55 protein-coding genes and 3 tRNA genes (1 of these 58 only partly in view) are annotated in these 55,666 nt (G+C 58.6%); 34 read left to right on the top strand and 24 right to left on the bottom strand.

What is annotated here, in order from left to right; all coding sequences use genetic code 11:
• On the top strand, positions 1-100 hold the 3' end of the coding sequence (locus AGR13A_RS08695; protein ID WP_139786036.1) for a hypothetical protein. It extends 104 nt beyond the left edge of the window; 100 of the gene's 204 nt are visible here — the last part of the coding sequence; its start codon lies off the left edge, out of view; it ends in the stop codon at positions 98-100.
• A gap of 53 nt (positions 101-153) precedes the next feature.
• On the opposite strand, the gene AGR13A_RS08690 is transcribed toward AGR13A_RS08695, so the two are convergent.
• Together AGR13A_RS08690 and AGR13A_RS08685 are read right to left on the bottom strand one after the other, a co-directional pair.
• The gene (locus AGR13A_RS08690; RefSeq protein WP_080834773.1) at positions 154-891 is read right to left on the bottom strand and encodes a DUF2290 domain-containing protein; all 738 of its coding nucleotides are present in this window, start codon (positions 889-891) and stop codon (positions 154-156) included.
• Positions 891-2,984, bottom strand: a complete 2,094-nt coding sequence (locus AGR13A_RS08685) for a DEAD/DEAH box helicase (protein ID WP_080834771.1) — start codon at positions 2,982-2,984, stop codon at positions 891-893. The genes AGR13A_RS08690 and AGR13A_RS08685 overlap by 1 nt, the downstream gene beginning before the upstream one ends.
• 498 nt (positions 2,985-3,482) lie before the next feature.
• Between AGR13A_RS08685 and AGR13A_RS08680 the strand changes: the two genes are divergently transcribed.
• Both AGR13A_RS08680 and AGR13A_RS25060 read left to right on the top strand, forming a co-directional pair.
• Positions 3,483-4,973 carry an AAA family ATPase gene (locus AGR13A_RS08680; RefSeq protein WP_208612392.1) on the top strand — a complete coding sequence of 497 codons (1,491 nt, stop codon included), beginning with the start codon at positions 3,483-3,485 and terminating at the stop codon, positions 4,971-4,973.
• Positions 4,970-5,509 carry a hypothetical protein gene (locus AGR13A_RS25060; protein ID WP_208612391.1) on the top strand — a complete coding sequence of 180 codons (540 nt, stop codon included), beginning with the start codon at positions 4,970-4,972 and terminating at the stop codon, positions 5,507-5,509. Before AGR13A_RS08680 ends, AGR13A_RS25060 begins: the two co-directional genes overlap by 4 nt.
• A gap of 252 nt (positions 5,510-5,761) precedes the next feature.
• On the opposite strand, the gene AGR13A_RS08675 is transcribed toward AGR13A_RS25060, so the two are convergent.
• A tRNA-Arg gene (locus AGR13A_RS08675) sits at positions 5,762-5,838 on the bottom strand.
• A 48-nt stretch (positions 5,839-5,886) separates the two neighbouring features.
• Positions 5,887-6,192 carry an ETC complex I subunit gene (locus AGR13A_RS08670; RefSeq protein WP_004442361.1) on the bottom strand — a complete coding sequence of 102 codons (306 nt, stop codon included), beginning with the start codon at positions 6,190-6,192 and terminating at the stop codon, positions 5,887-5,889.
• A 266-nt stretch (positions 6,193-6,458) separates the two neighbouring features.
• Here AGR13A_RS08670 and AGR13A_RS08665 point away from each other — a divergent pair.
• Positions 6,459-6,535 (top strand) — tRNA-Pro (locus AGR13A_RS08665).
• Positions 6,536-6,588: 53 nt separating this feature from the next.
• Here AGR13A_RS08665 and AGR13A_RS08660 read toward each other — a convergent pair.
• Positions 6,589-7,731, bottom strand: coding sequence for a ceramide glucosyltransferase (locus AGR13A_RS08660; protein WP_080834768.1), 1,143 nt, complete (start codon positions 7,729-7,731; stop codon positions 6,589-6,591).
• A gap of 216 nt (positions 7,732-7,947) precedes the next feature.
• On the bottom strand, positions 7,948-8,217 hold the full coding sequence (locus tag AGR13A_RS08655; protein WP_035224285.1) for a DUF982 domain-containing protein: 270 nt from the start codon (positions 8,215-8,217) through the stop codon (positions 7,948-7,950).
• A gap of 213 nt (positions 8,218-8,430) precedes the next feature.
• Here AGR13A_RS08655 and AGR13A_RS08650 point away from each other — a divergent pair, with 213 nt between their 5' ends.
• Positions 8,431-8,679 carry a BON domain-containing protein gene (locus tag AGR13A_RS08650; protein ID WP_003495474.1) on the top strand — a complete coding sequence of 83 codons (249 nt, stop codon included), beginning with the start codon at positions 8,431-8,433 and terminating at the stop codon, positions 8,677-8,679.
• 59 nt (positions 8,680-8,738) lie between these two features.
• Here the strand turns inward: AGR13A_RS08650 and AGR13A_RS08645 are convergent, their stop codons facing one another.
• Both AGR13A_RS08645 and AGR13A_RS08640 read right to left on the bottom strand, forming a co-directional pair.
• Complete coding sequence (locus AGR13A_RS08645) at positions 8,739-9,221, bottom strand: DUF192 domain-containing protein (RefSeq protein WP_167377447.1); 483 nt, start codon at positions 9,219-9,221, stop codon at positions 8,739-8,741.
• On the bottom strand, positions 9,221-9,799 hold the full coding sequence (locus AGR13A_RS08640) for a cold-shock protein (RefSeq protein ID WP_035224290.1): 579 nt from the start codon (positions 9,797-9,799) through the stop codon (positions 9,221-9,223). Before AGR13A_RS08640 ends, AGR13A_RS08645 begins: the two co-directional genes overlap by 1 nt.
• 192 nt (positions 9,800-9,991) lie before the next feature.
• On the opposite strand from AGR13A_RS08640, the gene AGR13A_RS08635 reads away from it, so the two are divergent.
• The 3 genes from AGR13A_RS08635 (at position 9,992) to AGR13A_RS08625 (ending at position 12,734) form a co-directional block, all read left to right on the top strand.
• Positions 9,992-10,432 carry a VOC family protein gene (locus AGR13A_RS08635; RefSeq protein WP_080834767.1) on the top strand — a complete coding sequence of 147 codons (441 nt, stop codon included), beginning with the start codon at positions 9,992-9,994 and terminating at the stop codon, positions 10,430-10,432.
• A gap of 157 nt (positions 10,433-10,589) precedes the next feature.
• Positions 10,590-11,831 carry a YcbK family protein gene (locus AGR13A_RS08630; RefSeq protein WP_167377446.1) on the top strand — a complete coding sequence of 414 codons (1,242 nt, stop codon included), beginning with the start codon at positions 10,590-10,592 and terminating at the stop codon, positions 11,829-11,831.
• A gap of 159 nt (positions 11,832-11,990) precedes the next feature.
• Complete coding sequence (locus AGR13A_RS08625) at positions 11,991-12,734, top strand: glycosyltransferase family 25 protein (RefSeq protein ID WP_080834764.1); 744 nt, start codon at positions 11,991-11,993, stop codon at positions 12,732-12,734.
• A gap of 196 nt (positions 12,735-12,930) precedes the next feature.
• Here the strand turns inward: AGR13A_RS08625 and AGR13A_RS08620 are convergent.
• Positions 12,931-13,006, bottom strand: a tRNA-Lys gene (locus tag AGR13A_RS08620).
• A gap of 285 nt (positions 13,007-13,291) precedes the next feature.
• Between AGR13A_RS08620 and AGR13A_RS08615 the strand changes: the two genes are divergently transcribed.
• Both AGR13A_RS08615 and AGR13A_RS08610 read left to right on the top strand, forming a co-directional pair.
• Positions 13,292-14,038 carry a cytochrome c biogenesis CcdA family protein gene (locus AGR13A_RS08615; RefSeq protein WP_080834762.1) on the top strand — a complete coding sequence of 249 codons (747 nt, stop codon included), beginning with the start codon at positions 13,292-13,294 and terminating at the stop codon, positions 14,036-14,038.
• 34 nt (positions 14,039-14,072) lie between these two features.
• Positions 14,073-15,011, top strand: coding sequence for an AEC family transporter (locus tag AGR13A_RS08610; protein ID WP_080834760.1), 939 nt, complete (start codon positions 14,073-14,075; stop codon positions 15,009-15,011).
• Here AGR13A_RS08610 and AGR13A_RS08605 read toward each other — a convergent pair.
• Complete coding sequence (locus AGR13A_RS08605; protein ID WP_080834758.1) at positions 14,995-16,203, bottom strand: UbiH/UbiF family hydroxylase; 1,209 nt, start codon at positions 16,201-16,203, stop codon at positions 14,995-14,997. The genes AGR13A_RS08610 and AGR13A_RS08605 overlap by 17 nt on opposite strands.
• 209 nt (positions 16,204-16,412) lie before the next feature.
• On the opposite strand from AGR13A_RS08605, the gene pcsA reads away from it, so the two are divergent.
• The 13 genes from pcsA to AGR13A_RS08545 all read left to right on the top strand — a co-directional run bounded on the left by pcsA (position 16,413) and on the right by AGR13A_RS08545 (position 28,537).
• Complete coding sequence (gene pcsA, locus AGR13A_RS08600) at positions 16,413-17,138, top strand: phosphatidylcholine synthase (protein WP_035222923.1); 726 nt, start codon at positions 16,413-16,415, stop codon at positions 17,136-17,138.
• Positions 17,139-17,489: 351 nt separating this feature from the next.
• Complete coding sequence (locus AGR13A_RS08595; RefSeq protein ID WP_167377532.1) at positions 17,490-19,046, top strand: ABC transporter ATP-binding protein; 1,557 nt, start codon at positions 17,490-17,492, stop codon at positions 19,044-19,046.
• Complete coding sequence (locus tag AGR13A_RS08590; protein ID WP_080834756.1) at positions 19,036-20,127, top strand: ABC transporter permease; 1,092 nt, start codon at positions 19,036-19,038, stop codon at positions 20,125-20,127. Before AGR13A_RS08595 ends, AGR13A_RS08590 begins: the two co-directional genes overlap by 11 nt.
• Positions 20,127-21,047: an ABC transporter permease gene (locus tag AGR13A_RS08585; RefSeq protein ID WP_035222932.1), complete on the top strand. Its 921-nt coding sequence runs from the start codon at positions 20,127-20,129 to the stop codon at positions 21,045-21,047. The genes AGR13A_RS08590 and AGR13A_RS08585 overlap by 1 nt, the downstream gene beginning before the upstream one ends.
• Positions 21,048-21,082: 35 nt before the next feature.
• Complete coding sequence (locus AGR13A_RS08580) at positions 21,083-22,156, top strand: BMP family ABC transporter substrate-binding protein (protein ID WP_035222933.1); 1,074 nt, start codon at positions 21,083-21,085, stop codon at positions 22,154-22,156.
• 211 nt (positions 22,157-22,367) lie between these two features.
• Positions 22,368-23,105 carry a FadR/GntR family transcriptional regulator gene (locus tag AGR13A_RS08575; RefSeq protein ID WP_080834753.1) on the top strand — a complete coding sequence of 246 codons (738 nt, stop codon included), beginning with the start codon at positions 22,368-22,370 and terminating at the stop codon, positions 23,103-23,105.
• A gap of 207 nt (positions 23,106-23,312) precedes the next feature.
• Entirely contained in the window at positions 23,313-24,674 is a 1,362-nt protein-coding gene (glmU, locus tag AGR13A_RS08570; RefSeq protein ID WP_080834750.1) for a bifunctional UDP-N-acetylglucosamine diphosphorylase/glucosamine-1-phosphate N-acetyltransferase GlmU, read from the top strand.
• Between the two features lie 25 nt (positions 24,675-24,699).
• On the top strand, positions 24,700-24,942 hold the full coding sequence (locus AGR13A_RS24910; RefSeq protein WP_167377445.1) for a hypothetical protein: 243 nt from the start codon (positions 24,700-24,702) through the stop codon (positions 24,940-24,942).
• Positions 24,879-26,705: a glutamine--fructose-6-phosphate transaminase (isomerizing) gene (gene glmS, locus AGR13A_RS08565; protein ID WP_080834747.1), complete on the top strand. Its 1,827-nt coding sequence runs from the start codon at positions 24,879-24,881 to the stop codon at positions 26,703-26,705. The genes AGR13A_RS24910 and glmS overlap by 64 nt, the downstream gene beginning before the upstream one ends.
• Positions 26,702-27,205, top strand: a complete 504-nt coding sequence (locus tag AGR13A_RS08560; RefSeq protein ID WP_080834744.1) for a GNAT family N-acetyltransferase — start codon at positions 26,702-26,704, stop codon at positions 27,203-27,205. Before glmS ends, AGR13A_RS08560 begins: the two co-directional genes overlap by 4 nt.
• A gap of 13 nt (positions 27,206-27,218) precedes the next feature.
• Positions 27,219-27,887 (top strand): DUF502 domain-containing protein, encoded by a 669-nt coding sequence (locus AGR13A_RS08555; protein ID WP_035222947.1) that lies wholly within the window; start codon positions 27,219-27,221, stop codon positions 27,885-27,887.
• Positions 27,888-28,001: 114 nt separating this feature from the next.
• Entirely contained in the window at positions 28,002-28,250 is a 249-nt protein-coding gene (locus AGR13A_RS08550) for a CopG family ribbon-helix-helix protein (protein ID WP_167377531.1), read from the top strand.
• Complete coding sequence (locus AGR13A_RS08545; protein ID WP_080834741.1) at positions 28,247-28,537, top strand: type II toxin-antitoxin system RelE/ParE family toxin; 291 nt, start codon at positions 28,247-28,249, stop codon at positions 28,535-28,537. The genes AGR13A_RS08550 and AGR13A_RS08545 overlap by 4 nt, the downstream gene beginning before the upstream one ends.
• Positions 28,538-28,561: 24 nt before the next feature.
• Here AGR13A_RS08545 and AGR13A_RS08540 read toward each other — a convergent pair whose 3' ends face one another.
• The gene (locus AGR13A_RS08540) at positions 28,562-28,834 is read right to left on the bottom strand and encodes a hypothetical protein (RefSeq protein WP_080834739.1); all 273 of its coding nucleotides are present in this window, start codon (positions 28,832-28,834) and stop codon (positions 28,562-28,564) included.
• 12 nt (positions 28,835-28,846) lie between these two features.
• Positions 28,847-30,952, bottom strand: coding sequence for an ATP-dependent DNA helicase RecG (recG, locus tag AGR13A_RS08535; RefSeq protein ID WP_080834736.1), 2,106 nt, complete (start codon positions 30,950-30,952; stop codon positions 28,847-28,849).
• A 189-nt stretch (positions 30,953-31,141) separates the two neighbouring features.
• Between recG and AGR13A_RS08530 the strand changes: the two genes are divergently transcribed.
• From AGR13A_RS08530 to AGR13A_RS08520, 3 genes are all read left to right on the top strand, one after another.
• Positions 31,142-31,453: an FAD assembly factor SdhE gene (locus tag AGR13A_RS08530; protein ID WP_035222961.1), complete on the top strand. Its 312-nt coding sequence runs from the start codon at positions 31,142-31,144 to the stop codon at positions 31,451-31,453.
• 4 nt (positions 31,454-31,457) lie between these two features.
• Positions 31,458-34,955, top strand: coding sequence for a transcription-repair coupling factor (gene mfd / locus AGR13A_RS08525; protein ID WP_080834734.1), 3,498 nt, complete (start codon positions 31,458-31,460; stop codon positions 34,953-34,955).
• 393 nt (positions 34,956-35,348) lie between these two features.
• On the top strand, positions 35,349-35,687 hold the full coding sequence (locus AGR13A_RS08520) for a hypothetical protein (protein WP_080834732.1): 339 nt from the start codon (positions 35,349-35,351) through the stop codon (positions 35,685-35,687).
• Positions 35,688-35,735: 48 nt separating this feature from the next.
• Here AGR13A_RS08520 and AGR13A_RS08515 read toward each other — a convergent pair whose 3' ends face one another.
• The 3 genes from AGR13A_RS08515 to AGR13A_RS08505 are packed head-to-tail and all read right to left on the bottom strand — an operon-like array spanning position 35,736 to position 39,286.
• On the bottom strand, positions 35,736-36,677 hold the full coding sequence (locus AGR13A_RS08515; RefSeq protein WP_080834730.1) for a DMT family transporter: 942 nt from the start codon (positions 36,675-36,677) through the stop codon (positions 35,736-35,738).
• 53 nt (positions 36,678-36,730) lie between these two features.
• Entirely contained in the window at positions 36,731-37,399 is a 669-nt protein-coding gene (locus AGR13A_RS08510) for a DsbA family oxidoreductase (protein ID WP_080834727.1), read from the bottom strand.
• 39 nt (positions 37,400-37,438) lie between these two features.
• On the bottom strand, positions 37,439-39,286 hold the full coding sequence (locus tag AGR13A_RS08505) for an extracellular solute-binding protein (RefSeq protein ID WP_080834725.1): 1,848 nt from the start codon (positions 39,284-39,286) through the stop codon (positions 37,439-37,441).
• 326 nt (positions 39,287-39,612) lie between these two features.
• Between AGR13A_RS08505 and AGR13A_RS08500 the strand changes: the two genes are divergently transcribed.
• On the top strand, positions 39,613-40,269 hold the full coding sequence (locus AGR13A_RS08500) for an invasion associated locus B family protein (protein WP_035222980.1): 657 nt from the start codon (positions 39,613-39,615) through the stop codon (positions 40,267-40,269).
• Between the two features lie 95 nt (positions 40,270-40,364).
• On the opposite strand, the gene hspQ is transcribed toward AGR13A_RS08500, so the two are convergent.
• The 4 genes from hspQ to AGR13A_RS08480 all read right to left on the bottom strand — a co-directional run bounded on the left by hspQ (position 40,365) and on the right by AGR13A_RS08480 (position 43,625).
• Positions 40,365-40,694, bottom strand: coding sequence for a heat shock protein HspQ (gene hspQ / locus AGR13A_RS08495; protein WP_003508038.1), 330 nt, complete (start codon positions 40,692-40,694; stop codon positions 40,365-40,367).
• A gap of 91 nt (positions 40,695-40,785) precedes the next feature.
• A complete protein-coding gene (locus AGR13A_RS08490; protein ID WP_080834723.1) occupies positions 40,786-41,706 on the bottom strand; it encodes a DMT family transporter in 921 nt (306 codons plus the stop codon).
• A 97-nt stretch (positions 41,707-41,803) separates the two neighbouring features.
• Positions 41,804-43,213 carry a type I glutamate--ammonia ligase gene (gene glnA / locus AGR13A_RS08485; RefSeq protein WP_003495537.1) on the bottom strand — a complete coding sequence of 470 codons (1,410 nt, stop codon included), beginning with the start codon at positions 43,211-43,213 and terminating at the stop codon, positions 41,804-41,806.
• A 73-nt stretch (positions 43,214-43,286) separates the two neighbouring features.
• Complete coding sequence (locus tag AGR13A_RS08480) at positions 43,287-43,625, bottom strand: P-II family nitrogen regulator (RefSeq protein ID WP_003508042.1); 339 nt, start codon at positions 43,623-43,625, stop codon at positions 43,287-43,289.
• A gap of 89 nt (positions 43,626-43,714) precedes the next feature.
• On the opposite strand from AGR13A_RS08480, the gene AGR13A_RS24905 reads away from it, so the two are divergent.
• Positions 43,715-43,867 (top strand): hypothetical protein, encoded by a 153-nt coding sequence (locus AGR13A_RS24905; RefSeq protein ID WP_167377444.1) that lies wholly within the window; start codon positions 43,715-43,717, stop codon positions 43,865-43,867.
• Positions 43,868-43,983: 116 nt separating this feature from the next.
• Positions 43,984-45,459, top strand: coding sequence for an NAD(P)H-hydrate dehydratase (locus AGR13A_RS08475; RefSeq protein WP_080834721.1), 1,476 nt, complete (start codon positions 43,984-43,986; stop codon positions 45,457-45,459).
• Between the two features lie 275 nt (positions 45,460-45,734).
• Here AGR13A_RS08475 and AGR13A_RS08470 read toward each other — a convergent pair whose 3' ends face one another.
• On the bottom strand, positions 45,735-46,775 hold the full coding sequence (locus AGR13A_RS08470; protein ID WP_035222987.1) for a GlxA family transcriptional regulator: 1,041 nt from the start codon (positions 46,773-46,775) through the stop codon (positions 45,735-45,737).
• 726 nt (positions 46,776-47,501) lie between these two features.
• Here AGR13A_RS08470 and AGR13A_RS08460 point away from each other — a divergent pair.
• Positions 47,502-48,440: a LysR family transcriptional regulator gene (locus AGR13A_RS08460; RefSeq protein WP_191856260.1), complete on the top strand. Its 939-nt coding sequence runs from the start codon at positions 47,502-47,504 to the stop codon at positions 48,438-48,440.
• 64 nt (positions 48,441-48,504) lie between these two features.
• Here the strand turns inward: AGR13A_RS08460 and AGR13A_RS08455 are convergent, their stop codons facing one another.
• Together AGR13A_RS08455 and AGR13A_RS08450 are read right to left on the bottom strand one after the other, a co-directional pair.
• Positions 48,505-49,434, bottom strand: a complete 930-nt coding sequence (locus AGR13A_RS08455; RefSeq protein ID WP_080834718.1) for a methylenetetrahydrofolate reductase — start codon at positions 49,432-49,434, stop codon at positions 48,505-48,507.
• Between the two features lie 95 nt (positions 49,435-49,529).
• Positions 49,530-50,306 (bottom strand): formyl transferase, encoded by a 777-nt coding sequence (locus tag AGR13A_RS08450; RefSeq protein WP_080834716.1) that lies wholly within the window; start codon positions 50,304-50,306, stop codon positions 49,530-49,532.
• A gap of 178 nt (positions 50,307-50,484) precedes the next feature.
• Here AGR13A_RS08450 and AGR13A_RS08445 point away from each other — a divergent pair, with 178 nt between their 5' ends.
• Both AGR13A_RS08445 and AGR13A_RS08440 read left to right on the top strand, forming a co-directional pair.
• Positions 50,485-50,646, top strand: coding sequence for an entericidin A/B family lipoprotein (locus tag AGR13A_RS08445; protein ID WP_004442283.1), 162 nt, complete (start codon positions 50,485-50,487; stop codon positions 50,644-50,646).
• Positions 50,647-50,778: 132 nt separating this feature from the next.
• The gene (locus AGR13A_RS08440) at positions 50,779-51,531 is read left to right on the top strand and encodes a phosphodiester glycosidase family protein (RefSeq protein ID WP_080834714.1); all 753 of its coding nucleotides are present in this window, start codon (positions 50,779-50,781) and stop codon (positions 51,529-51,531) included.
• Positions 51,532-51,540: 9 nt separating this feature from the next.
• Here AGR13A_RS08440 and AGR13A_RS08435 read toward each other — a convergent pair whose 3' ends face one another.
• Positions 51,541-51,891 (bottom strand): hypothetical protein, encoded by a 351-nt coding sequence (locus tag AGR13A_RS08435; RefSeq protein ID WP_080834711.1) that lies wholly within the window; start codon positions 51,889-51,891, stop codon positions 51,541-51,543.
• 656 nt (positions 51,892-52,547) lie between these two features.
• Between AGR13A_RS08435 and AGR13A_RS08430 the strand changes: the two genes are divergently transcribed.
• Positions 52,548-53,951 (top strand): L-serine ammonia-lyase, encoded by a 1,404-nt coding sequence (locus AGR13A_RS08430; protein ID WP_080834709.1) that lies wholly within the window; start codon positions 52,548-52,550, stop codon positions 53,949-53,951.
• A 65-nt stretch (positions 53,952-54,016) separates the two neighbouring features.
• Positions 54,017-54,454 carry a DUF1489 family protein gene (locus AGR13A_RS08425; RefSeq protein WP_080834707.1) on the top strand — a complete coding sequence of 146 codons (438 nt, stop codon included), beginning with the start codon at positions 54,017-54,019 and terminating at the stop codon, positions 54,452-54,454.
• 94 nt (positions 54,455-54,548) lie between these two features.
• Here AGR13A_RS08425 and AGR13A_RS08420 read toward each other — a convergent pair whose 3' ends face one another.
• Positions 54,549-55,154: a transglutaminase-like cysteine peptidase gene (locus tag AGR13A_RS08420; RefSeq protein WP_080834705.1), complete on the bottom strand. Its 606-nt coding sequence runs from the start codon at positions 55,152-55,154 to the stop codon at positions 54,549-54,551.
• Between the last annotated feature and the right edge of the window lie 512 nt (positions 55,155-55,666).

Genomic DNA, 55,666 nt, shown 5'->3' with positions numbered 1-55,666 from the left:
CAAGTTCGAGGTGTCTTTTGAGCAGGGTGTCGTCAATTCGCTTGATGACGTCTTGAATCAAGAAGGTCACCTGAAACCGGGAGATATTGAAGGCCTATAACTTTTGTTCGCCTTCATTCACAACTCGCCCAATTTTAAGCATTCTCCAGACAACTATGCCGGATTAGGCTGAAGAGCCCCGAAATGGAAAGTCTGGCGCTCAAAGTCGGCAAAAGAATGAGAGATGCCATCGTTGCGGATGGAATTTAGCAGCTTCTCGTCGATGCAGGTTTCGACATTGCCTGGGAGTTCTTGATCCTCTTCCGAGAGGGAAAACCTGGATTTCTTCCACCAAAGATCGGGGTAATAATGCTTCGCGATAAGCATCCCGAACGATCGAGGCGATAGTTTGCGGGACGAAGCCCATCGATCTTCGCCGGACATACCAATGTGGAAATGTGCGCCAGGATGCTTGACACGCCTGTATTGGCTCTCACTGTACTCGAACCTGACACGGGGAATGTAGTTGCCAACGTGGATGCTAGAAACCATTGACGAAAACTCTTCATCGTTAATCTCGTCTCGGTCGAAAGCATCCTTCAATTCATTAAATTCCGCAAAGGCGTCCGGTGAACCACTTACCCGGGGATTCGGGTAGTATGCCAGCGCCCACTCTCCTTCTGATGCATGTGAGAACTGAAAGTACGCAAGGTCCTTCAATATGAAATTATAGTGCGAAAGTGAGAGGCCCTTTTCGTAAACGGCGCTGTAGTCCTTCGATGTAAGAGTCGTTGCGTTGAAGTCTTCTGACCGTGGAAGCGCCACCAAATAGACACTGCTTTCAAGAAAGTCTTCATTCTCGAAAAAGGCGTGGACTGCACGAATGCTGGCATTGAAATCATCCCGCGTCATTAGTCATCCTCGACCAAGCTCGCCATGTCCTCAGCGGATAGATTGAGTTCATTCCTCAAACGCTCCATTCGACGCTTGGCCTCGACCAAACGAGCATGCTTCTCCTCTAGGCCACGTTGAATCGTATTGAGTTGGCTCATGTTTGGCATTGTGAAAGTTAGGCGCGGACTATTGGCGACGGCTGCATTAATCTCCAGCGCCAATTGCGAGAAGGTCTTCGTTGCAAGGCCAAAAACACGTAGCCATCCCTTAGTACGAGTAAACGCGACAAATAGCTTATTGCGACCGGTTCTCGTCTTCAACGAGGCCGCGTCGGCACCGACCACGATCACGACCGCGGCCTCATTTCCCTTGGCGCGGTAGACAGTGCTCAGTGTCACCTTCCCGTCTATCCGGAATGGCGGTTCGCTGTATTTGTCGATAAGAATGTTGTTGCACGGTATTCCAAAGGCTAAAAGCTGGTCAGAAATCTTCGTGAAGTAACTTCTCGCCGTGCGATCATCCAAGCTCACCACTAAGATTTGATGTGGATGTATGCCCTTCCCAATGAACGACCTCACCTCCGCTACTGCGGCTTGAACCTCCTCGTCGAAGGATGTTGCCGATTGGCCTCGAATGATCGGGACGTCTGCAGGGGTGTGCAAGACGCTGGGACTGTTCACAGTCGGACGCTCCACAACGTTCTCGCTTCCCGCTGTGAAAGTCCCTGAAACAACGTCATAGCCGACGTCTTCCCAGTGTTTGGCGTTCTCAAGCATTTGGACAATTTCACCGTAGATGCCGAAGCCCACCGCATGCGCAAGGATCAATACGTCGCGTTGATTTCGATATGAGCGTTGGAGAACGAAGTCATTGGTCTCCGTTCCACCCGGCAGGCTGCGGGTCAGGGAGATGCGAGGTTGGCCATCAGTATCGTTTCCAAACAGCTGTTCCGGTTCTCGAACTTTCACGTCGAAAACGTTCTGCAACTCATCATATGCCCAAATGATCTGCTTCCGGTCGCGGTCGCCTTTCGCAAGATAGAAACACATTTGATAGAAGCCGTCGGGAAAGTCTTGGCCTTCATCCACCAAAATAACATCGTAATACGAAGCAATGACGCCTCGATCGACCAAGTCGCGGCATACTGTGCCAAACGGATCGCTAACGTTGCTTACATCATTGTACGACTTTGGCGAGACGCCTGCGCGGATACAGGTATCTCGGTAGACGCCAGGCAAATTCTGGCGTCCCCAACCATGGCGAACATGGACGTTATCCCAGTTTGGGTCGACCTCGGCAAAGTGCCGGTGAAACCTTGTAATCAATCGCTCAATAATATCTCGCAGACTTCGAGTGTAGTATGTGATTAGAATCTTAGCGTTTGGATTTTCGATGTGTGCGAGCGCCGCCTTCATCGCGAGGATGACGGTTTTACCAGTGCCAGCCAAACCACGAATTCGTTGGGGTCCTTGAATAGCGGTTAGTGCAACTGACCTCTGTGTTGCATCGAAATTGTAAATAACTGCTTCGAGGTCGCGATATGCTCTGGCAACTGGGTGGACTTCTTCGTCTTCATCGGCATCCAATATCTGTCCAAGCGCTTTTGCGCCTTCGATAATGGCTTGAACCTCTGCAATCTGAGCACTGTCGAGCGGGCCGCTTTCTTGCTTGAGGAGGCGGAAGAGTTCGCTGTCGCTGCCCGCGAACTCGACTTCCTCGTTGTCAAATTGATTCGTATCAAGGTTCGGGGCGTAGATGATCGGAACGACATCAAAAATCAACCGACGCTTCTTTTTGAGCTGCAGACTTTTGGCCATCAGGGATTCGGTGGTTGCGGCCGCTTGAAGGATGCTGACGGCATCACGCTTCACATCCACCCTGTCGGACGACAATGAAATCTTGACGAGTTTGATACCCTGCGCTTCACCCACAACCGTCAGGTCTGAACTATGCGTGCGGCCGTCGTAATCTTTGACCTGCGGCCACCCGGCATAGAGGACGATCTTTTCGGCATGTCCAAATACTTCTCCCGCACGAACAGCCCGAACCAAGCTGTTCGCAACCGCATCGTTCTCGCGCCGCCCGATAGTGGGGATGAAGGTTACTGGCATGAAGTACTTTCCTTATTTTCTAGCGGGCTGACCCTAGTTCCAGCCGGTTTTCAGATCAAGTCGCTGGGGCAAGCGTCATTCCCTGTCCTCTACCGACCGACCTCGAAAAAACACCTGGCTGGTCTGCTACCGGTTTCCTAGACGCCGAGTTAGGTTTTTCCAATGAAATTGGAGCACATGAATGCAACGCAAGCAGAGTCATCCGTAACTTAGCCGATTGTCGGACTGAGATAAAAGTTAACGCGATCCGTCTACGGCATCCCGTTCGACAGCGAGTTGTCATCATCACCAGGGAGCTGATCGGCGAGCGCTATACTGGTGGCCATCAGCGCCCGTGAATCAGTTTAAGACGGAGGCTGTCTCAGCTAAATCCATTCGCGAAAAACGAGTTCGTCCAACCCATTCCACAACCAATTTCGTAAACGATTGCCCGGCAGGCTTGCAAAAGACCGCGCTTCGGTGAAGCATGAAATCAGTATGTAAAGCTGGAGGGGTCGAGTGAAGCTCAAAACTGTGCGAGTTACCAACTATCGCAGCATCAAGGATACCGGTATTATCGACGTCGAACGCGAGAAGACCATCCTCGTTGGTCCCAATGAGGCAGGTAAGTCGGCAATCTTACAGGCCATCCAGCAGTTAAATCGCCCCAAGGATGTGCCTCAGTTAGACGCCCTCCGCGACTATCCCAGGTCTCTTTTCAGTGACATCAAAACCGGGAAAGTCGATCCGAAGAAGGTTCCAGTTGTTGCAGCTACTTTTGATCTTGATGAAGACGACCGGGATGCTTTGCCTGAGAATTATCGCAACAAGGTGACAGCCTATACTTTAACGAGGTATCTCGACAACTCAGGAATTCACAGTACAGACTTGGCGAAGTCAGGCGTCGCGCTTTCTGAGGTCCAGAAGGCGCTTGACCGGGTCGCAACACATATCGACAAGAGAAGCCTCGAGGAGACCGGGACAGAAACCACAAAGGCGCTCGACGAGTTGGCGAGGGTACTGGAAGGAATGAATCCCAGGCGGCATCTTTCAAAAGATGACCGCACAAAAATCCGCACATGGTTGCGGAAAAGCTTGACCTCAATCGATGAAGGGTCGGCCGTCGAAAAGAGTTACGATTCAGCGTTGGCGTCGATCGATGAAGCTGACGAACTGGATGAAGTTCTCTCCACGCTTCATTCGCGCCTGCCGGTTTTTGTTCTCTCGAGCAATTACTTTCGGGTTCGTCCGCGCATTCATTTGGCGCATCTGCATGAGCGTCAATCCAAGAAGCTCATGGACGACGAGAAGTACGACTATGGAAATCTTTGTCTTCTCAAACTGCTCGGTTTCACGGCGCAGGAGTTGGCAGCAGCAGGTACTGTCACCGACCAACAGCGGCAGGACGGCAGTCAGCAGAACCTTGCGACCATCGAGCGGAAAACCGATGAGCGCCACTATCAGCTTGACGCGGCCAGCGCTATGCTCACACGGGAAATCCGCACGATCTGGAACCCCGATCCCACTCGTGCTGAGGCGGACAGACTTCGAGTTTTCGCCGATGGCCAGTACCTCAAGGTTGTGGTGGAAGACGATCTGGGGGTATCGGTCGAGCTTGATCAGCGTTCAGAGGGCTTCCAGTGGTTAGTTTCATTCTTCGTCGTATTCTTCGCCGAGGCACAAGATAATTTCAGCAATGCGATCCTTTTGCTCGATGAGCCTGGCGTCAGCTTGCACGCCCTGAAGCAGCGAGAGTTTCAAAAGACGATCTCCCGTTTGGCGGAAAACAACCAGACAATCTTCACCACCCACTCGCCTTTCCTCGTCGGTAGTGGCGAACTTGATTTGGTCCGCGTCGTTGAGATGACCGATCGGAGTATCGGAACGAAGGTACATACCACCGTCACCTCCAACGATCCTGCTGGCCTCCTGCCGCTTCAGGAGGCACTCGGCTACGATTTGGCTCAAAGCCTGTTCACGAAAAAAAGAACTTCATACTCGAAGGGTTGACCGACTATTGGTATATCGACGCTCTGTCCGCTCTTCTTGAGGCCGCATCGAAGACCCATCTCGACAACAAAATTGCGATGATCCCGGCTGGCACTGCCAGTAAGATCGCCTATTTTGCGACGATCCTCCATGCGAACAATCTGAAGGTTGCGGCACTACTTGACTCGGACAGGGCGGGCGACACCGTCGCGAGCCATGATGTTCTGACCCATACGCTCAAGCAGAAGGCGATCCTAAGGACTGACGATTTCCTCATCTCCAAAGTAAAGACTTCTGAAATTGAGGACCTCCTCCGTAAAACCCTGATCGATATCGCCAAGGTCGAGTTTGGCATCGATGTCGGGGCAATAGAAGCCAAGAACTCCGACAGACCGATCGTCGATATTTTCACCAAAGAGATTAAGGACTTCAAAAAGTACCGCCTTGCAAAAGCGTTCTTGAGATGGAGCAAAGATCACACTGCGGCCGATCTTACTGGTGACGAGGTGAAGCAGTTCGAAACGCTTTTCGCCGCAGTTAACAAAGCCCTCGCGTGACGCTCTCCCGGCGGCCGTCCGCGCCGCCAGGCAGTGGATTCGACCGGGTATGCACCATTTTCCTCGCACGCGCGTCGTCGCTGGCCTCGGGCTCGAGGTCTCGAGCCGTGGCGCGAAATGAGTATAAGTAGGAAAAATCGAAGATGCCCAAATCAAATGCCGCGAGTTGCCCCGATCAACCAGCGCAGGGACAAACCAAACCAGCGAAATCACTGTATGTCGGATAAGCGTTGATTTTGTGTTCTAGAAATGTGGCGACCCCTGCAGGACTCGAACCTGCGACCTACTGCTTAGAAGGCAGTTGCTCTATCCAGTTGAGCTAAGGGGCCGTCATGCCGGGCAATCGATGCTCCGGCAAAAACTTTGATCGTCCTGTTTCAGTGCGTCCAGGGCTGGGTGCGGTTGAAACGGAAATTGTCGGTGTAGGAAACCACCTTGCGTGTCGCTTCCTTCGGCTGAATGACGCGGTATTCGATGCCCTTGCGCTGTGCGTAGGCTTCGGCCTGTTCCTGCGTTTCGAATGTCAGCTTGACCTGCTGCTTCATGTCGGAACTGGAGGTGTAGCCCATGATCGGATCGATCTTGCGCGGAACCTCGGCGTCGAATTCCAGAACCCAGACATTGGTCTTCGCCTTGCCGGATTGCATGGCGGTTTTTGCAGGGCGGTAAATCTTCGCAGACATGTCGAAACTGCTCCGGTTGGGCGGTGGGGCGTAGCACCCCGGATTACTATTCACGTACCTGAATAGAATAACCAAATCGTGTCAGGAACGCTGAATTTGAAATGGACCGACTTCATGTGAGAGTCAAGACGATTATCCCGCGCTTTCCTTTCGCGCTCTTGCCACGTAGGCACCAGGTTTTGCCGATGGGGATAATGGCTGAACAAAGATGAATTTCCCTGTTGCGGAGTTTGGGTGAACCGTGTATTCCCCAGCCATCGCCTCGGCGGAGTGTAGCGCAGTCTGGTAGCGCATCTGGTTTGGGACCAGAGGGTCGGGAGTTCGAATCTCTCCACTCCGACCATTTTAAAGCAAGACATCAGCTTGCCGGCGTAACCTCTTCAAACAAGCTTCTGTTCAGTCTGCTGATGGCCCGGCAAGGGTACTTTCGGCCGTGCCGATCGTCATGACATTGCCGCGCCAGGCCACCGCACTGCCGACCCAGCTGCGCACCCATACAAATGGCATGATTACATCCCGCGCGATCATCGCCGGCAGGGTATGGAGAGATATCGGCCATCCATTGAGCGCTGTCAGCACCAGTTCCGGGCCGTATATGAGGGTAAGGACGGCAAGAGTGGTGAGCGTGAGGTCGGCATCGACAGCGATGGCGGCTGCGAGCGCGAAGAGAAGCGGGGGAAGCGCGCCGGTCAGGATTTCCGGAGCGAAATATTGCGGGAAGGTCACGCGTCGCAGCCGCGCCCAGCGGGTCTGGCGCGACCAGATCTCGCCGGCATGACGCTGGCCGAGTGGCTGCTCGAAGGGGGCTGAGACCAGGTGCACCTTGCGGCCGGCATTTCTGACCAGCTTGGTCGAGGCGGCGTCCTCGGCAATTTCAGCAGCGAGCGCGCGAATGCCGCCATGTTCCTCCAGAAACGGTTTGTTCCACAACATCGATTTGCCCTGCGCAAAACCCATGCCGATCGCTTCCGCCGCATATTGCCAGCGGGCCTGCGAGCCGTTGAGGAAGGCGCATTCCACATGCGCCCAGAAACCTGCCGGCCGGGAGCCGAGCGGCGGCGAGCAGACGAGCCCGCTATCCTGCCGCCAGGCCGACATCATGGTGGTGATATAGGATTGCGGCATCAGCACGTTCGAATCGGCCAGAATGACCCATTCGTGGCGGGCGGCGCGCCAGCCCTTGACGCAATTATTCAGTTTCGGATTGGCGCTTATGCGGTCGTCGCCGATCAGCAATTGTGCGGACACTGCGGGGGAGGCGGCGCTTGCCTTTCGCACTTCCTCGATCACGGGATCGAATTCGTCGGCGACGCAGAACAGCAGTTCATAGTCCGGCCAGTCGAGCTCGAAGGCCCGGGAGAGTGTCAATGGTGTGAAGTTTTCGACGCCGCGCAGCGGGACCACCAGCGAGACCGGCGGTCTCTGTCGCACGAGCTCGTTTTCCATGTCTCGTCTTGTCAGGCGCCAGCCGGCGAGAACAATGCCGAGAAGATTGAAGGCGAGGAGCAGAATTGCGCAAAGGGCAAAAACAGTTTCCATGCTGGCCAGTCCCACTCCCAAGCTTTCGGCGGTCTGTCCGCCAACCGATTCCATGGAATTCGTTCCTGCCGATTATAACGTTTGAGTGACAGTTACATGTCATCATCGACAGGCGGGCAGGGTGCGGGTGCGGGAAACGGCACCGTAGCGCCGGTCCGGCGGCAAAGAAAAGCCCTCCGTCGAGAAGGGCCCAGTCATCATTAGTGCCAATGAACTTTAGTGGATGTTCAGGATATGCGCGTGACTGCTTGCGACGAGAAACGATTCCCGCGCCTTTTCGATGTCGCACCTGCCGGCGATAGCATCGAGGCAGTTCCTGCGTGCTTCCTCATATTCCGGGCCGTGTTCCTCGGGCCAGCGGTACATCAGCATGTCCAGCGCCACCAGGGGGCTGTAAATCTCCACGGCGACGCAGAGCGGCAGATGGATCGCCACCGGCTTCATCCACGAGGCGTGGTGACACGGCTCCGTTCTGTTTATCAGCATGTCATTCTCCTCCCTGTTTCATGTGCCTTGAAGGCCGTTTTCTCTCCCATGCGCGAAATGCCCGCCTCACGAAATGGTTCCCGATCACCTAAAATGTGATCGGTGAGGGGGTTCCAATTTTCCAAGATGAATGGAAGATGAACGAAATGATGAACCGGAGATGAACAAAACCGCTATTGGCGCGTTGTAAAGTCCATAAGAAGGAGAACGCAGATGTTCAATTTGTCAGGTATTCAGGAAAGCTTCTTCGGCGACCGCATGGCTGGCGTATGCCAGGCGATCACTTCGGCGCTGGCCTTTGAAACGGGACTTGAGAAGTCGCGGATTTCCGCAATCGTCGAAAATGACGTGATCTATCTGGAAGGCACGGCTGATTCGGTCGAGGCGATCGATATCGCCATCAATCTTGCCGCCTCCATCTCCAATTGCCGGATTTTGAGCCATATCGAGCCGGTTTATTAATATCCTGCAAGCCGGGCGAGGTGTCGTCCGGCTTTTTCAGATGTATTAACGCGGCAACATCATTTCCGGTTGCCGATCTGGGCACTGCGGACCATGTCCCCCGGCTTGATGCCATAACGCCTGGCGGTGCCGCCATTCAGTTCAAGCACGAATTTTATCGCCCCGCGGGAGCTGATGATCGCTTCCGAGTGGGGGACAGCGTTTTCGTGGATATGGGTGATGCGCCCGTCCCGGGCGATGAACAGCATATCGAGCGGAATGAGGGTGTTCCTCATCCACATGGCCACGTCCCGCTCCTGGCCAAAGTCGAACAGCATGCCGTTTTCAAGCGGCATGGATTTGCGGAACATCAGGCCCTGCTCGCGCTGGGCATTATTGAGGGCGAGTTCCGCTATGAAGTTGTGGTTTTTGCCGGACGCGGTTTCAATTGTCAGGGGCTCGGAGGCAAAGGTCTGCTGCTGAGCCTGCGCGACGCCCGCGAGTGTGAAAAAAAGAAGCGCCATAACGGCGCTTTTCGCAATCTTTCCCAATATCGCGGCCATCAGTGCGACATCCCGACCGAGACAGGGTTGTCCGGGTGGATTTCCGCCGCCATCAAACCCTTGTCGCCATCGCCATAACGCACCAGCACCACCTGGCCGGGGCGCAGTTCCGTCAGGCCGAAACGGCGCAGCGTTTCCATATGCACGAAAATATCTTCCGTTCCTTCACCACGCGTCAAAAAGCCGAAACCCTTGGTGCGGTTGAACCACTTGACGATGGCGCGCTCCAGCCCGCTTGAAGGCGTGACCTGCACATGGGTGCGCACCGGCGGCAGCTGCGATGGGTGAACGGCGGTCGACTGATCCATCGACAGGATGCGGAAGGCCTGAAAACCGCGGTCACGCCGCTGGATGAGCGCGACGATGCGGGTGCCTTCCAGAATGGTCTGGTATCCATCGCGGCGCAGGCAGGAGACATGCAGCAGCACATCCTGAATGCCGTTATCAGGCACGATGAAGCCGAAACCCTTGGCGACATCGAACCATTTCACGACGCCGGTGATTTCGGTCAGGTCGACGGCATCGCCCGAAAGGTCCTCGACATCGACTATCGTTTTCGATGACATCCTATCAGCCATATCCTGCCAACCCCTCGATTACGCGCCATACACCGGTCAACTGATTCCTGTGTACCAGATTAACATCTTGGTAACGGTTCCACGCAAGCCCTAGTTTTTGATTTGCGCAGCTGCTTTTATGTCACCGTCCTTGTCCGGGGCTTGCCATCATGCGTTTAACGGCCCCCGACCCGTGTATTGGAGAGTAAGAAAATGCGGTATCTGCACACAATGGTTCGCGTCAAAGACCTTGGCGAATCAATGAAATTCTATTGCGACCTCATGGGTCTCGAGGAAATACGCCGAATCGAAAACGAAAAAGGCCGATTCACTCTGGTTTTTCTTGCGGCACGTGATGACATTGCTGCGGCAAAGGAAAAAAAAGCCCCGAGCCTCGAGCTCACCTATAATTGGGACACGGAAGACTACACAGGCGGACGCAATTTCGGCCATCTGGCCTACGAGGTCGACAATATTTACGATTTCTGTGCCCGTCTTCAGGAAAATGGCGTCGTGATCAACCGGCCGCCACGGGACGGTCACATGGCCTTTGTCCGTTCGCCGGATGGCATTTCATTCGAAATCCTGCAGAAAGGCGAAAGCCTCGCACCAGCCGAACCGTGGATATCTATGCAGAATACCGGTTCCTGGTAGGGATTTTCCCGGCCAACAGCGGCGTTTTCGGGCGCTCTTGCCTTGTCCGGATGGGATGAGGCATAGTCCGCGAATCGAAACGGCCTGTCCCGTTTTGGGAAAGCACACGCGCCCGTTCCCGTGCTGCTGTTGGAAATGCAAGATACGGAGGCCACTCATGAAAGCTGCAGACGGCGCGAAAGGACGCGTTTCCTGTCAGCGTCTTGTTATTGCCGTTTCGCTGCTCGGGCTTTCCGGGTGCGTTTCCGCCGTGACCGATGACGAGTTGGCCGCCAGTAACAAGAAGCCGGAGATTGCCGCACAGCAGAAGCCGCAAACGGCCGCCGCCACGCCGGCGGCCGGCGCGCAGCAGGGACATTATGTGGATCCCGCCGTGGCATCGGCGGCCGGCGCTTCCGTGCCGGCCCAGCCTCAGACACCGGGCGGCCCGGCGCAGGGTTACGGCGCAGCCGCCGATATTGGCGGGCTGACGACGCAGCCGACCGCGATTTCCGCCGGGACATCCAGCATCTATTCCACCGCACCTGCCGTTGCGGCGGGAGCGGGGGCCCCGGGTGTCGCTGCCACCGGCGCGCCATCCCAGAAAATCATTCCCGCCGTCAGCAGCGTTTATTCGGCACCCATGCAGGCGGCGCAGCCGCAGCCCGTTGCAGCGCCGGTTCAGGCTCCCGCCGGGCAGGTCCCAGCGGAACAGCACAGCGAAAACCGTCAGGCGGTGCCGGTGCCGCAGGCAGCATCTGAACAGCTTGCTGCTGCATCTCCCGCACAGCCAGCCGGTGAAAGCGGGCAGGAAGGCGAGGGCAAGGGCGTGACGCTTGCGGCGTTTTTCGCCGGCGCAGCCAAGAAGCGTCTGCCGAAAATGATTGAAAGCGGTTCCGCGGAGAACACACAGGTTGCAGCGCTGCCGGGAGCGGCGGACAGGACGATGGGCATTGCGCTTTCGGGCCGCTCGATGATGTCCGATGAGTTCGATGATGCACATCTCGAAGACGAGGAAGATCAACCGACCGGCCTGATGAAGCTTGCGTCGCTTTCCGGCCTCACCCGTGTTTCCCCGAACGGGCTTTTCCTGCAGACAGATCATGTCGAAGTCGGTTGCTTCAAGCCGGAACTGGTGCGGATGATCAAGGATGTCGAGCGTCATTATAACAGCCCGGCCATCGTCACCTCGGGCTATCGTCCGCCAAAGGGCATAAGGCAGGGCTCCAAGCATTATACCTGCGATGCTGCCGACATTCAGATCAAGGGCGTCTCCAAATGGGAGCTTGCAACCTATCTGCGTTCCCTGCCGGAGCGCGGTGGTGTCGGCACCTATTGCCATACCGAATCGGTGCACATGGACACGGGTGAACCTAGAGACTGGAACTGGCGCTGCCGCCGCACCGCCGCGCGCAAATAATTTCCGGCCAATTCTGATGATTGGGGAATCCGGGGCGTTGCGCCCCTGAGATCCGTTTGGAATCTCTCTATGCAGACCCCTTTCCGCCTCCGAATGGACGTGCGGCACGCCATGCTGTAGGAGACGGTTTCCCATCTCCATGCTTATGGTGTCCTGCGAATGCTGCCGATTTCCACCTTTCCCGTCTACATCATCTCCATCGCCAGAGCCCGCGCACGGCTGGAAAAAATGTTGAACGGCGCTTCGGGCCTCGGGCTGGATTTGCGTCCAGTCGAGGGTGTCGACGGCAAGACCATTCCCCCCGCCGAATGGACGGACTTTAACCGGCGCGGTTTTGAACTGCGTAACGGCCGCCACGCCTTGCCCGGCGAGTATGGCTGCTACGCCAGCCATATAAAGGCGCTGGAGATTTTCCTGGCGAGCGACGCGCCGATGGCGGTAATCGTCGAGGACGATGTCGCCTTTACCCCGGACTTTTCCGAGCGGGTCAAAGCCGTGGCTGCGATCATGCCGAAAAATTCGATCATTAAACTGACCAACCACCGCCGCAGCGGCTTCAAGGGCAGGAAGACCAGCGCTCTCGGGGACACGTTCGGGCGCTGCATCTACGGCCCGCAGGGATCGTCAGCCTGCTATATCATCTCACGCGGCGGTGCCGAAGGTTTTCTGAAAGCCGCAAGGGTGATGACGCTGCCCTTCGACCGGGCGCTGGAATGCGGCTGGGGTTATGGCACGCATGTCTACGTGACCGACAAGGATTTCCTGCCCTTTGGCGATCCGGACACGCTGGTGGGAACGCGCGCCGAATATCGCGGCAGCAAATTTGCCCGGTTCAAGCGGGTGCCGGCTTATCTCTCCAGTTTTTACGACAATATTGCGCGGTATGTTTATGCCTATCGCTAGCCGCGATCATGACGGTATGTCGGCTCGCTGTCCGATAACGGCGCAATGGGGAGATTGATATTCCGTACCCGGCAAAGAGAAGGTGCGGTTATTTTTACCTCAACAAAACGCAAGGATGCTGTTTTCCAATCTGTTGCAGATCGGAGGCCGCTGCGACAGAAAGACATCTAAGCTATTGATAAATCGAGTGTTGAGGTGGTGAGAGCGCAGGGATTCGAACCCTGGACCTACTGATTAAAAGTCAGTTGCTCTACCGGCTGAGCTACGCTCTCCCGTGTCGGGGCTTGGTTGCCCTTCGGAAGTGCGCGGAACATAGGTAGAGCGATCCGTTCGGTCAACCCAAAAAAAGCGCTTTCTACAATCAATCCGGTTTTTTTTGTCGCACCCCCGAAAAGGTGATTGGAGACAGGGGGCGGCTGGGGATAAAAGCGGCTCAGACATGTCGGGCAAACGGGTGAAATCGTTTTACGGCAATGACATGTGCGAAAATGAAAGCGTGAAGTGCCGGCGAATCTTTTACGAATCGCGGCGGGCTTTACGGGATCCGGAGTTCTTTCTTGTCGATTGCCGATATTTCCCTGTTCAGCGCGCTTCTGGCCGGTGCCTTGTCTTTCCTGTCGCCCTGCGTCCTGCCGCTGGTGCCGCCTTACCTTTGTTATATGGCGGGTATTTCTGTCGAGCAGTTCAAGACGGAGGATTCGGCGCCCCGGCCCGAGGTGCGCAAGGCGGTGCTGGTTTCGGCATTCTTTTTCACGCTCGGTTTTGCCACGGTGTTTGTGGCGCTGGGCGCCGGCGCCTCGACGATCGGCACGCTTTTGCGTCAGAATCTCGATATTCTCGCCAAGATCGGCGGTTTCATCATCATTCTGATGGGCCTTAACTTTCTCGGTGTTTTCCGCATCGGCGTGTTTTCGCGCGAAGCGCGGTTTCAGGGGGCGGGCAAGCCGGCCACGCTGTCCGGAGCCTATGTCATGGGCCTTGCCTTCGCTTTCGGCTGGACGCCCTGTATCGGTCCGGTTCTGGGCGCGATCCTCGGTGTAGCCGCTTCGCGCGACACGGTTGGCGACGGTGCGGCGCTGCTTGCCGTCTATTCGCTTGGCCTTGCGGTGCCGTTCTGGATCGCGGCTGCTTTTTCCGGTTCCTTCATGCGGTTCCTCGTGCGCTTCCGCCGCCATCTTGGCCTCGTGGAAAAGCTGATGGGCGTGTTGCTGGTGCTTACCGGTATCGCTTTCATGTCCGGTTTCATCACCAATGTGGCGATCTGGTTCCAGGAGACCTTTCCGATCCTGATGAAAATCGGCTAAGCCTCCCGCGTATTTTAGACGCAAGGGAAAGACCGTGGCCGATATCGTCGGATTGCTTTTGCCGTTTTTCGGCCTGATCTTCATCGGTTACGGCGCAGCGCGCATCACGAAACAGCCGGTCGAGGCGATGGGCTGGCTGAACACCTTCATCATCTATGCCGCGCTTCCGGCGCTGTTTTTCAAGCTGGTGTCGAAAACGCCGGTCGAAGAGCTGGCGCGCATGGATTTCGTTGCCGCCAGTCTTGCCTGCACCTACGGCATCTTCCTGCTGGTGTTTCTGATCGGACGGTTCGTGCGAAAGAACAGCCTCGCAGAAACCACCATCCAGAGTTTCGCGGCGAGCTATGGCAATATCGGCTATATGGGTCCGGGCCTTGCGCTGCTGGCGCTCGGCGAAAAGGCGGCGGTGCCCGTCGCGCTGATCGTCTGTCTGGAAAACGCCGCCCATTTCATCGTTGCGCCGGCGATGATGGCGGTTGCGGGCGGTGACAAGCGCTCCCCGGCGAAGCTTGCAATGGATGTGGCGCGCAAGGTCATTACCCATCCCTTCATCGTGTCGGTGATTGCGGGCTTTCTCGCTGCCTCGCTGTCCTGGCAGCCGCCGGAGGCGGTGCAGCGGCTGGTGGATTATCTGGCGCAATCGGCGGCGCCCTGCGCGCTGTTTGCCATGGGCGTGACGCTGGCGCTTCGGCCGATGAAACGGGTGCCGGTGGAAATCAGCTATATCGTGCCGGCCAAGCTGATCCTGCATCCGCTCGCGGCTTATTTTGTGCTCTCGTCGATCGGGCGTTTCGAGCCGGTGTGGATCTATTCCGCCGTGCTGTTGGCAGCCTTGCCGACCGCGACGAATGTCTTCGTCATCGGCCAGCAATATCACGTCTGGCAGGAAAGGGCGTCGGCGACGATTCTCATCTCCACGGTGCTGTCGGTCCTCACGCTAACGGGCGTGGTCTATTTCATCCAGCCTTTTTGAAGCTGCCGAACAAAAGCGAGGGCAGGGCCTTCAGCCCGCGGCCGGGCTCGATGCCTTCGCGCATAACCATGCTTCTGAGCGTGCCGATGCCGGAGAGGACATGCAGGCCCGCCGCGCGCGCCATCTGCACCGGCAGAAGATCGGAAAGCAGAGAGCGGTTCAGAAGGTCGACGCTGAGGGTGCGGCTGTAGACATCCGCCCGCCGCCTGCGGTCAAAGCTGCTGCCGGCATCAGCGGCGATGGGGCGGTCGGAGACGGCACCGAGCAGTTCCGTCAGCGAAATGATGTCGCGCAGGCTGAGGTTCAAACCCTGCGCGCCGATGGGCGGAAAACCGTGCGCCGCTTCGCCGATCAGGGCGACACGGCCCTTGCCGAAGCGGTGCGCCGTCATGGAAGAAAGCGGCCATGCCTGCACGCTGTCCTCTACGGTAACAGCGCCCAGCATGGATTGCATGCGCTCCTCGATCCGCAGGCTGAGCGCCTCCAGCGGCAATGCCGTCAGTTCCTCCGCCTGTTGCGGAGTAACGACCCAGACGAGGCTGGAGCGGTTGCCGGGCAGGGGAACCTGGGTGAAAGGACCGGTGGGGGTGTGGAATTCCGTCGAGACATTGCCATGCGACCGGCTGTGGCCGAAGTTCAAAACAATGGCCGTCTGCGGATAGGACCAGGATTTGACGCCGATGCCGGCCGCATCCCGCACCATCGACTTCCTGCCATCCGCGCCGATGAGGAAATCGGCAGAGAGCGTTTCGCCGTCTGCAAGCGTCACGGAGACGCGGTCGTTGCCGATGTCGATCGTCTCGGCGGTGGTGTCGAGGCGGGTAATATTGTGTTCCTGTTCGACAGCCTCACCAAGCACGCCGAGCAGCGCCTCGTTCGGAATGTTCCAGCCGAAGGCGTCGAGCCCTATTTCGGAGGAGCGGAACTGTACGGTCGGCGCGCGCAGCAGGCGCTCGGTGCCGTCAATGATCTGCATGGTGGAAAGGCGTGCGGCCGCAGGGGCGATGCGAGACCAGAGGCCGAGACGGTCCATGAAACGGATGGACTGGTCCATCAGCGCCGTGGTGCGCTGGTCCTTCCTGTCGCTGGAAGGTGCAATGAGCGCCACGTGGCGGCCCGCCCGCGCCAGCGCGATGGCCGCGATCTGGCCCGCAAGTCCCGCACCTGTTATGGCGATATCGAAGTGTCTCATGGTCCTGATCCGTTGTTATTTCCAGAACATCATAGTGTCTTTGCGCGGGCAAATCCACTTCGGGGCCGGAACATTCAGTCACGAAGATTCGTTGGTTGTGCCACTATATTAGTCTTAGGATAAGCGGATTGAGCCGGTTGCAAAGCGTGGTGAATGGCCGCATACCGGAATGGACAGGGCGGATGAAAAGCGGGGCGCAGACGCTGACCATGAAAATTTTCAACTACAAGCGTGTTCCCTACGCGGAAATCCGCGCCTTTTCCGTCCATATGCTTACGGCTTCCGGTTCGTTTCTGGCCTTTCTCGGCGTCGTCGCCGCCGCCGAACACCGATTTGTCGACATGTTCTGGTGGCTGGGGCTGGCGCTTCTGGTGGATGGTATCGACGGACCCATTGCCCGCAAGGTGCGGGTGAAGGAAGTTCTGCCCAACTGGTCGGGCGATACGCTCGACAATATCATCGACTACGTGACCTATGTGCTTTTGCCCGCCTTTGCGCTTTACCAGAGCGGCATGATCGGCGAGCCGCTATCCTTCGTGGCGGCGGGCATGATCGTGGTATCGAGCGCCATCTATTATGCCGATATGGGCATGAAGACGGATGAATATTTCTTCTCGGGCTTTCCGGTGGTGTGGAACATGGTGGTGTTCACGCTCTTCGTCATGGATGCCAGCGCCACCACGGCCATGACCGTGGTTACCGTCTCGGTGTTCCTCACGTTCCTGCCGATCAACTTCCTGCATCCGGTGCGGGTGAAGCGCCTGCGGCCGCTTAATCTGGCCGTCGTTTTCGTCTGGTGCGCGCTTGGCGGTTACGCGCTGCTGATGCATTTCGAAACGCCGACATGGGCGGTGGTCGCATTCGTGGCGAGCGGCATCTATCTCTATTGCATCGGTGGAATATTGCAGTTTTTTCCGTCGCTGGGTGCAAAGTAGTATGCGCGGCGTTTTGGAGCGGTTGTCCACACTCGACGTCATTCTCGGGCTTGACCCGAGAATCCATGATTTCAACGGGTTATGGATCCTCGGGTCAAGCCCGAGGATGACATGGTAGAGATTTCGACGCTGCTGTTAGGAAAGGGATGCTGGGCCGTTTATTGCTTGTGCAAATTGCATTTAAGCAAAGTGTTTTTCAGTTGTGCGCAGCAGCAAAACAGTTATCAATACATCATGGTCGCGCAGCATTGCATACGCATTGCCCCGTGATTGCGAACAATAACCGCAGCTGTTGAAGTGCTTCAAAGAAAGCATGGGCTGCCGGTGAGAGAGGGACCAGTGACTGGAAATTTGGCGCCGGAGGCCGTGCCTCTCCTGTCTGTTCGCAAGCTGACAAAGCTGTTCGGCAATTTCGCCGCCTGCAACGGCATCGACCTCGATATAGCGCCGGGCGAAATCCATGCGCTTCTGGGTGAAAACGGTGCCGGCAAGTCCACGCTCGTCAAGATGCTGTTCGGCGTTCTTTCACCGACCGAGGGCGACATTATCTGGCAGGGCCGACCGGTTTCCGTGGGCTCGCCAAGCGAGGCCCGAACCCTCGGTATCGGCATGGTTTTCCAGCATTTTTCCCTGTTCGAGGCGTTGACGGTCGCTGAAAACATCGCCCTGTCTCTCGACCCGAAAATTTCACTGAAGGAAATCGCGAGGGAAGCGGAAACGCTGTCGCGCGCCTATGGCCTGCCGCTCGACCCTTATGCGCATGTGGCCGATCTTTCGGTCGGTGAGCGCCAGCGTATCGAGATCGTGCGCGCGCTGTTGCAGAACCCGCGTCTCATCATTCTCGACGAGCCGACCTCGGTGCTGACGCCGCAGGAGGCCGACAAGCTGTTCGAGACGCTGGCAAAGCTGAAAGCCGAAGGCCGTTCGGTGCTTTATATCAGCCACCGTCTGGAAGAGGTGCAGCGCATCTGTGATCGCGCCACCGTCCTGCGCCACGGCAAGGTGACAGGCGCCTGCGATCCGCGCAGGGAAACGCCTGCATCTCTGGCGCGTATGATGGTCGGCAGCGATGTCGCGAGCGTTTCGCGGCCGACGGGAGCCGCGCTGGGGCAACCGCAGATCGAGGTCATGGGGCTTTCGGTTGCGCCACGCACGCCTTTTGCCGTGGCGCTGAAATCGATTTCCATGAATGTGCGCGCCGGCGAAGTGCTGGCGATTGCCGGTGTGGCCGGAAATGGCCAGGGCGAGCTATTCGATGCGCTTTCCGGCGAATATCCGGTCTATAATAATGATGCGATCCATTTGCGCGGCAAGCCGGTCGGCCGTATCGGCATCAATGGCCGCCGGCTGATGGGAGCGGGTTTCGTGCCGGAAGAGCGCCATGGCCACGCCGCCGTTCCCGGCATGAGCCTTTCCGACAATCTGTTGTTGGCGCGGGCGCGTTCTGATCGGAAGGCGTTTCTGACCGGCGGTTTCCTGCGCATCATCCGTGGCTCGACCATCAAGGCGGCGGCGCGGCGCATCTCGGAAACCATGGATGTGCGCAAGAGCGGGGCCGATCCGCTGGCGGGGTCGCTGTCTGGCGGCAATCTGCAAAAATTCATCGTCGGGCGAGAGCTTGACCGTCAGCCCGCCGTGCTGGTGGTCAACCAGCCGACCTGGGGTGTGGATGCGGGTGCGGCGAGCCGAATTCGCCAGGCGCTTGTCGATCTCGCCAAGGCGGGCTCGGCGGTCATCGTCATCAGTCAGGATCTCGATGAAATCTTCGAGGTCGCCACCAATATCGCTGTCATTTCCGACGGGAAGCTGTCAGAGACCCATCCCGTGGAAGACATGACGCTTGAAAAGATCGGCCTGCTGATGGGCGGCATCCACACACATTCGGGAGCCGCCCAGCATGCGCATTGAGCTTGAAAAACGGGCAGGGGTCTCAAAGCTATTCACTCTCCTTTCGCCGCTTCTGGCGCTGGTGCTGACGCTGCTCGTCGGCGCCATCATGTTCGCCATGCTCGGCAAGAACCCGCTGGACGCGCTTTACGCCTTTTTCGTCGAGCCGCTTCTGGAGGTCTGGTCGCTGCATGAGTTGGCGATCAAGGCCGCGCCGCTGATCCTGATCGGCGTCGGCCTGTCGATCTGTTATCGCTCCAATAACTGGAATATCGGCGCGGAAGGACAGTTCACCATCGGCGCGATCACCGGTTCCATCCTGCCGGTGCTTTATCCCGACTGGCATTCGCCGCTCATCCTGCCGCTGATGATGGTGATGGGCGCCATCGGCGGCGCGCTTTATGCCGGTATTCCGGCGCTGTTGAAGACGAAGTTCAACACCAATGAAATCCTCGTCAGCCTGATGCTGGTCTATGTCGCGCAGCTTTTTCTCGACTGGCTGACGCGCGGCATCTGGCGTGATCCGGGCGGCTATAACTTCCCGCAGACCAAGCCCTTCAACGACAGCGCCGTTCTGCCGGAAATGCTGGCATCGGGCCGGGCGCATTGGGGTTTCGTTTTCGCCATCGTTGCGGCCATCGCGCTGTGGTTCATGATGCGCTACATGCTGAAAGGCTTCGAGGTTACCGTGCTCGGCCAATCGGCGCGGGCAGGGCGTTTTGCCGGTTTCTCATCAAGCCGCATGGTGTGGTTTTCGCTGCTGCTCTCCGGTGCGCTGGCGGGGCTTGCGGGCATATCTGAGGCTTCCGGTTCCATTGGCCATCTCCAGCCCAGCATCTCGCCGGGTTACGGCTTCACCGCCATCATCGTCGCCTTTCTCGGCCGTCTCAACCCTCTCGGTATCATCCTTTCCGGGCTGGTGCTGGCGCTGACCTATCTGGGCGGCGAGGCTGCGCAGCTTTCGATTGGCGTCTCGGACAAGGTGACGCGCGTGTTTCAGGGGCTGATGCTGTTCTTCGTGCTCTCCTGCGACACTCTGATCTTCTATCGCATCAGGGTCGTCTTTTCCGGCAAGGCGCATCATAAAGAAGGAGCGGCATGATGGATATGCTTCAGGCCATTCTTCTCACCGTCATCACCGCCGCGACACCGCTGGTGCTTGCCGCCTCCGGCGAGCTCGTGGCGGAGCGCTCCGGCGTCCTCAATCTCGGTGTCGAGGGCATGATGATCATGGGGGCGGTCTGCGCTTTTGCGACCGCCCATATGACGGGGTCTCCCTATCTCGGTATTCTGGCCGGCATCGCTTCCGGCGCGGTTTTTTCGCTGCTGTTCGGCTTCCTGACACTGACACTGGTGACCAACCAGGTGGCGACGGGCCTTGCGCTTACCATTCTCGGTCTTGGTGTTTCCGGCATGCTGGGCGAAAGCTTCGTCGGCCTGCCGGGTGTCAAGCTGCAGCCCATCGTCTTTCCGGTTCTGTCCGAGATTCCGTTCTTCGGCCCCTTGCTGTTCCGGCAGGACCTGATCTTCTACATGTCCATCGCGCTCGTTGCCGGTATCAGCTGGTTTCTGTTCAAAAGCCGCACGGGTCTCAAGATTCGTGCGATCGGCGACAATCATGGTTCCGCCCATGCGCTCGGCATCAATGTCATCCGCACGCGGTATCTGGCTGTCATGTTCGGCGGTGCCTGCGCGGGTCTCGCCGGCGCGCAGCTGTCGCTTGTCTACACACCGCAATGGGTGGAAAACATGTCGGCCGGGCGCGGCTGGATTGCGCTGGCGCTCGTCGTCTTCGCCTCCTGGCGTCCCTGGCGCCTGCTGGCGGGCGGCTATCTGTTCGGCGCCGTCACGATCGGGCAATTGCACGCGCAGGCCTTCGGCATCGGCGTCCCGTCGCAACTGCTTTCGGCACTACCTTACCTTGCAACTATTGTCGTGCTCGTCATCATCTCGCATAATCGCCGCACGACCTTGATCAACACACCGGCATCGCTGGGCAAATCCTTCGTGCCGGACAGGTGAAGAAGTCTCAAGTCTCCAAACCAACAGGGGTAAAAATGAAAAAACTGGTCATCGCACTCGCCGCTTCCGTTGCGGCTCTCGGCGGCGTCGTTTCCTCGGCTGAGGCCGCCGACGCCAAGAAGGTCTGCTTCATCTATGTCGGTTCAAAGACCGACGGCGGCTGGACGCAGGCGCATGATATCGGCCGCCAGGAACTGCAGGCGCATTTCGGCGACAAGATCGAAACGCCTTTCCTTGAAAGCGTGCCGGAAGGCCCGGATGCTGAACGCGCCATCGAGCGCATGGCCCGCTCGGGCTGCGAGCTGGTCTATACCACCTCCTTCGGCTTCATGGATGCGACCGTGAAGGTCGCCCAGAAGTTCCCCAAGGTGAAGTTCGAACACGCTACCGGCTTCAAGACCGCCGAAAACGTCGCCACCTACAATTCGCGTTTCTATGAAGGCCGTTACATTCAGGGCCAGATCGCCGCGAAGATGTCCAAGAAGGGTCTTGCCGGCTACATCGCTTCCTTCCCGATCCCGGAAGTGGTGATGGGCATCGACGCCTTCGTTCTCGGCGCGCAGTCGGTCAATCCGGACTTCAAGGTCAAGGTCGTCTGGGCCAATACCTGGTTCGACCCCGGCAAGGAAGCCGATGCCGCCAAGGCGCTGATCGACCAGGGCGTCGACATCCTGACGCAGCACACCGACACCACCGCGCCGATGCAGGTTGCGGCCGAACGCGGCATCAAGGCCTTCGGTCAGGCTTCCGACATGATCGCGGCCGGCCCGCAGACGCAGCTGACCGCCATCAAGGACACCTGGGGCGCCTATTATATCAAGCGCACGCAGGCTCTTCTCGATGGCACCTGGAAGTCCGAATCCGTCTGGGACGGCCTGAAGGATGGCATCCTGACCATGGCGCCCTACACCAACATGCCTGATGACGTGAAGAAGATGGCCGAGGATACCGAAGCCAAGATCAAGTCGGGCGAGCTGCATCCCTTCACCGGCCCGGTGAAGAAGCAGGACGGTTCGGAATGGCTGAAGGCCGGTGAAAAGGCCGAGGACGGCGTTCTGCTCGGCCTCAACTTCTACGTTGCCGGCGTGGACGACAAGCTGCCGCAGTAACGGGACTTTCCATTCCCGCTGATAACAGGCCGTACATGAAATTCATGTGCGGCCTTTTTTATTTTCATGTGTTTTACGTTGCAGATGAAGTTTGCCTTTGCTTTTCAGACGACTTGATGTTTTTCACTATATTGTGACTTTGGATATACACGTCTGGCGCGATTTTTGAGATCGCCAACCGAACGGAAGGACATGACATTTGCAGCGCGGAATGCTCGATGCGGCGATCGGTTTTCGAAAGTTACGGACAAATCATGCACAGGTCGTGCACAAGCTAGGCCTTGATATCGTGTCCGGCGTTTTCAAGACGGGTGATATTCTGCCCGGCGACGCCGAGCTTATGGAGCGGCTGAAAGTATCCCGCACGGTTCTGCGCGAAGCGATGAAGACGCTGACGGCCAAGGGCATGATTTCTCCCAAGGCCCGTATTGGTACTCGGGTGACGGAACGCGAGAACTGGAACATGTTCGACAGCGAAGTGCTGCTCTGGCATTTCGAGGCGGGTGTCAGCGACGAATTCCTTTTGCACCTTTATGATATCCGTCTGGCTTTCGAACCCTATGGTGCGGGGCTTGCCGCTATCAGGGCAAAAGACGGCGATATTGCAAAGCTCGTCGCTTACGCCAATGAGATGGGCAACACGGCCTATTCCAAGGAAAAGCGGGCGCTTGCGGATATGAATTTCCATGTCCTGATTACCGAAATGTCCGGCAACCCGTTCATGCGCACGGTCGGTTCGCTGATAAAGGCGGCCCTGGCGGGCATTTTCCGGATGAGCAACCCGGAAACCGACCCCAACGAGATTTCCGACGTATCCGCCTCCCATCTGAGGCTCGTGGAAGCATTTCGCCTGCACGACGAGGCCGAGGCCCGCCGCGAGATGGAAAGGCTGATTGAAAACGGCCGTCAGCAGATACTCGAATTCACGGCCCGTAATTCCCGAAAATAGATCATGCCAGGCAGCCGCCGATCACGTTTGATGAAAATCGGCGTGGAAATTTGGTGGAGATTTGCATGGTTTCTTAAGTGGGGCGCCGTTATAGCAGTGCCGGAAAGAAATCACCGATGCGCCCGTCCGTTAAACCGGTCGGCGTCAAGTCAAACATTGCCACTGTCGCGGCCGTCCTGTGGCCGGTGACAGGGTGTTGGAGGTCTTATGGAGCGCAGCTCTCTAGCCGTTATTCTCGCAGCGGGCGACAGCACGCGCATGAAGTCGTCGAAATCCAAGGTGCTTCATCCGGTCGCGGGACGCCCGATGATCGGGCATGTGGTGGAGGCGGTGGCTGGAGCGGGTGTCGGCGCGGTGGCGCTGGTGGTCGGGCGCGATGCCGACAATGTCGCTGCCGCCGCAAGCATGCAGGGCCTTCAGGTCGAAGCTTTTCTGCAGACGGAACGCAAGGGCACAGGCCATGCGGTTCTTGCCGCACGCGCAGCCATTGAGCGCGGTTTCGACGATCTCATTGTTGCCTATGGCGATGTGCCGCTCATCACCTCTGCAACGCTCGACCGGGCACGTGAGGCGATTGCCGCCGGCGCCGATGTCGCCGTCATCGGTTTCCATACCGATCGCCCGACCGGCTACGGCCGGCTTCTGGTCAAGGATGGCGAACTTGTCGCTATCCGCGAGGAGAAGGATGCGACCGATGCGGAGCGTAAGGTTACCTGGTGCAATAGCGGCTTGATGGCCATCAACGGTCGCAACGCGCTGGACCTGCTCGACCGGATCGGCAACAGCAATGTGAAGGGCGAATATTATCTGACCGATGTGGTCGAGATCGCCCGTTCCCTCGGCCGCCGCGCCGTCGCCATCGATGCGCCGGAAGCCGAGCTGGTCGGCTGTAACAACCGCGCCGAACTGGCCTTTATCGAGAAGCTCTGGCAGGAACGTCGCCGCCACGAATTGATGGTGGACGGCGTTTCGATGATTGCGCCCGAAACGGTCTTTCTCTCCTATGACACGAAGATCGGTCAGGACGTTTTGATCGAACCGAATGTCGTCATCGGTCCCGGCGTCACCATCGAGCCGGGTGCCGTCATCCATGCGTTTTCACATCTGGAAGGGGCTTATGTCGCCGAGGGTGCGACAGTCGGTCCCTATGCGCGATTGCGCCCGGGCGCCAATCTGCACGCCAATGCCAAGGTCGGCAATTTCTGCGAAGTGAAGAAAGCGGAGATCGGCGAGGGCGCCAAGGTCAACCATCTGACCTATATCGGCGATGCCTTCATCGGCGCGGGCAGCAATATCGGTGCGGGCACCATCACCTGCAATTACGACGGCTACAACAAGGCAGAAACGCGGATCGGTGCCAATAGCTTCATCGGCTCGAACTCGTCGCTGGTTGCTCCTGTCACCATTGGAGAGGGGGCCTATATCGCCTCCGGCAGCGTGATTACCGATGACGTGCCTGATGATGCGCTAGCCTTCGGGCGCGCGCGGCAGGAGATCAAGCCGGGCCGGGCGACCGTTGTGCGCGAGCGGGCAAAAGCGCTGAAGGAAGCGAAGAAAAAGTCCTCTTGAAAGACGTTACCGAGCGATACCGAAAGTGACCGGCGGCGTAATTGCCGATTTCAGGGAAACGGTTAAAGCATTTCCAGTAGAAGTGTGCAGCGGCTTTACGTCCGGAAATGCGTCAGAACAAAAAGGTGGAGTATTTTTGCATTTCAGGGAAATGCAAAAATACTCTGGAAGTTTCGGCGAAGAGATCGCCGTCTGGAGAAATATATGTGCGGAATTGTCGGAATTGTCGGAACCCAGCCCGTTGCTGAACGGCTTGTCGATGCGCTGAAGCGTCTCGAATATCGCGGTTACGATTCGGCTGGTGTCGCCACCATCGACAATGGCGCGATGGACCGCCGCCGGGCGGAAGGAAAGCTGTTCAATCTGGAGAAAAGGCTTTCGGAAGAGCCGCTGCCGGGCGTGGTCGGCATCGCTCACACCCGCTGGGCAACCCATGGCGTTCCGAACGAAACCAACGCCCACCCGCATTTTGTCGACGGCGTGGCCGTCGTTCATAACGGCATCATCGAAAACTTCTCCGAGCTGCGCGAGGAACTGACCGCCGGCGGCGCAACCTTCACCACCCAGACCGATACCGAAGTGGTGGCGCAGCTTCTGGCGAAATATACCCGCGAGGGCTTCGGCCATCGCGAGGCGATGCTGAAGATGCTGAACCGCGTCACCGGCGCCTATGCGCTGGTCGTCATGTTCAAGGATGATCCCGGCACGCTGCTTTCGGCGCGCTCCGGCCCGCCGCTTGCCGTCGGTTACGGTCGGGGGGAAATGTTCCTCGGCTCCGATGCCATCGCGCTGTCGCCCTTTACCAATGAGATCACCTATCTGGTGGATGGCGATTGCGCCATCGTGACCCGGCAGGGTGCGGAAATCATCGATTTCTCCGGCAAGCCGGTGAAGCGCGAGCGGCAGATTTCGCAGGCGACGGCCTATGTGGTCGACAAGGGCAACCACCGCCACTTCATGGAAAAGGAAATCTACGAGCAGCCGGAAGTCATTTCCCATGCGCTCAGCCATTATGTGGATTTCGCCTCCAAGACCGTGAAGGAAGCCGATAAGGCAATCGATTTCTCGAAGCTTTCGGGTCTTGCCATTTCCGCCTGCGGCACGGCCTATCTGTCCGGCCTGATCGGCAAATACTGGTTCGAGCGTTATGCACGCCTGCCGGTGGAAATCGATGTCGCCTCGGAATTCCGTTACCGCGAAATGCCGCTTCAGCCGTCTCAGGCGGCGCTTTTCATTTCGCAATCCGGCGAGACGGCCGATACGCTGGCGTCGCTGCGTTATTGCAAGGAAAACGGTCTCAAGATCGGCGCTATCGTCAATGTTCGGGAATCGACCATTGCCCGCGAATCCGACGCCATCTTCCCAATTCTTGCCGGCCCTGAAATCGGCGTCGCTTCCACCAAGGCGTTCACCTGCCAGCTGGCTGTTCTTGCTTCGCTGGCGATCGCCGCCGGCAAGGCGCGCGGTACGCTGAAACCCGGCCAGGAAAAGGAACTGGTGCAGCATCTGATCGAGATGCCGCGCATCATGAGCAAGGTTCTGAACATCATCCAGCCGCAGATCGAAGCGCTGTCGCGCGATCTGTCACGTTTCAAGGATGTGCTTTATCTCGGCCGTGGCACCAGCTTCCCGCTGGCGCTGGAAGGCGCACTGAAGCTCAAGGAAATCTCCTATATCCACGCCGAGGGTTATGCCGCCGGCGAGCTGAAGCATGGCCCGATTGCGCTGATCGACGAGAACATGCCTGTTATCGTCATCGCACCGCATGACCGCTTCTTCGAAAAGACCGTTTCGAACATGCAGGAGGTCGCCGCCCGCGGCGGCCGCATCATCTTCATCACCGATGAGAAGGGGGCTGCGGCTTCCAAGCTCGATACAATGGCGACGATCACGCTGCCGACAGTTGATGAACTCATTGCGCCGATGGTGTTTTCGCTGCCGATCCAGCTGCTTGCCTATCATACCGCCGTCTTCATGGGCACGGATGTGGACCAGCCGCGCAATCTGGCGAAATCGGTGACCGTTGAATGATCATCAGGCCGGAGCGGCAGGGCGATGAAGAGGCGATCGGAGCGCTGACGGAAGCGGCGTTCCAGGATATGCCGTTTAGCGACCAGAGCGAACACCTGATCGTCGGCAGGCTGCGCAATGCGGATGCGCTCACCGTTTCTCTGGTGGTGGAGGATGGCGGGCAGATCGTCGGTCACATCGCTTTTTCGCCGGTCACCGTCTCGGATTCGGAAGGTCGCTGGTTTGCTCTCGGCCCGATTTCGGTCTCTCCGGAGAGGCAAGGTCAGGGCATTGGATCGCGCCTTGTGCATGAGGGGCTTTCAATGCTGGATCGGCTCGAAGCGGCCGGGTGCATTCTGGCGGGCAGTCCTGCCTATTACGGCCGATTTGGATTTGAGCGTTTCGACGGCCTGCACAGCAAAGGCATTCCTGACAAATATTTGTTGGCCCTGCGCTTGCATGGTGGAACTCCATCCGGCATTGTCGGTTTTCATCCGGGTTTCGATAGCGTCAACGCTTAATTCCGAACGGTAAATGACCGATATTCCAGTAAAAATTTCATTCGCAGCCCGGCTGCGCAATAGTTTCCTCACGGGCGTTCTGATCCTTGCGCCCGTCACCATCACCATGTGGCTGGTGTGGAGTTTCCTGCAATGGGCGGATAGCTGGGTGAAGCCCTATATTCCCGCCCGTTACGATCCCGAACAATATTTCGATGTGGCTATTCCCGGTTTCGGCCTGCTGATCGCCGTCGTCGGCATCACCCTCATCGGCTTTCTCGGTAATAACCTCATCGGCAAATGGATTTTCGGTGTCGGCGAATCCATCCTCAACCGCATGCCGCTGGTGCGGCCGATCTACAAGAGCATCAAGCAGCTGTTCGAATCCGTCCTGAAGGAGCATTCGAACTCATTCAAGAAGGTCGGCCTGATCGAGTTTCCGTCATCGGGCACCTGGGCGATGGTGTTCGTTGCCTCCGAGGCTAAAGGTGAGCTTGCCCATCGTTTCAATGAAATGGGCCAGCAGATGGTCGCCGTCTTCCTGCCGCCGACACCGGTGCCGACAGCCGGTTTTCTGCTGTTCGTGCCGAAAGACAAGATCGTGATGCTGGATATGACGCCGGAAGATGCGGCAAAGCTCTTGATATCCGGCGGTCTGGTGGCCCCGGATTTCACGCCGCCGAAGATGATTGCGCCGGTTTGAACGCATTCGCAAGACGCTAGATTCCTTCCTCCATTCTCACGGAGGATGTAAAGCCATACGGTTGACGAACCAATGTGGTTCACCAATAATCACAGTGAACCAAGAAGGGTTGCGATCATGACTGCATTCACTGTGCGTCTGCCTGATGAGGTTGCCGAAAAACTCGATCAATTGGCGGAAAAACTTGATCGGTCGCGATCCTACATGGCGGCGCGAGCGATTGAGGACTTTGTCGCCCGCGAGGAATGGCAGCTTGCCGAGATCGAGGCGGGTGTGGCGGAAGCCGATCGCGGCGAGTTCGGGACACCTGAGGATCTCGCAAACATTGTCGGGAAATATGTAAAATCCGCCCGGCCGTCATGAGTGACCGGCGAATTCGTTGGACCTTACGGGCTCTGCGAAGGCTCGATGAAATTGGTGCTCATATCGAAAAGGATAATCCAGCGGCTGCGGCCCGAGTGATTTCCCGTATTGTTTCAGCGGTTGATATGTTGGTGGAGCAGCCAGCCATGGGGCGGGTCGGACGCATCAGAGGAACGCGGGAAGCCGTGCTTTCCGACATTTCCTACATCATTGCCTATCGCGTGAGCCGGGATATCGAAATTCTGACGATCATCCACACATCGCAGCGGTGGCCTTCGGCGCTTTAGCCCAACAGTCTTCGGATTTCATGGTCAATCCTCGTCGTCCAGATCATCCACTTCCGTCCCCGTATTGGTCGCGTGGAATACGGGAACGAAAAGCCGCATATAGACCAGCCTCACGCTCCAGCCTTCTTCCAGCGCCTGGCTCCACGCCTTCTTGCGGCCGGGCTTCTTGAACGCCTTGCCGATTGCCTTTTTCGCGCTCTTCGCAAATGTCTCGGGTTGCAGGATATTCTGCGGCGAACAGAGCGCGTAGCCCTTGCGGAAGGCGGGTGGGGGGCGGCGCGGGTCGATCATGTTCATGGTGGTTCACTTTCAGCCGGCGTGCAGGAAGCGGATCGCTTCGTCGCGGCGGTGCAAATAGAGCAGGGTGCGCAGCGCATTGCCGCGCGGGCCTGTCAGTTCGGGGTCGCGTTCGATGACGTAAGCCGCGTCCTTGCGGGCGATTTCGAGAAGATCGGCATGGGCTTCGAGGCTGGCGATGCGGAAGCCCGGCGTGCCGGACTGGCGGGTGCCGAGGAGTTCGCCTTCACCGCGCAGCTTCAAATCCTCCTCGGCAATCAGGAAGCCATCCTCGCTGTCGCGCAGGATGGAGAGCCGGGCACGGCCGTTTTCGCTGAGAGGGCCCTTATAGAGCAGGATGCAGGTGGAGGCCTCGTCGCCGCGGCCCACACGGCCGCGCAGCTGGTGAAGCTGGGCGAGGCCGAAACGTTCGGCGTGTTCAATGACCATGATCGTCGCATCCGGCACGTCGACGCCCACTTCGACCACGGTCGTCGCCACCAGCAGTCGGGTTTCGCCGTTCTTGAAGGCGAGCATGGCGGCGTCCTTCTCCGGGCCGCTCATGCGTCCGTGGATGAGGCCGATATTGGCGCCGAGCATCTGCGAGAGAACCGCGTGGCGCTCCTCCGCCGACATCAGGTCGGATTTTTCCGTTTCCTCCACCAGCGGGCAAATCCAGTAGGCCTTCTTGCCATCCTTCAGCGCCGCACGAAGTCGCTCGACAATGTCGCCGATCCGTTCGGTGGGGATCGTCACTGTCTGGATGGGTTTGCGGCCGGCGGGCTTTTCGGTGAGCTTGGAAACATCCATGTCGCCGAAGGCGGCCAGAACCAGTGTGCGCGGAATGGGTGTGGCGGTCATGACCAGCATATGCGGCGTGATGCCCTTGGCGGTGAGGCGCAGGCGCTGGTGCACGCCGAAACGGTGCTGTTCGTCCACCACGGCCAGCACGAGGTTCCTGTAACTCACGCTGTCCTGAAACAGCGCATGGGTACCGATGACGATCTGCGCTTCGCCCGAGGCCACGCGCTCCTCGATCTCGCGGCGCTCCTTGCCCTTGGTGCGGCCGGTCAGCACTTCGACGGTGATGCCGGCTGTATTGGCGAGCTTCGAGATGGTGGCGTAATGCTGGCGGGCAAGGATTTCGGTCGGGGCCATCAGCACCGCCTGTCCGCCGGCCTCCACCGCCGTTGCCATGGCCATCAGCGCCACCAGCGTCTTGCCCGCACCGACATCGCCCTGCAGCAGCCGCAACATGCGGTCTTCGCCGGCCATATCTGTCAGGATATCTTTCACCGCAGCGCTCTGGCTTGCCGTCAGTGAGAATGGCAACTGCGACAGGATTTTTGCGGCGACATCACCCTTGGCACGGATCGGCTGGCCCGCTACCTTGCGCAGCCGCTGGCGCACCAGCGCCAGTGACAGCTGCCCGGCGAGGAATTCGTCATAGGCGAGCCGTCTGCGCGCCGGGGCCTGCGGTTCGATATCGGCGCTGTCACGCGGGTCGTGCAGCTCGCGGAAGCTTGAGGCGACATCGCCGAAGCCCTGCCTCGTCTTCAGTGTCTCGTCGATCCATTCGGGAAAGACCGGCAGCTTTGAAAGCCCGCCTTCGATCGCCTTGCGCAGCACCTTGGCAGACAGCCCGGCGGTCATGGGATAAACGGCTTCCACCAAAGGCAGGTTTTCCGCCTCTGATAGTTTCACCATGAAATCCGGATGCACCATGGAAGCGCGGCCGTTGAACCAGTCCACCTTGCCGCTGACGAGAACCTCCTCATCCACAGGCAGGGCCTTGGACAGCCAGTCGCCCTTGGCGCGGAAGAAGGTCAGCGCCAGTTCGCCGGTCTCGTCATGCAGGAAGACGCGGTAGGGCGCGTTGCGGTTTCCCGGCGGTGGCGGCTGGTGGCGGTCGACGCGTCCCTGAATGGTGACAATTGCGCCGGGGCTGGCCAGCGCGATGCCGGGGCGGTTGCGGCGGTCTATGACGTTGGATGGCGCGTGGAACAGAAGATCGATCACGCGCGTGTCGTCGGCGTTTTCCCGGCTCAGGAGCTTGGCCAGAAGATCGGCAAGCTTCGGCCCCACACCGGCAAGGGTGGAGACGGAGGCAAACAGCGGATCGAGAATGGCCGGGCGCATGGGTCAGCAAAATCGGGGAAGGGGACGGCTTATGCAAGACTTCGCTGGCCACAAAGGCGGGTTATCACCGGCAGATTTTCACTGCTGCGGCATTATTTCGATAAAAACCGGTTCCCAAGCGTTCGCCTCCTGTTCTATAGGAGGTCGCAGTCAACATCCTGTTGAATAGCCAACCGAAAGGTGAATGCGATGACTGGACTGGTGCGCACGAGTGCCGACCTCGATCCGAGACGCCGGCGGATTCTTTACCGCTGCTGGCACCGGGGCATTCGCGAGATGGATCTGGTGCTCGGGCAATTTGCGGAAGACAATATTGTCGGGCTTTCCGATGACGAGCTCGACGAGCTTGAGATCATCATGGCGGAAGAGGATAACGACCTCGTCAAGATGGTGACGGGCGCCCTTGCCATACCGGAAAAATTCCAGACCCCGCTGTTCGAGAAGATCGCCTCCTACCGCCCCGATTTCGATCTCGTCACCACTGACACCCTGAAAGCCTGAGAATATGATAGCCGGATTCGATGCAAAGCTGGTGTCGTCGGCCGATACGCCGCTGACCATCGGAAACGTGCCTTCCGGCATGGAAGCCCTTTTGCTTGCCGATATGGCGCGGGCCGGCACGTCGGTCGCCTATGTGATGTCGGATGGCCAGCGGGTCGCCGATCTCGAACAGATACTCGGTTTCGTCGCGCCTGACATTCCGGTGATGACGCTGCCCGCCTGGGACTGCCTTCCCTATGACCGCGTGTCACCGAGCGCCGACACTTCGGCGCGCCGGCTGGCGGCGCTTTCCGGTCTCATCGCTCACGCGAAGAAACCGCATCCGGCCATCGTGCTGGTCACCGTCAATGCCATGCTGCAGAAGATGGCGCCGCGCGACATTATCGAAAGCCTCGGCTTTTCGGCGAGGCCCGGCAACCAGATCCGCATGGAGGAGATTGCCGCGCGGCTGGAACGCAACGGTTTCGACCGGGTGGCGACGGTGCGCGAAGTGGGTGAATTCGCCGTGCGCGGCGGTATTCTCGATGTCTTCGTGCCGGGCACGGAAGAGCCGGTCCGGCTCGATTTCTTCGGCGATACGCTGGAAAGCATCCGCACCTTCGATCCGGCCAGCCAGCGTACCATCGGACAGGCGCGCTCGCTCGATTTGAACCCGATGAGCGAAGTGACGCTGACGCCGGATACGATCAGCCGTTTCCGCAAGAATTACCTGTCGCTATTCGGCGCGGCGACCCGCGACGACGCGCTTTATCAGGCCGTCTCCGAAGGTCGCCGTTATGCCGGCATGGAGCACTGGCTGCCGCTGTTTTACGAGCAGCTGGAGACCGCCTTCGATTATCTGAAGGATTTCCGCATCGTCACCGACCATACGGCGCGGGAGGCGGCGAAAGAGCGCTCCAAGCTGGTGCTAGATTATTACGATGCGCGCCGCAGTTCCGGCGAAACCAAGGGCTCGACGCAGGGTGCGCCCTACAAACCGGTTTCGCCCGGCCAGCTTTATCTCGATGGCAAGAGCTTCGATGCCGCGCTCGCCGCCGTTAACGCCGTGCGTCTGACCCCTTTCAACGAACAGGACAGCGAAGGCCGCCCGGTCGCGATGCTCGACGCCCATGTCGGGCCGCGCTGGGCACGCCCGCCAACCGAAGGCGAGAGCGAAGAACGGGTCAATGTTTTCGACCTTGCGGTGAAACACATTGCCGAGCGCCGCGCCAAGGGCTGGAAGGTGCTGATCACCGGCTGGTCGGAAGGTTCGCTCGACCGGCTGTTGCAGGTACTGAACGAGCACGGGCTTGAGAAGATCAAGCCGGTTACCTCGCTGAAAGAGGTGGAGAAGCTCGGCAAGGGCGAGGCGGCCTCGGCGGTTCTCAGCCTTGAGGCGGGTTTCGAAACCGGGACGCTGGCGGTTATCGGTGAGCAGGATATTCTCGGCGACCGCATGGTGCGCCGCTCCAAGCGCCGCAAGCGCGGCGCGGATTTCATCTCGGAAGTGGCGGGGCTCGATGAGGGCTCGCTGGTCGTCCATGCCGAACATGGCATCGGCCGCTTCGTCGGCCTGCGGACCATCGAGGCGGCGGGTGCGCCGCGCGCTTGTCTGGAACTGCATTATGCCGATGACGCCAAGCTGTTCCTGCCGGTTGAAAACATCGATCTTCTGTCGCGTTACGGTTCGGATGCGGCGGAAGCGCAGCTGGACAAGCTGGGCGGCGGCGCGTGGCAGATGCGAAAGGCCAAGCTCAAGAAGCGCCTGCTGGACATGGCAGACGAGCTTATCCGCATCGCGGCCGCGCGCCTGGTGCGCCATGCGCCGGTGCTGACTGCGCCGGACGGGCTTTACGACGAATTTGCCGCCCGTTTCCCCTATGACGAGACCGAGGACCAGCTGAACGCCATCGAGGCGGTGCGCGAGGATCTCGGTGCCGGCCGGCCGATGGATCGGCTCATCTGCGGCGATGTCGGTTTCGGCAAGACGGAAGTGGCGCTGCGCGCCGCCTTCCTTGCCGCCATGAATGGCGTGCAGGTGGCGGTGGTGGTGCCGACCACGCTGCTCTCCCGCCAGCATTTCCGCACCTTCTCGGAACGTTTCCGTGGGTTGCCGATCCGGGTGCAGCAGGCTTCGCGCCTTGTCGGCTCCAAGGAATTGACGCTGACGAAAAAGGAAGTGGCTGATGGCAAGACGGATATTGTTGTCGGCACCCATGCGCTGCTCGGCGCGGGCATCAGCTTCGCCAATCTCGGCCTGCTGATCATCGATGAAGAGCAGCATTTCGGGGTGAAGCACAAGGAGCGCCTGAAGGAGCTGAAGAGCGACGTGCATGTGCTGACGCTCTCTGCGACGCCTATTCCGCGCACTTTGCAGCTGGCCATGACGGGCGTGCGCGAATTGTCGCTCATCACCACGCCGCCGGTGGACCGCATGGCGGTGCGCACCTTCATTTCGCCCTTCGATCCGCTGGTGATCCGCGAAACGCTGATGCGCGAGCATTATCGCGGCGGCCAGAGCTTTTATGTCTGCCCGCGGCTTGCCGATCTCGCCGATATTCATGCCTTCTTACAGTCGGATGTGCCGGAACTGAAGGTGGCGGTGGCGCATGGGCAGATGCCGGCGGGCGAACTGGAAGACATCATGAACGCCTTTTATGACGGCAAATATGATGTGCTGCTGTCGACCACCATCGTTGAATCCGGCCTTGATGTGCCGACCGCCAATACGCTGATCGTGCACCGGGCCGACATGTTCGGTCTGGCCCAGCTTTACCAGCTGCGCGGCCGTGTCGGCCGTTCCAAGGTGCGCGCCTTTGCGCTGTTTACCCTGCCGGTCAACAAGGTGCTGACGACGATGGCGGAGCGGCGGCTGAAGGTACTGCAATCGCTCGATACGCTGGGCGCCGGTTTCCAGCTGGCGAGCCACGACCTCGATATTCGCGGTGCGGGCAATCTGCTCGGCGAAGAACAGTCGGGCCATATCAAGGAAGTCGGTTTCGAGCTTTACCAGCAGATGCTGGAAGAGGCGGTGGCCGAAGTGAAGGGCGACGAGCAGGTGCAGGATAGCGGCTGGTCGCCGCAAATCTCTGTCGGCACCTCTGTCATGATTCCGGAGGATTATGTTCCGGATCTGCATCTGCGCATGGGTCTCTACCGCCGTCTCGGCGAGCTTGCGGATATAAGCGAGATCGATGGTTTCGGCGCGGAAATGATCGACCGTTTCGGTCCGCTGCCGAAAGAGGTGCAGCATCTCCTCAAGATCGTCTACATCAAGTCGCTCTGCCGCACTGCCAATGTCGAGAAGGTGGATGCCGGGCCGAAGGGCGTGGTCGTGCAGTTCCGCAACAAGGAATTCCCGAACCCGGCGGCACTTGTCGCCTATATCGGCAAGCAGGGCACGATGGCGAAGATCCGCCCCGATCACAGCCTGTTCCTGACCCGCGACCTACCGACGCCGGAGAAGCGGCTGGCGGGGGCGGCGATGATCATGACACAGCTGGCGGAGCTGGCGCGGTCCTAAAGCTTTCGAGAGGTTGCCGATCCATAGCGGACCGATAAGCGTGGGGCTTTACCCCCCTCTGCCCTGCCGGGCATCTCCCCCTCAAGGGGGAGATCGATCTGCGGCAAGGTCTCGCCCACCTTGAATCTTGCGCGTGAAGCGATGGTAGCGCCTCTTGCCGACTCCCCCCTTGGAGGGGGAGATGCCCGGTAGGGCAGAGGGGGGTAAAGCCCCACGCGCGTCGGTTCGCTGTCAATGGACACCTCCCCAAAGCCAACACCCCAAGACTCTGCAAACATTACCGGTATGTAATGAAACGGACATGCGCCCGTAGCCTCGACGGGCGTAGTCTTGTTCCATCTCCTGCACTGCGACCAATATGATGCGCGAGTGGGAAGACGAAGGAGCAAGACAATGTGGACCAGGATGAACAGGTTCGTCTCCGCAGGTCTGGTTGCTTTGACAATTGCGGGCACCACAATTGCCACCACCAACCAGGCGGAAGCACGCAACCACTTTGGACACGGGCATGGCGGCGGCGGCATTGCCGCAGGTATCGCCGGAGCGATTATCGGGGGCGCCATCATCGCCGGGGCGCGGCATTCCTATGGCGGCCCCTATTATGGCGAGCCCTTTTACGGTCCGCCGGCTTACGGCCCTCCGGTGATCTATCAGCCGGCCTATCCGCGCTGCCACGTCGTCTGGCGTGAGAACAGCTGGGGCGATATCTACCGCGCGCGCGTGTGCTACTGACCCTTCGCTGAAAACCGAAAATAAAAGACGAAAGAATGCGCCCCGATTCTAAATGCTTCGCGGCGCATCTTCCGGTGTGATCCCGACGGCGACATTCTGGTCCGTCGCGGCGATCGAGGCCGGCATCGGCACTTTTCTCTGCTTCTCGCGAATGAGGGTCAGCAGTCCGGAGCCGACGATGAGGGCGATGCCGACCAGCATCCAGCTGTCTATATGGTCGCCGAAGATCAGGTAACCGAAGAAGATAGCCCAGAGCATCTGGCTATATTGCGTCGGGCCGATCATGGCGGCGGGCGCATAACGGGCGGCATACATGACCAGCACATTGCCGACGGCAGCAAAAAGGCCATAACCCGCCAGAAGCAGCCATTGCTCGCCGTTTGGCGGCACGAAGGTGGGGATCATGGCGAGGCCGCTGATCGCCAGACAGCCCAGCACGCCCGCGCCATAGAGTGACAGATTCTTTTCGGATGGCCCCATGGCGCGGAAGATCACGATGGACAACGCCCCGCTCAAACCACCGAGGATCGCGCCGAGATGGCCGATGCCCAGCTCGCGGAAACCCGGCCGCAGAATGATGAGAACGCCGACAAAGCCGATGATGACCGCAGACCAGCGCTTGATACCCACCTGTTCCTTCAGGAAAACCACCGACATGATGGTGACGAAGGAAGGGAGCAGGAAGATCAGCGCGAAGGCTTCCGCCATGGAAAGATGGGTAAAGGCGGTAACACTGCCGACCGCGCCGATGCCGGAGGCGAAAAAGCGGATGAGCCAGAGCGGGCGGTTCGTCGTCTTGACGATATCCATCCAGCGATCGTTGCGCTTGCGGATGAAGGGCAGGGCGGCAAAGCCAAAAAGGGCGCCGAAGAAGGCCGATTCGATCGGCGAAATCTGGCCTTCTATGAGTTTAACGCTTGCATCGCTCCATGCGTAGGCAGCGAAGGCGGCAAAGGCAAGCAGAATGCCTTTCAGGGTCTGGTCGGACACGGGAAAACACCGGCGGAGAATCGAGTTGCTGAAAAACCGAAGGTGTTTGACCGTCAGTTCATCGACTTATGCTCGTCCGCCTTGATTTTTGCAATATCCCGCAGTGCAGCAATCAAGACGTCAGGCGTTTGCGCACCGCTGATGGCGTATTTCTGGTCGAGGATGAAAAAGGGCACGCCGGCGACGCCCATTTGCTGCGCCGCGTCAATTTCGGCAACGACCGTATCCTTGTCCGCCTCCGAGGCGAGAAGCCGTGCCACGACTTTGGCATCCATGCCTGCCTTTTCGGCGATATCGGTCAGCACGGCGTGATCGCCGATATTGCGGCCTTCCTCGAAATTCGCCTTGAACAGGGCGGTAACGACCTTCTCCTGAACGTCGCGGCCTTCGGAATGGGCCCACAACGACAGGCGGTGCGCATCGAGTGTGTTCGGCCCGATCTTGATCGCATCGAAATCATAGTGGATGCCGACTTCCTTGCCGAGTTGCACCAGCGTGATATGCGCCTGCTCCAGACGCTCCTTGCCGAGCTTTTCCTCAAGGGCGGCCTTCTGGTCGACGCCCTCAGGCGGATAATCCGGGTTGAGGCGGTAAGGACGCCAGTTCACGTCGACGCTGATTTCGTCCTGCACCTCGGCAATGGCAAGATCGAGCCTTGCCTTGCCAAGATAACACCAGGGGCAGACCATATCCGATACGACGTCGATAACGATGCGTTCCATGGTTTTATCTTCCGTTGCTTGGACCGGTCGGGGCGGCGGCTATTGCGCCCGCGCATCCCACCAGGTCTGTTTCTGATTGCCTGATATCGGGGTCATATCCGGGCGGTCGATATATTTCCAGCGGGCGATCCATTGGGCGCCGATGTAATAGAGCGGAATGACGTAGTGGCCGGCGACCAGCAGACGGTCATAACCGCGCACCGCCGCCTGGAAATCCTCCGTCGAACGGGCCTGTAACAGGGCTTCGATCATCCGGTCTATGTCGGGACTGGCGGCCCCCGCATAGTTGAAGCTGCCCTGCGCATCCCGCGACAGCGAACTCCAGCGGTTAAGCTGCTCCGCCCCCGGCGAGAGCGAGGAGGGCAGGGAGCGGATGATCATGTCATAATCAAAGCTGTTCGAACGGGCCTGATATTGGCCGTCATCGACCGAACGAATGCCCATGGCGACGCCGATGAGGTTGAGCGAGCGTTGATAGGCAAGCGCTATGCGCTCCTGCGCCGGGTTCTGCGTCATGATCTCGAAGGCGAGCTGACGGCCATTGGCATCGGACATTTTTCCGTTCTTGATGCTGTATCCGGCCTCTTTCAGCTTATCGACGGCCAGTTTCAGCACCTTGCGGTCCGCACCGGTGCCATCGGTGGTGGGCATGGCATAGGTTCCCGCCAAAAGCTCCGGCGGCATGGTTTTCGCCGCATCGCCCAGCAGCGCAAGCTCGCGTGCATCGGCGGCATTGCCATAGGCGCCGAGCGGTGAATTCTGCCAGTAGCTCTGCGTGCGCTTGAAGGCGCCGCCGAGAATGTTTCTGTTCATCCATTCGAAATCGAGCGCGTAGGAAAGGCCCTCACGCACCTTTTCATCGGCAAAGACGGCGCGGCGGGTGTTGAACACCAGGCCGAACATGCCGGAAGGCAGCTGCGGCTGGAACACATCCTTGACGATATCGCCACGATGCACGGCCGGGAAATTGTAAGCCTGCCCCCAGTGCGAAGTGTCGGAGGTGCCGTTGATGGCGTCGCCTTCCGGGTAAATGTCGATATCGCCCTTCTTGAAGGCCTCGAACATGGTGGTGACCTGCAGGAAATAGGTGACGCTGATCTCGTCGTAATTCTCGAAGCCGACCTTGCTCGGAATATCCTTGCCCCAATAGTCCGGGTTCCTCTCCCAGGTGATTCGTTCTCCCGGCCGCAGGGTCTTGATTCGGTATGGACCCGAGCCGACGACAGCGCCGAGGCCCGCCTGCTCGAATTTTTCCGGATCGATCGCGTGTTTCGGCAAAATCGGGGTGGAGGAGGCGAGAATGAGCGGCGTTTCGCGGTTTGCCTTCTCATTGAAGGTGAAGCGGACGCTGTGGTCGCCGATCTTCTCCAGCTTTGCCACGCCGTCGAGACGGCTGTTGAAAGGGGGGCGGCCTTTTTCCTTCAGGAGATTGAAGGTGAAAATTACATCGTCAGGCGTCACCGGCTCGCCATCCGACCATTTTGCCTTGGGATTGATGTTGAACTGGATGAAGCTGCGCTCCTCGTCCCACTCCGCCGTTTCAGCCAGCAGGCCGTAAAGGCTGAAGGGTTCGTCGCTGGAGCGCTGCATCAGCGGTTCGTAAAGCAGATTGCCGAATTCCGGGTCCCATACGCCGCGCGCCGTGGTGCGCATTCCCTTGAGAACGAAGGGGTTGAGGCTGTCGAAGGTGCCGACGACGCCATAGGAGATCCGGCCGCCTTTCTTGACGTCCGGATTGACGTAAGGGAAGTGCTGGAAATCCGCCGGCAGGGCCGGCGTACCGTGCATGGAAATGCCGTGAAGCGGCTGCGCCTGGGCGCTCCCGGCGGGAAGCAGGGATGAACCCAAAAGAAACAATGCGGGGATGAGGGCCGCAAGGTCGCGCATCTTATTATCCTGTCTCAACTGTCCGTCCGATTTGTCATGATGATCGGTTTATCGTCATGATTGGTTTTTTCGTTATGATTCTGGCAAATATGTAGCACAGGCCCATGGCGGGACCCATGCGCGGGCGGGAAATCTTGGCCCAGCTCAAGAAAAAGTTAAAGAAGTGCTGGATATCGCCGCGATCGGCATGTAACAGGGTGGCCGGAAGAGACGGGTCACGCATTTGCCTCATTTAAACGACAGTTGAACGGGCAGAAGGATACCGCCATCGGCGAACAGGATCTCAGCGGTTCTGTTCTGGCAGACATTCAGGAGACGGAACTCTTATGATGCAAAAGGCAAACACATTCACCCGGACGGCTCTGTCCGCTCTGGTCCTCTCTCTCGGCGCAATGTCCGCTCCGGCCATCTCGCAGGCGCAGGATGCTGCTCCCGCCGCTCAGGGCGCTGGCGCTCCTCCGCTCGGCTGGTTCAAGACCTGCTCCAAGCAGGAAGACAACGATGTCTGCGTCGTGCAGAACGTGGTTCTTGCCCAGAACGGCCAGATGATCACCGCCGTCGGCCTCATCACCGTTGAAGGCAAGGTCAACCGCAAGCTGCTTCAGGTTTCCGTTCCGACCGCGCGTCTCATTCCTCCGGGCGTGATGATGCAGATCGACGGCGGCAAGGGCCAGAAGCTCGATTACGCCGTTTGCCTTCCCGACAAGTGCACGGCCGAAGTGCCGCTGACGGATGCCATGATCGCGTCGCTGAAGAAGGGTAGCGAGGTGGTCTTCACCTCCATCAACTTCCGCCGCGCGCCGAACCCCATCAAGATTGCACTTTCCGGCTTCACGGGCGCTTATGACGGCGCACCGATCAGCCAGTCGCAGCTTGCCGAAAGCCAGCGCAGCCTGCAGGAAGGCATGCAGAAGAAGGCTGAAGAAGCCCGCAAGAAGCTGGAAGCCGCACAGGACGCCGCCAAGGGCGCGCCGAAGCCCTGATTGCAGCGTAAGCTCCAAAAACAGGAAAACCGGTCTGGCGACAGACCGGTTTTTTTATGTCCGGGGATTGGGGAGGCTCGCTGTCGGAACTGCGTTTAATGCGCAGTCGACATTTTCGGGCGCCATTCGCCGTTCGGCGCCTTGTCGAAGATGCGGCCGATATTGGGATTTCTCAGCGGTGTCTCGTTTTCGTCGTGGACGAGATTCTGTTCGGAAACATAGGCGACATATTCCGTCTCCTCGTTTTCGGCCAGAAGATGATAGAAGGGCTGGTCGCGATCCGGCCTGATTTCCGCGGGGATGGCGTTCCACCATTCCTCCGTATTGGCATATTCCGGATCCACGTCGATGACCACACCGCGGAACGGAAACACCTTGTGGCGGACGATCTCGCCAAGCGTGAATTTTGCGTCTCTTTGTTTCATGGCATGAACTTCCTTTCCCACTAATAGTTGGGGGCGGAATGCGAAATATCAAGGGCTAGGGGTTCTCCCGTCCCTATCCGCCACCTGGCGTTCAGGCCCTGCGGCCGATCGGTGCCGTGGCGATGACGACGCCGCCGGTGACCAGCACGATGCCGATGGCGTGATAGGTCTCGAAGGTTTCGCCAAGGAAAAGCGTGGCCATCAGGATCGAGACCGGCGGCATCATGTAGAGCGTGATGCCCGCCGTGGCGGGGCCGAAAACGCGCACCGTATGGGTAAAGCAATAAAAGGCGAGCAATGAGGCGAACAGGATGATGCCGCCGATCTTCGCCCAGGCCATTGGTGTGGCCGGCAACAATCCGCCCTGCGCCAGTTCCAGCGCGGCCGGCGGCAGAAGGACCAGCGCGCCGGAGAGCGCGATCAGGCCGAAGAGGCTGAAGGAGGCCATCTGCCGTGCCGCCGGGTCGCGCAGCAGCAGCGAATAGACCGCAAAGGCAATGGCCGCCGTCAATATGGCGAAATCGCCGATGTTGAAATTCAAGTGCCAGAGAGCCGACATGTCGCCCTTGAGCACGATGGCTGCCACGCCCGCAAAGGCGATGATCATTCCCGCGACTTCGAGCTTTCTGATGGGGCGGCCCTGGAAGACGCGCTGGAACAGGATAATGAAAAGCGACGACGTCGTATAGATCAGGGTGCCGTTGGCGGCCGTCGTCATGGTGAGGCCCCAATAGACCACGCCGCCGCAGATGCCCATGCCGAGAATGCCGAGGACGAGCCAGAGCAGCGTTTTATGGCGCACAAAGGCGAGGCAGTTTCGCCAGTCGGCGATCATGAAGGGCGCGATGATAAGGGTCGATCCAATCCAGCGAATGAAGGCGGCGATGAAGGGTGAGACCTCACCGACGACGCCGCGACCGAATATGACGTTGCTGGAGAAAAAGAACGGCACAGCCAGAAAGATGAGCCAGTCCGTGAGGCGTGTTTGCTGAGAGGCTGGCTTGTTCGACATTCTTCGCGATATGGCTGGGCTTCAAAAGAAAACGGCGGCTTTCCAGGGAAAACCGCCGAGATGGATCGAGCGCCCCGGGGAGCGCTCGAAAGGCCGATCAGGCCGAGTAGTACATGTCGAATTCGACCGGATGCGGGGTCATTTCGAAACGCATGACTTCCTGCATCTTCAGCTCGATGAACGAGTCGATCTGGTCGTCGTCGAACACGCCGCCTGCGGTCAGGAACTTGCGGTCCTTGTCGAGGCTTTCCAGCGCTTCGCGCAGTGAGCCGCAGACGGTCGGGATCTTCTTCAGTTCCTTTGCAGGAAGATCGTAAAGGTCCTTGTCCATCGGCTTGCCGGGGTGAATCTTGTTCTTGATGCCGTCGAGGCCGGCCATGAGCATGGCCGCAAAACCGAGATAGGGGTTCTGGGTCGGGTCCGGGAAGCGGACTTCGACGCGCTTTGCCTTCGGGTTGGAGCCGAAGGGAATACGGCAAGATGCGGAGCGGTTGCGCGCGGAGTAGGCGAGCAGAACCGGCGCTTCATAACCCGGCACCAGACGCTTGTAGGAGTTGGTGGTGGGGTTGGTGAAGGCGTTGATGGCCTTGGCGTGCTTGATGATACCGCCAATGTAATAGAGGCAGTTTTCAGACAGGCCGGCATATTCGTCGCCTGCGAAGGTCGGCTTGCCACCCTTCCAGATCGACTGGTGCACGTGCATGCCCGAGCCGTTGTCGCCGAAGATCGGCTTCGGCATGAAGGTTGCCGTCTTGCCATAGGCATTGGCGACCTGGTGGACGACGTACTTGTAGATCTGCATCTTGTCGGCGCTGGAGACCAGCGTGTCGAACTTCACGCCCAGTTCGTGCTGTGCGGCAGCCACTTCGTGGTGGTGCTTTTCGACGACGACGCCCATTTCCGACAGAACCGTCAGCATTTCGGAGCGCATGTCCTGCAGGCTGTCGATCGGCGGAACCGGGAAATAGCCGCCCTTGACGCGCGGACGGTGGCCGAGGTTGCCGGTTTCATAATCCGTGTCGTCGTTGGACGGCAGTTCGGAACTGTCGAGCTTGAAGCCGGTGTTGTAAGGGTCGGCCTTGTACTTCACGTCGTCGAAGACGAAGAATTCCGGCTCGGGGCCGACGAAAACCGTGTCACCGATGCCGGATGCTTTGAGATAGGCTTCGGCCTTCTTGGCAGTGCCGCGCGGGTCGCGGTTATAGGCTTCGCCGGAGACCGGGTCGAGAATGTCGCAAAGGATGACCAGGGTGGACTGGGCGAAGAACGGGTCGGTATGGGCGGTTGCCGGATCGGGCATCAGCACCATGTCGGACTCGTTGATGGCCTTCCAGCCGGCGATCGAGGAGCCGTCGAACATGACGCCATCGGCGAACATGTCTTCGTCGACGCACACCACATCCATGGTGACGTGCTGCAGCTTGCCCTTGGGGTCGGTAAAGCGCAGGTCCACGAACTTGATGTCGTTATCCTTGATCTGCTTCAAGATATCGTTTGCGGTCGTCATTTAAACGTTTTCCTTGAGTGTGGTGGTGACGAGGTGAAAACCCAAGCCTCCCCGGCTTAGGACCTGGTTCTGATTATATGGCGTCCACGCCTGTTTCACCGGTACGGATGCGGATGACTTCCTCGATATTGGAAACGAAAATCTTTCCGTCGCCGATACGTCCGGTCTGTGCCGCATTGCGGATCGCCTCTATGACGGCTTCCGCATTCTCATCCGCCAATACGACTTCGACTTTCACTTTCGGCAAAAAGTCCACGACGTACTCCGCTCCGCGGTAAAGTTCCGTGTGGCCTTTCTGACGACCAAAGCCTTTTGCTTCCGTGACCGTGATTCCCTGAAGTCCGACTTCCTGAAGGGCTTCCTTCACTTCATCGAGCTTGAAAGGCTTAATGATCGCTTCGATCTTTTTCATGAGAAAATATCTCTCCGCTTCTCCCGTTAAAGCAGGTTATTCCCGCTCTGCCACAAGAATGCACGTATTGTGCCAGATCGGAAGCGGGCTTGAAGAAAAAACTTCGCTCCCCCGGCCTTCCGGCACAAAATGCATTCGCTTTTTGCGGTTTTCCGGCCAATTTCTCGCCAAAACCCGAAAATTCCATCACCAATTCTACGGATTTGTATTATTTTAGCGATATTGAATATTGTAAAGAGTGATGCCGGCGCCAAATTGCATTGGTTATATTTTATGCATTTGACTATTATTTGGTCGTGGCGATCTGCTTATTTTTGTATCGATTGCCTTTCCGACGTTTTGCGGGAATGATCGGGCCATGAAATCCCCATCGCACCTCTTCCTGATCGACCCTGTTGTCATGGCCCGCATCGATGCAGCGGCCGGTCAATCCGGCATTCCGCTTTACGATCTGATGGAGCGGGCGGGGCAGGCGGTCGCCGCCTCGGCCCTTCGCCATTACCCGCAGGCGCTGCGTTTCGTGGTGCTCTGCGGTGGCGGCAACAATGGCGGCGACGGTTATGTGGCGGCGCGTGTACTCTTGCAAAGCGGGGCGGCGGTTGCCGTTCATCATCTTGGCGATGTCGGAGCGCTCAAGGGTGATGCGCGGACGGCTTTCGAGCGAATCGGGATCACACCATTGCCGCTTGGCGACTATGTGCCGCTCGACGGTGACGTGGTGATCGATGCAGTTTTCGGGGCTGGATTGTCGCGTGATATTCCGCCGGAACTCAGCCGGGTGGTCGATGCGGTGACAGAGGCGGCTGTGCCGGTTCTTGCCGTCGATCTGCCGTCGGGTCTCTGCGGCCGCCGGGGCGTGCCGCTCGGTGCCTCGTTCAAAGCGCAGAGCACGGTGACGTTCATGGTGCGCAAGCCCGGTCATCTGCTCCTGCCCGGCCGGGAATTATGCGGGGCGCTGGAGGTTTTCGATATCGGCATTCCCTCCCGCATTCTTGTTGCCCATGCGGGATCGGTGGCGGAAAATGATCCGCTGATCTGGCGGGATGCCTTGCCGCATGCCGATATGGAGACCCATAAATTCCGGCGCGGGCACCTGACCGTCTTTTCCGGCCCGCCGCATGCGACCGGGGCAAGCCGGATGACGGCGCTTTCGGCGTTGAAGGCGGGGGCTGGCATCGTCACGATCGCTGCCCCCAGAGAAGCGCTCGACGTGCTTTCGGTGACGCTGACGGCGGTGATGAGTGCCGGTCTGGATGATGTCGAGGATTTGCGGCACTGGCTGGACGATAAACGCCATGGCGCATTCGTTCTCGGACCCGGTTTCGGCGATCTTGAAAAGGCGCGACAGTTCGTGTCCCTGCTTGGCGACAAGGCCGTGGTTCTGGATGCAGATGCGATCACCGCTTTCAGGGATCGCCCGGAGACCCTGTTCGAGCGCGTCACATCCGGCACGGGAAAATTCGTGCTGACACCGCATGAGGGAGAATTTGCGCGGCTGTTTCCCGATCTTGTTAAGGATTCCGGATTGAGCAAGATCGAGAGGGCGCAGGCCGCCTCGGCGCGCAGCGGCGCGGTGCTGGTCTATAAGGGCGCGGATACGGTGATTGCCGGGCCGGACGGCCGGGCGCTGGTCAACACGAATGCGCCTGCGAGCCTTGCGACGGCCGGATCAGGTGATGTGCTGGCCGGCATCATCGGCGCGCTGCTGGCGCAGGGAACCCCCGCCTTTGAAGCGGCTGCGGCCGGTGTCTGGCTGCATGGGGAGGCGGGCAAGAGGGCAGGAGCCGGCATGACGGCGGAGGATTTGTCCCATGCGGTTCGGCCGTTTGGGTGAGTTAGCCTGATTGTGTTCGCTGTTTGCTGGCTGCCGACCGCTCGCTGATCCGGTGGTTTTTGCACAGTTCCATCATCCGCACTCCGTCACCCCGGTCCCCGGAACAAGCCCGAGGATGATCGGGGGTCCAGTGCGATCAAGTCCTTGATCGCGAGAGAGTCTTTTCACGGCGCGGACGCGCCGTGGCTGGATGCCGGATCAAGTCCGGCATGACGGAGGAGAGGTTTTTAACCCGGAAACAAGTTCCGTCGCGTTTGAGGCATTCAATCCAGCATTCAATGCGCAGCCTTGCCTGCCTGGCTTGCCATCGCCATTCGCGATGCGCTGATCAGTAGCTTGCGTTCGGCGCGTTCCTGCTGCGGCGTGCGATTGTAGATTTCGCGATAACATTTGGAAAAATGCGAGGCCGAGACGAAACCGCAGGCGACGGCAACCTCGACTACCGGCATGGCCGATTGAACGAGCAGATGACGCGCGCGGTCGAGGCGGATTTCGAGGTAATAGCGGGCCGGGGAGCGGCCCATCTCCTGGCGGAAGAGGCGCTCCACCTGCCGACGCGACAGATCGGCGGCATCGGCTATATCGAGCAGCGACAGCGGTTCGGCCAGATTGCCTTCCATCAATTCGATGATCGACAGGACCTTGCTGTTCTGCACGCCGAGGCGGGCGCGTAGCGGCAGGCGCTGGCGGTCATTGGGGCTGCGCACCCGGTCGGTCAATTGCTGTTCGCAGACCCGGTTGACGAGGTTTTCGCCGAAATCCTGGCCGATCAGGCTCAGCATCATGTCGAGCGATGCCGTGCCGCCGGCGCAGGTATAGATGTTGCTGTCGACTTCGAAGAGGTCGGCATAGACTTCCACCTGCGGAAAGGCTTCGGAAAAGCCCGGGAGGTTTTCCCAGTGGATCGCACAGCGCTTGCCGTTCAACAGGCCCGCCTGCGCCAGAATATGGGCGGCGGTACAGAGGCTGCCGATGGCGATGCCGCGATTATAAGCTTCGCGCAGCCAGGCGTTGACGGATTTGTTGATGTGCTGGTCGACATCGATGCCCGAACAGATGATCGCCATTTCCGGGCGGTTTTCGCCGCTGACGTATCGCCGTTCGTCGGCAAGACAGGTATCGGCCTCAAGACAGATGCCGCTGGATGACATGACCTTCTGGCCGTCGAGCGAGGCGATGCGCCATTCATAGGCCTGATAGCCCAGCATTCGGTTGGCGATGCGCAGCGTTTCAACCGCTGCAGCGAAGGGCAGCATGGTAAATTGCGGAATGAGAAAAAAGACGATTGAGCGTTTCTTCTGGGAGTTCTTGCTCATTTGCCCGTGCTCCGTTGCGAATACGCAATTCCTCTCTTGGAATTGGTCTTCTGGATGTCCTGTTTACGACATCTTTAGCGAAAAATACGCCGTGGAATCGGGGCTGTCAAAAAAACGCTTTTGAAATATGCAAAATTTGCCTTGAGCCTTTTTAAAAGGCGTTGTGTCGCATGTAAAACAGGCAGGTCATTTTACGCCGTTGCCGTTGTTTTTATGGCCTGGCGGGGTGGTTCGCAAGTCTCAAGGCGATTGCGAACCACCGGTCTCGATTTATCTGCGGACGATGCGCATGCGGTTGTTGTCCGTCGTCGGCCATCCAATGTCCTTCAATGTTTCAGGGGGCAATCCTTCCAGCGCACGCAGCATTCTTGCACGCTGCCATGACTGATACAGTCCGGAAACATAGCCCGACACGCGATGCAGCCAGCTGGACGGAGGACGATGCGGAGAGCGTGTCACCGTTGGGAGATAATGTATCATGGTCATTGTCTTGATCCTTTCCTGAACCACGATCCTGTTTGCGAATTCGGTATGCGCCTGCATATTTCATCAAACAAGAGAATGAATTTTATATCACTCATCAATGTTTTGAATGACTGGCCAGCGGAGCCTGCCGGCTTCTATGCCTGCCTTGCACGATGGGTGCCCGGCTCCGAAGAGGCCGTGTCCGGCCCTGTCATTCGATGTCCCGGATGGTGCGCCCTTGTTGACATTCAATCAAACGAAATGATATCCATCTATAAATCAAAATATTTGAAGGTGCGTGCCATGACCGTGACTTTCCGCCAACCCCTGCCGTTGCTGGATAACGACATATTGAGAACCTTCGTCGCTATTGCGGAAACGGGAAACTTCTCCACCGCCGCCGAGGTGGTGTTCAGAACGCCCTCGGCCGTTTCCATGCAGATCAAAAAGCTCGAGGAGCAGTTAAAGACGACATTGTTCCTGCGCGATGCCCGCTCGGTGACATTGACGGCGCATGGCGAGACGCTTCTGACCTATGCGCGCCGGATGATCGCGCTGTCCAACGAGGCCGTGTCGCGTTTTGTCATGCCCGAACTGTCAGGCGTGGTCCGTCTCGGCGCGCCCGAGGATATTGGCGAGCGCGGTCTGCTGCCGGGCATCCTCAAGCGTTTTGCCGAGGCGTTTCCCGGCATCATGATCGATGTCACCATTGATTCCAGCTCCAATCTCTACAAGCGCATGGACGAACGGCGGCTTGATCTGGCGCTGGTCAACTGTGCCTCGCATCCGCTGCGAGATACCGGCGAGGTGCTGATGCGCGAGCGCCTCGTCTGGGCGGGGGCAAAATGCGGCACGGCCTATCTGCGCGATCCGCTACCGATCTCGATTTGGGAAGAGGGCTGTATCTGGCGTTCGGAGGCGATCAATTCGCTTGAAAAGCGCGGGCGCAATTTCCGCGTGGCCTATCTCAGCGGTCACACGATGGCGCAGCGCGCGGCGATTGCCGCCGATCTTGCCATCGCACCCCTGCCGCGATCCTATGTGTTAAACGACATGGTCATTCTCGGCGACAAGGAAGGTCTGCCGGAACTTGGCTGTTTCGATATTCGTCTGATCACGGCCGAAAAGCCCTCGCGTCCCATCCTCGCGGTGGCGGAAAGCATCCGCAATGCGTTTGTCGAGGTTGCCAAGGCGGCTTGAGGCGCGGTGCGAATAACTCGGGTGCTTGCGCGGCGGCGCTGTCCGTCGCGCCGCAGATAGCGTCCTAGACCGCAACCGAGCCCGGCGATGCCGAACGGCCCTCGTTTTTCTCTTCATTGGATTGCCAGCTTCCACGGCCGACCAGCCAGTCGGCCGAATTCTGCAGTCCGCCAAAGGGGAAAACGTGGATTTGCCGGATCGGTCCTGAGGGATTGGCCTGCCAGTGCCGTTCAATCGGTCCGACGATGCTTTCCGGCGAGTGGCCCTTCGCCAGCGTTGTCAGGGATAGCGCGTTTTTCTTCAGATAGGCGATGGAGTTGCCGACGCCGCAGAGAGCGGCATATTTCAATAGCGTTGTGATCTTCGCCGGGCCGGAAACGCCGATATGCACCGGTAGGTCTACGCCTGATGCCGCAAGCCCTTCCGCCCAGGCGATGAAGCGCGCGGGATCGAAGCCGAATTGCGTGACGATACGCATCGTCGCACCGGTTCTTTCGCCAAAATCGCGTTTCAGCCTGAGCGCGGCCATTGCCGTCTCCTCGCTGAAGTCGGGGCTGCCTTCGGGGTGGCCGGCGATGGCGATATGCTTTATGCCGCAGCGATCGAAGATGCCGGTCGAGAGCATGTCCATGCTGGATGCGAAGGGACCCGCCGGCCTGTCGACGCCGCCGCCGACCGCCAGCACATCCGACACACCCGCTTCGCCCGCAAGCCGCTTCACCTGTTCCTCAAAGTCCGCGCGGGAGGATATGCGCCGCGCGGCGAGATGCGGCACGGGATTGTAGCCGAGTTCACGAAGATGTCTGGCGGCATCCACGAGCCTGCCCTGCGAGGCCGCTCCCGTGTCGGTCAGGTAGACGCGCACCCCTTGCGGGAACAGGCCGGCAAGACTTGCCGGGCCAAGCACCTGTGCGGGCGAGGCCTCAATGGAAGCAGGGATAATGGAAGAGGTGGTGATATCGGGCAATTTGTGCATGGTCCTTTTTATTATCATGCACCGGTTTTTCACCCAAGTCTTTGCCTGTTGCGGCAAGACAGGCCTGCATCTGCGACGAAGCTTGGCCTCATATGGCCGGATAATGAGCCTGCCTACCAGACCCGCTTCGTCAGCCCGTTCCACAGCCATGTCCAGATAGGCGGCGGAAACCGCAGCACGGATTTTCCGGGCGAGGGCGGCTTTGGTGACAGGCTGCCGGAAAGGGCATCCTCAATGGCGCTGACGGCAATATCAACCGAACCGGCGGTCAAAAGCAGCGGGTAGGTGGCGATCGTGTCGGAAGGCGAGGGTTTCAGGCGTTTTTCATAGAGCGTCGCGCCGGTATCCACGCCCTTGTCGACCAGATGCACGGTCGCGCCAAAATTGCCCCGGTCCTTTTCCACCAGCGCCCAGTAACCGCCCATCTGGCCGCGATAGGCCGGATTGATGCCGGCATGGAAATTGATGACCGGGCATTGCAATGACCGGAGAGTGGCGGGTGATAAAAGACGACAGGAAATGGTGAAGATCGCGGCTGGCTGTAACGTGTTGGCGGCCCTGTGGCATTCCTCGTCGTTCAGTGAGGAAAACTGCGTGACGGGAACCGCATGATGGAGATCAGGAAGCAGCCCATGTTCGGCAATGATCTCCCGTGTTCTTTTGAGCGTGAAGCGTTTGCCAAGCCTCGAAGCGACCATGGTTGCCATCTGGCCTGCGGCAGCGATCCAGCCGAGCCGGCGCGCGCGCCGCTTGAGAATCGCCGATTTGCTTTCCGGCTGTTCCACGAAGACGTGGATGTCGGGGAAACGGGCGGCCAGCGCATTGATCATGACATTGGGGTTCAGGCCGCCTGCCGTCATTACCAGAAGCCGATTGTTGATATCAGTCATGTCACTCACACGATTTTTCCTCGGGCGCGAGTTTCCGTTACGAACTTGAAAACCATGTTAATTTTCATCGACGTGATTTTTTAAAACGCCGGTGGAACCGATTTTTGCGGCTCACGTTAATGTGACGCATATCACATTGGCGCTTGCTTTTGGACGCAAGTCATAGGGGAGTTTTCAAATGATCACACGTATTCTTTCGACCGTCTTCGTGGCTCTGTTGACCGTCGTGACCTTGAGTTCATGCGGCAATACCATTCGTGGCATGGGCCGGGATACGGCGAATGCCGTTGATGCGACGCAGGACGCCGGCCGCAGCGTCGACCGCGCCGCTCGCCGCTAAAAAACTCCCCCAGGAAGCATGGCGCCATCCGAACTCCGGCTGGCGCCTTTTCTTTGACCTGATTTCACGGTCACGATTCATGCTGTAAGAATCGCGCCAGCATGTGCGCGAAACGGCGTGAACGGACGATCGATGAAAAGACTGATGAGGTTTCTGCTGCCATTCTTGCTGCCGATTTCGGCGCAGGCAGGTGGACAGACGGATTTCTGCAGGATCATGGACCATGCGGGCGGCCGCTATACCGTCTGCAGTTTCGATCCGGAAAAAAGCACGATCCGGATTTATGACCGCGACCATGTCTCGGGTGAGGGATATCGGTCTTTTTCCGATCTTTCCTCCGCGCTCTGGCGGCAGCACATGTTCAGCATCTTCGCCATGAATGGCGGCATGTATCATTCGGACTATTCACCGGTCGGTCTCTTTATCGAAAATGGTGTCGAGACCTCGCCGATCAGCACGGGTGGCGGCTGGGGCAATTTTCATCTTCTGCCGAATGGCGTCTTTTATCTGAAGGGGACCACGGCGGGCGTTCTCGAAACGCAGGCCTATCTGGCGGCAGGTGTTAAGCCGGATTTCGCCACACAGTCCGGGCCGATGCTGGTGATAGACGGAAAGCTGCATCCACGATTTCTGCCCGACAGCGACAGCCTGAAACGCCGCAACGGCGTCGGCGTGTCCCGCGATGGCAGGGTGCATTTCGCGATTTCGGAAACGACCGTGCGGTTCTACGATTTCGCGACGCTGTTCCGCGACGTGCTGGATGCGCCGAACGCGCTCTATCTCGACGGCACGATTTCCAGCGTCGACATTCCCGCGATGAAAAGGCGGGATTCGCTGTTTCCCATGGGGCCGATCATCGCGGTCGTCGAGAAAGTGCCCGATTAAGCCGAAAAATCAGATCGGGGCCTTGGGATAGGCTTTTTCCAGGCCGCCCGACGCCGTCAGCCCCTGACGAAAGGAGAGGTAGGTCGGATGCTGGCTGGCCTTTGCGGCTTCCATCAGGCGGATCTGCAGGCGGGCCGGGGCGTTTCTGCCAAGCCATTCGCCTGCCGCCTCCAGCCTCAGGCTGTTAAGGAAGGGCGCATTGGCCTGCCTGTCGAGATAGAGACTGAGGCCGGCCAGCAGGTTTTCATCCTGCAAGGCGTTTTCCATCAACAGCAGCACCCAGGCCTTGTCCTCGCTCGCAAGCGAAGCCAGTTTCGATGCGACCGTTTCGCGATCGGGAAAGGATGATGCCTGCTGCATGAAATGATGTGTCCCGTTGCCGTTGTCTGTCGATAGAGCAGTGGTCGCAGGCTTTCAAGGCGCAACAGTCTGACCGCGGAAATTCGACTTTAACGTGCCGGTGGACGCGGTTTTCAACAGGCGTTTGTGCGAAACCTTCATAAACCGGTTACACTTTGGTTCAAATTGAGGCGATGGGTGAAAATGGCTTTGTCGACAGCCTGCCTCTAAGGCTTTGTTTTTTCTTATACCTATGCAATGGGCGAATGGCAGCCTGTCAAAAACGCCTTCATTTAGCCGCTTTTTGCATTTGCGTTCCCCGCCGGATTTTAATAAATGCTTCATCCACGGGCCGGGTCTTGAAGATCCCCCGGAGAGTGAATAGCTGGAGTAATCATGGAAGAAACCGCTCAGAAATCCTGCTGGGGCGTCACGTTGCGCGCACTTGCAGGCTTTGCCGCTTTTCTCGCATTGACGTACATTTTTGGCAGCCCATAAGCACTTCTCCTGAATTGACGGGTTTTGAAACGGCGCGGTTTTCCTCTGGAAACCGTGCTGTTTTCGTATGGGCGGCCGATATGTCGCAGCTGTGCAAACCGCTGACGCTCTTTTGTGGCGATCCGTCGCGGCTTTGGATATGATGGTGGCGGAATCCATTTTTATTCAGGACAAACCTCATGTTTCTTTCGGTCTTCGACGTCTTCAAGATCGGCATCGGTCCTTCCAGTTCGCATACGATGGGGCCAATGACGGCGGCGAACCGCTTTCTCGCCCTGATCCTCTCGGATGAGTGGCCGCGTCCGGCGGGTGCGTCCGTTTCGCGTCTGAAGGTCAGCCTGCATGGCTCTCTTGCCTTTACCGGCATTGGTCATGGCACCGGGCGCGCGGTCATTCTCGGTCTCACCGGCGAGCGGCCGGACCTTGTCGATCCCGATGCGATGGACGCTATTATCGAAAAGGTGGAAAAGGCCGGCACCGTGTCGCCGCCCGGCCATCCGTCCTATGAGTTCCGACCGGCTGAAGATCTGGTCTTCGACAAGAAGAACCCGCTGCCGGGCCATGCCAACGGCATGACCTTCTCCGCCTTCGACAATCAGGGCCGGTTGCTGATCAAGCGCATCTATTATTCCGTTGGCGGCGGTTTCGTCGTGACCGATACGGAACTGGAGGCGATCAAGCAGCGTGGCAAGACCATCGATAACGGTCCACGCGTGCCTTATCCTTTCGCCACCGCGCGGGAAATGCTGGATATGGCGGGTCGTTCAGGCCGAACCATCGCGCAGATGAAACGTGCGAACGAGGAAACGGTGGTTTCCCGCGAGGAGTTGAACGAACGTCTCGACCAGATCTGGGAAGCGATGAATGGCTGTATCGAGCGGGGCCTTAAGGTCGATGGCATCATGCCGGGCGGCCTGAAGGTGCGCCGCCGCGCGCGTTCCATCTATGAGAAGCTGAATGAGGAGTGGCGCAGCAACCGGATGAACCCGGTGCTGGCGAATGACTGGCTCAGTGTCTATGCCATGGCCGTGAATGAAGAAAACGCCGCCGGCGGCCGGGTGGTCACCGCGCCGACCAATGGTGCGGCAGGCGTCGTTCCGGCCACGGTCAGATATTTCCGGCATTTCCATGAGGATGCGACTGTTGACGACGTGCGGGACTTCCTGCTGACGGCTGCCGCAATCGGCGGTATCATCAAGCACAATGCTTCCATTTCAGGCGCTGAGGTGGGCTGTCAGGGCGAAGTCGGCTCGGCGGCGGCCATGGCGGCCGCGGGTCTTGCCGCGGTTATGGGCGGGTCGCCGGAACAGATCGAAAATGCCGCTGAAATTGCGCTGGAGCATCATCTCGGCATGACCTGCGATCCGATTGCCGGGCTGGTGCAGGTGCCCTGTATCGAGCGCAACGCGCTGGGTGCCGTGAAAGCGGTGACGGCGGCGTCGCTGGCGCTGAAGGGTGACGGCCAGCATTTCGTGCCGCTCGACGCCTGTATCGAAACCATGCGTCAGACCGGCAACGACATGAGCGAGAAATACAAGGAAACCTCCACCGGCGGCCTGGCCGTCAACGTTGTGGAGTGCTGAGCGGGCAGGGCGGCGGGCATTGTCCAGATGCTTGACGCCCGCCGCAAAAAGGCATTGATAGGGCCATGCCTCTACATCTGATAAAACTTTGCGTCGGCGCGGATTCACTCCAGGATTTGAGAGACTGGGTCGCGCATCGCTCGCTGACCGCGATTGCCGCCGGCCTTGAGCCGCATAGCGTGCACACGACCCGGATGATCCCCAAGAGAGTTGAGGAGCTGCTGGAAGGCGGCTCGCTCTATTGGGTCATCAAGGGGCAGGTGCAGGCGCGGCAGAAGCTTCTCGACCTCCGCTCCTTCAAGGGCGACGACGGTATTACCCGCTGCGATCTCATTCTCGGCCCAGAGGTGATCGAAACCTCGCCAGCGCCGAAGCGGCCGTTTCAGGGCTGGCGTTATCTCAAGGACGACGAGGCGCCGCGCGATCTCGGCGGCGGCGGTGCGGGCGGTGAGGATATGCCTTCCGATCTGCGCCGGGAGCTGGCCGAGCTTGGCCTGCTCTGACGCTCAGCGAATTGCATGAAAACGAAAAAGCCGGCTTCCTTGCGGAGCCGGCTTTTTCGTTTGGGGAGACGGTATTGCTGTCGTTTGAACAGCTTTAGTTGATGCCGCCGACGGCGTTGGTGGCGCGGCCATCTTGAATTTTCATCCAGCGGCCGGGATTGGCGGTGTCCTGGCGCTTCAGGTAGGTATATTCGGTCTCAGACCAGTTCATGACCTTGTTACGCATGTTGTCGAGGATGAAATCGCCGCGATCGGTGCGAACGGTGAGGACAGCATGGCCTTCGCCATTCGGCTGCAGAACCACCGTGATCAGCAGGTTGGAGGCGGAGAAGCCCTTGTTCATCAGCATCTTGCGCTTCAGAAGCACGAAGTCTTCGCAATCGCCGACCGTGGTCGGATAGGCCCAGCGTTCCTCAACGCCGTAGATTTCCATATCGGTCATCGGCGTGATCGTCGTGTTGACGGTGTAGTTGACGTCCAGCATCGTCTTCCAGCGCTCTTCGGTCAGCTTCATCGGACCGGTATCCAGCGAGGTCGGCTGGCATTCGCTCTGATAGGTCTGGCAGAATTCATAGTGGCCGATCGGCGGGTTGGCCTTGCCGATCACACGCATGACGGCGGCCGGCGATGCGCTTGCCTGGCTTGCGAAGGCGCTGACGATCAATGCGATCAGGACGAAAACGATACGGTTGTTGTTCATTGCTTGTCTCCCCGTGTTGAGAAGACATTCGCAGGTATATTTTGACCCGCCGGAAATTTAGGTGGGGCAATTTGAGCTTAAATTTCAGCAAATTAGCCGCTATTTTGAACTGTATTTGAGTGAGTTTTTATGCGTGTTCGAGATAAATTTTATTAGAATTTTACGCATCCCGCCCTTAGTCTTTTGGTAGCCATTTATTCCACTGTATTGACAGCGATTTTTTTGAGTTGGGCTGTTTTCACGGCCGCGTGAAGTCATCTGGTGGCGCAGCGCAGGGACATGGATTTCCCGTTTTGGGATGGCTGTTTCAGGTCGGGACAGCACGAAAAGTCAGCGAAAAAAACTTCGAAAAAACTGCTTTTTTCTTGGAAAAAGTTTTGGAACGGGCGTTTTCCTGAGGGTCCAAGTGCAGGAAACTGCCCGCAGTGGCGCTAGGTTACGCGCCGTGACCGGCCATGTGGCATCTGGGTTAAGCGGAATAGGCGGTGCAGGAAGTGCCGTTCAAAACTCAA

This window comes from Agrobacterium genomosp. 13 str. CFBP 6927 (assembly GCA_900012615.1).
Classification (GTDB): domain Bacteria; phylum Pseudomonadota; class Alphaproteobacteria; order Rhizobiales; family Rhizobiaceae; genus Agrobacterium.
This window is presented reverse-complemented; position numbering and strand designations above follow the sequence as displayed.

Excerpts from the sequence above, each read along its gene's own strand:
- AGR13A_RS08690 (WP_080834773.1), bottom strand. The coding sequence starts at position 891 with ATGACGCGGGATGATTTCAATGCCAGCATTCGTGCAGTCCACGCCTTT.
- AGR13A_RS08685 (WP_080834771.1), bottom strand. The coding sequence starts at position 2,984 with ATGCCAGTAACCTTCATCCCCACTATCGGGCGGCGCGAGAACGATGCG.
- AGR13A_RS08670 (WP_004442361.1), bottom strand. The coding sequence starts at position 6,192 with ATGTCTGCGAAGATTTACCGCCCTGCAAAAACCGCCATGCAATCCGGC.
- AGR13A_RS08660 (WP_080834768.1), bottom strand. The coding sequence starts at position 7,731 with ATGGAAACTGTTTTTGCCCTTTGCGCAATTCTGCTCCTCGCCTTCAAT.
- AGR13A_RS08655 (WP_035224285.1), bottom strand. The coding sequence starts at position 8,217 with ATGCTGATAAACAGAACGGAGCCGTGTCACCACGCCTCGTGGATGAAG.
- AGR13A_RS08650 (WP_003495474.1), top strand. The coding sequence starts at position 8,431 with ATGTTCAATTTGTCAGGTATTCAGGAAAGCTTCTTCGGCGACCGCATG.
- AGR13A_RS08645 (WP_167377447.1), bottom strand. The coding sequence starts at position 9,221 with ATGGCCGCGATATTGGGAAAGATTGCGAAAAGCGCCGTTATGGCGCTT.
- AGR13A_RS08640 (WP_035224290.1), bottom strand. The coding sequence starts at position 9,799 with ATGGCTGATAGGATGTCATCGAAAACGATAGTCGATGTCGAGGACCTT.
- AGR13A_RS08635 (WP_080834767.1), top strand. The coding sequence starts at position 9,992 with ATGCGGTATCTGCACACAATGGTTCGCGTCAAAGACCTTGGCGAATCA.
- AGR13A_RS08630 (WP_167377446.1), top strand. The coding sequence starts at position 10,590 with ATGAAAGCTGCAGACGGCGCGAAAGGACGCGTTTCCTGTCAGCGTCTT.
- AGR13A_RS08625 (WP_080834764.1), top strand. The coding sequence starts at position 11,991 with ATGCTGCCGATTTCCACCTTTCCCGTCTACATCATCTCCATCGCCAGA.
- AGR13A_RS08605 (WP_080834758.1), bottom strand. The coding sequence starts at position 16,203 with ATGAGACACTTCGATATCGCCATAACAGGTGCGGGACTTGCGGGCCAG.
- pcsA (WP_035222923.1), top strand. The coding sequence starts at position 16,413 with ATGAAAATTTTCAACTACAAGCGTGTTCCCTACGCGGAAATCCGCGCC.
- AGR13A_RS08590 (WP_080834756.1), top strand. The coding sequence starts at position 19,036 with ATGCGCATTGAGCTTGAAAAACGGGCAGGGGTCTCAAAGCTATTCACT.
- AGR13A_RS08585 (WP_035222932.1), top strand. The coding sequence starts at position 20,127 with ATGGATATGCTTCAGGCCATTCTTCTCACCGTCATCACCGCCGCGACA.
- AGR13A_RS08580 (WP_035222933.1), top strand. The coding sequence starts at position 21,083 with ATGAAAAAACTGGTCATCGCACTCGCCGCTTCCGTTGCGGCTCTCGGC.
- AGR13A_RS08575 (WP_080834753.1), top strand. The coding sequence starts at position 22,368 with ATGCTCGATGCGGCGATCGGTTTTCGAAAGTTACGGACAAATCATGCA.
- glmU (WP_080834750.1), top strand. The coding sequence starts at position 23,313 with ATGGAGCGCAGCTCTCTAGCCGTTATTCTCGCAGCGGGCGACAGCACG.
- glmS (WP_080834747.1), top strand. The coding sequence starts at position 24,879 with ATGTGCGGAATTGTCGGAATTGTCGGAACCCAGCCCGTTGCTGAACGG.
- AGR13A_RS08560 (WP_080834744.1), top strand. The coding sequence starts at position 26,702 with ATGATCATCAGGCCGGAGCGGCAGGGCGATGAAGAGGCGATCGGAGCG.
- AGR13A_RS08555 (WP_035222947.1), top strand. The coding sequence starts at position 27,219 with ATGACCGATATTCCAGTAAAAATTTCATTCGCAGCCCGGCTGCGCAAT.
- AGR13A_RS08545 (WP_080834741.1), top strand. The coding sequence starts at position 28,247 with ATGAGTGACCGGCGAATTCGTTGGACCTTACGGGCTCTGCGAAGGCTC.
- AGR13A_RS08540 (WP_080834739.1), bottom strand. The coding sequence starts at position 28,834 with ATGAACATGATCGACCCGCGCCGCCCCCCACCCGCCTTCCGCAAGGGC.
- recG (WP_080834736.1), bottom strand. The coding sequence starts at position 30,952 with ATGCGCCCGGCCATTCTCGATCCGCTGTTTGCCTCCGTCTCCACCCTT.
- AGR13A_RS08530 (WP_035222961.1), top strand. The coding sequence starts at position 31,142 with ATGACTGGACTGGTGCGCACGAGTGCCGACCTCGATCCGAGACGCCGG.
- mfd (WP_080834734.1), top strand. The coding sequence starts at position 31,458 with ATGATAGCCGGATTCGATGCAAAGCTGGTGTCGTCGGCCGATACGCCG.
- AGR13A_RS08520 (WP_080834732.1), top strand. The coding sequence starts at position 35,349 with ATGTGGACCAGGATGAACAGGTTCGTCTCCGCAGGTCTGGTTGCTTTG.
- AGR13A_RS08510 (WP_080834727.1), bottom strand. The coding sequence starts at position 37,399 with ATGGAACGCATCGTTATCGACGTCGTATCGGATATGGTCTGCCCCTGG.
- AGR13A_RS08505 (WP_080834725.1), bottom strand. The coding sequence starts at position 39,286 with ATGCGCGACCTTGCGGCCCTCATCCCCGCATTGTTTCTTTTGGGTTCA.
- AGR13A_RS08500 (WP_035222980.1), top strand. The coding sequence starts at position 39,613 with ATGATGCAAAAGGCAAACACATTCACCCGGACGGCTCTGTCCGCTCTG.
- hspQ (WP_003508038.1), bottom strand. The coding sequence starts at position 40,694 with ATGAAACAAAGAGACGCAAAATTCACGCTTGGCGAGATCGTCCGCCAC.
- AGR13A_RS08490 (WP_080834723.1), bottom strand. The coding sequence starts at position 41,706 with ATGTCGAACAAGCCAGCCTCTCAGCAAACACGCCTCACGGACTGGCTC.
- glnA (WP_003495537.1), bottom strand. The coding sequence starts at position 43,213 with ATGACGACCGCAAACGATATCTTGAAGCAGATCAAGGATAACGACATC.
- AGR13A_RS08480 (WP_003508042.1), bottom strand. The coding sequence starts at position 43,625 with ATGAAAAAGATCGAAGCGATCATTAAGCCTTTCAAGCTCGATGAAGTG.
- AGR13A_RS08475 (WP_080834721.1), top strand. The coding sequence starts at position 43,984 with ATGAAATCCCCATCGCACCTCTTCCTGATCGACCCTGTTGTCATGGCC.
- AGR13A_RS08470 (WP_035222987.1), bottom strand. The coding sequence starts at position 46,775 with ATGAGCAAGAACTCCCAGAAGAAACGCTCAATCGTCTTTTTTCTCATT.
- AGR13A_RS08460 (WP_191856260.1), top strand. The coding sequence starts at position 47,502 with ATGATATCCATCTATAAATCAAAATATTTGAAGGTGCGTGCCATGACC.
- AGR13A_RS08455 (WP_080834718.1), bottom strand. The coding sequence starts at position 49,434 with ATGATAATAAAAAGGACCATGCACAAATTGCCCGATATCACCACCTCT.
- AGR13A_RS08450 (WP_080834716.1), bottom strand. The coding sequence starts at position 50,306 with ATGACTGATATCAACAATCGGCTTCTGGTAATGACGGCAGGCGGCCTG.
- AGR13A_RS08445 (WP_004442283.1), top strand. The coding sequence starts at position 50,485 with ATGATCACACGTATTCTTTCGACCGTCTTCGTGGCTCTGTTGACCGTC.
- AGR13A_RS08440 (WP_080834714.1), top strand. The coding sequence starts at position 50,779 with ATGAAAAGACTGATGAGGTTTCTGCTGCCATTCTTGCTGCCGATTTCG.
- AGR13A_RS08435 (WP_080834711.1), bottom strand. The coding sequence starts at position 51,891 with ATGCAGCAGGCATCATCCTTTCCCGATCGCGAAACGGTCGCATCGAAA.
- AGR13A_RS08430 (WP_080834709.1), top strand. The coding sequence starts at position 52,548 with ATGTTTCTTTCGGTCTTCGACGTCTTCAAGATCGGCATCGGTCCTTCC.
- AGR13A_RS08425 (WP_080834707.1), top strand. The coding sequence starts at position 54,017 with ATGCCTCTACATCTGATAAAACTTTGCGTCGGCGCGGATTCACTCCAG.
- AGR13A_RS08420 (WP_080834705.1), bottom strand. The coding sequence starts at position 55,154 with ATGAACAACAACCGTATCGTTTTCGTCCTGATCGCATTGATCGTCAGC.